Below are 57,671 nucleotides of genomic sequence, written 5' to 3'. Positions count from 1 at the left end.
TTTAAAGCTCATTTTACTGCCCAAGATATTTTAAATGGAGAAAATGGAGGTATTATCAATTTAGAAGATTTTGAAGGAGGAGAAGCAGATTTCAGAAATCGAGCTCGAGTGCAAGTGTTCCTAAATGATGCAGAAACTCTTCTTAAAGGGAATCGCTATTTTTACGACCATTATTTCAGAATTAATAAAAACGATGCCCAAAATAATGTTTACTTACACCATCAACTCAACTATGAGCATAAGTTTTTTAATTATAAACAGACTACCGTTGCCACAACAATTATCTCAGACGAGGGGAATCGTGTAGTAAACCGTTTTGGTGATTCTTATGTGCTTAGTAACATCAACGATGAAACCCGTTACAACAGAATGTATAACAAAATCGGAGCTTTATACGAAAATAAATCACTGGGTGAGTTCCAATTTTTTCTGGAAGATTTTAGATTCAATTATTTTTATAACAGAGTAATCGTTCAAGACGATCAGCTTATCCCCAGTAATCTAAGCGATGAAATTCAATCTGTTGGCGGTCAGTATACCTACCAAAAAAATAAATGGAACGGAAAGTTCAGTTATTCTACTTCTATCACAGACCAAAGTTTATCCAATCTTGATGGAAAATTACTTTTTAAATACAATGACAAAAACAGCATTGATTTACGCTATCAAAATCTAAATCGATTGCCAAATCATACTTTTTCACTTTTCCAAAGCAGTTATGTCAACTACAATTGGGCAAATAATTTTAGAAATGAAAAAGTAAATAACATCGAAGTAACTGCCAAAACCCAATGGATTGATGCGGCACTTCAACTCACTACACTCAATGATTTTCTCTATTTCGGCCAAGACACAGCACCGGAGGATCAACTATTGATTACACCAAAGCAATACGATAAAACCATCAATTACCTGAGTATAAAAGCCGGAAAAGAAATAAAATTCTGGAAATTAGGTTTCGACAACACCGTGCTTTATCAAAAAGTAGATCAAGAAGATGACGTTTTAAACGTTCCCGAACTAACACTTCGAAGCACATTATATTTTTCCGGTCATTTTTTCAAAAAAGCACTTTTCCTTCAAACCGGTGTAACAGTTAATTATTTTAGTAAGTATTACGCTAACGATTACAATCCGGTGGTAGCTGATTTTTATGTACAAAACAGACAAGAAATTGGGAATTTCCCAATGGTTGATTTCTTTATCAATGCCAAAATAAAAACAGCAAGAATCTATCTCAAAGCAGAACATTTTAATGCCGCAATGACCGGATTCAATTACTATTCTGCACCCAATAATCCGTACAGGGATTTTATTGTTCGTTTCGGACTCGAATGGAATTTCTTCTTATAAGGAGCGGAAAGGCTTAGGCTTTTACAGCTATTCATTTTCCCGCCATCCGCTATATCTTTTGCTTTGCAAAAGGATGCTGCTGCTGTCGGGGCTAGGAGATTAACCATAAAAAAATTGAATTCAAAAATCAAACCATCCAATAATCCAACGTTTGAATAATCCAAAAATCCCTATCTTTGCCACCGTAAAACAAACAAAATGAAATTTGCAAAAAATATATTAGAAACAATCGGAAATACGCCGCTTGTTAAAATCAATAAAATTACCCAAGAATTGGATTGTTTAGTGCTTGCGAAAGTAGAAACATTTAATCCCGGGAATTCCGTGAAAGACCGTATGGCTATCAAAATGATCGAAGATGCCGAGGCAGACGGTCGTTTAAAACCTGGAGGAACCATAATCGAAGGAACATCCGGAAACACCGGAATGGGCTTGGCGTTAGGAGCAATCGTAAAAGGCTACAAGTTAATTTGTGTAATTACCGACAAGCAATCCAAAGAAAAAATGGATATTCTTCGAGCTGTTGGAGCCAAAGTAATCGTTTGCCCAACCGATGTAGAGCCAGACGATCCACGTTCGTATTATTCTGTTTCCAGACGATTAGGAACTGAAATTCCGAATTCATGGTATGTAAATCAATACGACAATCCATCCAACGCTATTGCTCATTATGAACAAACCGGTCCTGAAATTTGGGAACAAACTGAGGGAAAAGTAACGCATTTTGTGGTTGGAGTAGGAACCGGTGGAACCATTTCAGGAGTAGCAAAATACTTAAAAGAGCACAATCCTAACGTTAAAATTTGGGGCGTTGACACGTATGGTTCTGTGTTTAAAAAATACCACGAAACCGGAATTTTTGACGAAAATGAAATTTATTCCTATATCACAGAAGGAATTGGAGAAGATATTTTGCCAAAAAATGTTGATTTTTCTTTAATAGACGGTTTCACAAAAGTAACCGATAAAGATGCTGCGGTTTTCACCCGACGATTAGCTTTAGAAGAAGGAATTTTTGTGGGTAATTCAGCCGGTTCAGCTATCAAAGGAGTGTTACAATTAAAAGAACATTTTAAACCGGAAGATGTTGTTGTTGTTTTGTTTCACGATTCGGGTAGTCGTTATGTTGGTAAAATGTTCAACGACGATTGGATGCGTGAACGTGGATTTTTAGACGAAGAAATTACCACAGCAGCCGATTTAATTAAAAATCACAGAGATAAATCATTAGTAATTGTTCGCACCGAAGAATTAGTTTCTCATGCTATCGACCGGTTAAAAAAATTCAATATTTCACAAATACCGGTCATTGACACTTCTGGATTTGTGGGATCGATTGATGAATCTGACTTATTCAAAAGTTATTTTTCAGATAAAAATATCGCCGAAAAGCCAATTCGTGAAATCATGGGCAAACCTTATCCAATCGTAATGGAGAACACACCGGTTGAAGAAGTTTCTAAACTTATCAATAAAGATAATCAAGCTGTTTTGGTTCAGTTAGAAAATGGAAAATACCATATTATTACAAAACATGATATCATCAGTTCGATAAAATAGTTGTACTAAAATCATAAATTTCAAAATCCAATCTTTTCAGGTTGGATTTTTTTTATTACTTTAGCAATACTATTTAAGCCACAATTTTCAAATTACAAGCCATGAAAGAAGATTTTCTCCATTACGTTTGGCAATATAAAAAGTTTGCCTTTACCAACCTCAAAACAGTTTCCGGACAAGAACTTACTATAATTCATTCCGGCTATTACATTCAACAAGCCGGCCCCGATTTTTTTAATGCTCAAATTGTTATCGATAATCAAAAGTGGGCAGGAAATATAGAAATTCATCTTAAATCCTCTGATTGGTATGTACATCATCATCAAACCGATGCAAATTACGATAATGTTATTCTGCATGTTGTTTGGGAACATGACACCGATGTGTTTCGGAAAAATAATACCGTCATTCCGGTTTTAGAACTAAAACAACAAATCCCAACAGAAATTTTAAGTCAATATAATAACTTATTCGCTCAAAAAAAATGGATAAATTGTGAAAATCAAATTTCATTTGTAGATGAATTTACAATTTCGAATTGGATTGAACGTTTATTTTTTGAACGTTTGGAAATAAAAGCGAATGAAGTAGAAAAACTCCTTCAAAAAAACTCTTTCGATTGGGAAGCCACTTTTTTCCAATTATTAGCAAAAAGTTTCGGGCTCAATACCAATGGTGAAGCATTTTTAAAAATGGCGGAATCAATACCTTATTCCATTATTAAAAAAGAACGATATGAAGTAGAATCTTTAGAAGCACTTTTTTTTGGAGCTACTGGACTCCTGGAAAGTGAAAACGAAGACATTTATTTTAATGATTTAAAAAAGCGTTGGAATTACCTTAAACATAAATACGAATTAAAAATAGATTATTATCAATCGGTGCAGTTTTTCAAGCATCGTCCGGATAATTTTCCAACCATTCGATTAGCTCAATTGGCTCAACTTGTAGTAAAACAACATCAACTTTTTCAAAGCTTGGTTAATGTTCATTCAATAAATCAAATTTATCTTTTTTTTAATTGTAATGTATCTGAATATTGGCAATCGAATTATGTTTTTGATAAACCACATGCCATAAAAAATAAAAGAGTAACAAAAAATTTTATCGATTTACTCATTTTGAATTGTATTCTTCCCATTAAATTTGCTTTTGGTCATGTTCATGGAAATATAATCCCTGAGTTACTTGTTGGGTTGGCCTCTGAAATTATTTCAGAAAAAAATACAATTATTGATAAGTTTAATGGTATTGGATTAGTTTCAAACAATAGTTACCAATCACAAGCATTACTGCAATTAAAAAAAGAATATTGCAACACAAATAAATGCTTGAATTGTGCAATTGGACAAAAGTTGATTAACTTTACTACTTAATTATAGCGTCATGAAAAATAATGAAGTCAAATTGAGTTTCGGACAAAAAATGAAAAAGTATTTTATTCGTTTTATAGTTTTATTGATTGTTGCATTTTTTGGCTATTTTGCATTTATCTATTATGTTCCTTATTCAGAAGGAGTACGTTCAGGCGAATTAATTAAATTTAGTAAAAAAGGAGTGACTTTTAAAACGTGGGAAGGAGAGATGAGTCAAGGAATATCCGGAGCCCAAATTTTTCAGTTTACAGTTCCTACAAAAGAAAAAGAAGTTATTTCAAAAATGGAAAATCTTCAAGGGAGATACGTTAAGCTGAGCTATATTGAACGATACCGAACTTTTATTTGGTGGGGCGACACCCGCTATTTTGTTACTGCTGTTGAAGAAGAAGAATCTCCTTTTGTAAATCCAAAATAATTAAAATGAGTTGGATCACTAACATTCGTCTTTTTTTTGAAAAGCATGGTTTTCATGTATCTTCGCGATTAGCTGATAAATTAGGTATGCGAGCTTCTAACGTGCGTTTATTTTTTATATATATTTCTTTTGTAACTGTTGGCTTGTGGTTTGGAGTTTACCTCACATTAGCTTTTTGGTTAAAATTAAAGGATATGATATATACCAAAAGAAGTTCTGTTTTTGATTTGTAATAAAATTTAAAAAAAATTGAATGATACTTTTTTTAAACGCAATTTTTTTTGCATCTTGCTAAACTAAAATTTTAATCAAAAAATAACTTTATGAAAAAGTTACTCTCAATTTTTACATTATTACTACCTGTTTTAACATTTAGTCAAGAAAAAGGCTTAGATGAAAAGATAAATGATATTATCAAGCCTGCAGTGGATGCAATGGCAAGTGTTTTTTTCTACAAACCTCTTGAATCTTTTGGTTTCGATATGCCTTTGGTGGTATTATGGCTAGTAGTGGGAGCTACTTTTTTTACAATTTATATGGGTTTCATTAACCTAAAAGGAATTAAACACGCTTATCAACTGATTAGAGGAGATTATGATAAACCGGGAGACGAAGGAGAGGTTTCGCACTTTCAAGCTTTGGTAACAGCACTTTCCGGAACGGTAGGTTTAGGCAATATTGCGGGAGTTGCGGTCGCAATTTCCTTAGGTGGAGCAGGTGCTACTTTTTGGATGATATTGGCCGGATTTTTAGGAATGTCTTCCAAATTTGTAGAATGTACTTTAGGAGTTAAATACCGTAAATTAAATGATTTAGGCGAAGTGTCCGGCGGACCAATGTATTATCTCTCAGAGGGTTTGCGAAGAAAAGGATATGCAGGTTTAGGAAAAGTATTGGCCGTAGTTTTTGCAATTTTAGCCATAGGAGGATCTTTTGGAGGTGGAAATATGTTTCAGGCAAACCAATCTTTTGCCCAATTAGCAAATGTTTTTCCGGTTTTTGAAGGAAAAGGATTTTGGTATGGCTTAGTGGTTGCTTTTTTTGTTGGGATAGTAATTATAGGAGGAATTAAAAAAATTGCTAGTGTAACTGATAAAATAGTACCCTTTATGGTTGGGATTTATGTGGTTACTTCTTTAATTATCATCTTTGTAAATATTGCTCATATTGGTGATGCTTTTCGTGAGATTTTTGCCGGAGCTTTTACAGCAGACGGAATTACAGGTGGTGTAGTAGGAGTGTTGGTTGTTGGTTTCCAACGAGCTGCATTTTCAAATGAAGCCGGTGTAGGGTCGGCAGCTATTGCTCACTCAGCGGTTAAAACCGATGAACCAGTAAGTGAAGGTATTGTTTCTTTATTGGAACCTTTTGTAGATACGATTGTGGTTTGCACGATGACTGCTTTAGTCCTTATTTTTACTGGATATGCACACGATACACAAGGATTAACAGGATCTGCTCTTTCTTCAGCTGCTTTTAGCAGTGTTTTGCCATGGTTTAAATATGTTTTGTTAGTTGCAATTATACTTTTTGCATTTTCAACGATGATATCTTGGTCTTATTACGGCATGAAATCATGGACGTTTTTATTTGGTAATACAAAAAAGATGGAAAATATATATAAAGCCCTCTTTTTAATTTTTGTCGTTTTAGGTTCGTCTGCAAGTCTAGGTGCGGTGATTGATTTTTCTGATATGATGATTTTAGGAATGGCATTCCCTAACATCTTGGGATTGTATTTCCTTTCCAGTGAGGTAAAAGCTGATTTAAAAGATTATTTCAAACGACTCAAGTCTGGAGAAATAAAAAAATATGAGTAATAACATTGAATTGAAAATATGAATTTTAAATCCTATTTCCGGTTGGCAAAACAACAACGAAATGGGATTTTTTTGTTGTTCCTACTGATTATAGTTACTCAAATAGGTTATTTCTTTTGGATTTCAAATCAACAAACTCGAACGGATAGTTCTAATCATGAATGGTTAGGAATGCAATTGGTTATTGATAGTTTAAAAAATTCTGATAACAATACAAAACCGGTAATTTATCCATTCAATCCCAATTTTATTACGGATTATAAAGGATATAAACTCGGAATGTCGGTAAAAGAGTTAGAAAAACTTTTTGCTTTTCGAAAACAAAATAAATACGTGAATTCTGCAAAGGAATTTCAAACCGTTACTGGTGTTTCAGATAGTTTGCTCAATGCAATTTCACCTTACTTTAAATTTCCGGATTGGGTTAATCAACCCAAGAAAGAATATATTTCTTTTACAAATAAAAAAGTTGATAATAAAAAATCCATTGTGAAAATTGATATTAATCAAGCCACACAAGAGGATTTAATCAAATTGTATGGAATTGGTCCTGCTCTGTCTGAAAGAATTTTAAAAAATAGAGAAAGTCTTGGTGGATTTTTATCGATGGAACAAATGCAATTCATTTGGGGGTTAAGTCCGGAAGTAATAGAAAACCTTAACAAGCATTTTATAGTAACTTCAGAACCAAAATTGAACAAAATTGATGTTAATAATGCTTCCATAAAAGAACTAGCCAAATTCCCTTACTTCAATTATTCAATCGCTAAGGAGATTGTAACCTACCGCAGCATGAATGGTGAAATAAAAAATATTGAGGATTTAACAAAAATTAAGGGTTTGACTAGTGAAAAAATCAAAATTATCGCCTTATATTTGGAATTTTAAAAAAATAGCTCATTTTAAGCAAATAATTTTATTTTATGAATTCAGAATACTTTACGGAAGAACACCAATTATTTAGAGCAACTTTACGCGATTTTCTACAAAAAGAAGTCGCTCCTCATATTGAAAAATGGGAAAAAACAGGAACCATCGAACGATTTATTTGGAAAAAGTTTGGTGATATGGGTTTCTTCGGATTAACCTATCCTGAAGCTTATGGCGGGATGAATTTAGATTTATTTTATACGGTTATATTTTTAGAAGAATTACAAAAAATAAAATCTTCGGGATTCGCAGCGGCAATGTGGGCACATTCTTATTTGGCTATGACTCACTTAAATGCAGAAGGTGATGAACGTATTAAAAAAGACTATTTAGCAGCTAGTATTTCAGGCGATAAAATAGGAGCATTATGCATCACCGAGCCTTTTGGCGGAAGTGATGTAGCTGGTATGCGAACTACAGCTGTTAAAAAAGGAGATAAATATGTGATAAATGGCTCTAAAACATTTATTACTAATGGTGTATATGCCGATTATTATGTTGTGGCTGCAAAAACACAACCTGAATTGGGTAACAAAGGTATTAGTATATTTTTAGTAGATACAACTACAAAAGGGATCTCAGCTACAAAACTTGATAAATTAGGTTGGAGAGCGTCAGATACTGCAGAAATTTCATTTGATAATGTAGAAATTCCATCAGAAAATTTAATGGGAGAAGAAGGAAAAGGCTTTCCCTATATTATGCAACATTTTGCATTGGAGCGATTAATAATGGCCATTAATGCTCATGCTCGTGCTGAGTATGCGATGGAATACACAATAGAATACATGTCGCAGCGGGAAGCTTTCGGAACTACCATCAATAAATTTCAAGCATTACGACATACAATGGTGGAACATGCTACCGATGTTGAGCATTGCAAAATTTTTAATTATGCTGCTGTGGCTCGATTAAACAAAGGCGAATATGTAGTAAAAGAAGCTACCATGGCTAAATTGAAATCCACCAAAGTGGCCGATGAAACTATTTATAGTTGTCTTCAGATGCTGGGAGGTTATGGCTATATGGAAGAATATCCTTTGGCTCGATTGTTAAGAGACAGTCGGTTAGGACCAATTGGTGGTGGAACTTCCGAAATCTTGAAAGAGATTTTGTCTAAAATGATTATTGACAATCAAAACTATAAACCGGCAGTAAAATAATTAAGTATTTTCGTTTATAAGTGAAAAATAATTAATACCTTTGCACTTCTAAAAGAGAGGAGGTGTCTAGATTATGTTAATTATACCAATTAAAGACGGAGAAAATATCGACAGAGCGTTAAAACGCTACAAAAGAAAATTTGATAAAACGGGAACTGTTCGTCAGTTAAGAGCACGTCAGGCTTTTATTAAACCATCTGTTGTGAGAAGAGCACAAGTTCAAAAAGCTCAGTACATTCAAACATTGCGAGACAGTGTAGAAATTTAATAGCTTTTTATATAAAATAAACCGTTAGTTTGATAAGTTTTGTAACTTTGAGGCTAACGGTTTTTTTATGCAATCAAATCAGCAAGCTTTCAAGGATTATCTTCAAATACAAAAGAATTATTCATTGCATACTGTAAAGGCATATTTGACTGATATAGAAGAATTTGAAAGATTTAATAAGGTTCATTTTGAACAAGATTCTATCGATCAAGTAGTTTATTCGCAAATCAGAAGTTGGATTGTCTCGTTGGTAGATAATGGGATTTCATCCTCGTCAGTAAACCGAAAAATATCATCTTTAAAGAGCTATTATAAATTCTTGCTTCGAATTAAGCAAATTGAACAAAGTCCTCTGCTTAAACACAAAGCACTCAAAACACCTAAAAAGATTCAAATTCCATTCTCGGAAAAAGAAGTAGATTTGGTTCTAAATCAAATTGTTTATCCGGATGGTTTTGAAGGAATTCGTGACAAATTAATTATCGATTTGTTTTACACTACCGGAATAAGAAGAACAGAACTTATTAATTTAAGTTTAAGTGGAATAGATTTTTCAAATACAACTTTGAAAGTTCTAGGAAAAAGAAATAAAGAACGAATCATTCCATTACTGCCAATCATAATTAATCAATTAAAAAGCTATATTCTTCAACGTAGTCAGCTTCAAGAAATTAAAGATGATGACAAATTATTTTTAACACAAAAAGGTGTTAAATTGAATGATACATTTGTTTATCGATTAATAAATATGTACTTTAGTAATGTCTCCGAGAAGGTAAAAAAGAGTCCTCACATTTTGCGGCACACGTTTGCAACGCACTTATTAAATAACGGAGCCGATTTGAATTCAGTTAAAGAATTATTAGGACATTCGAGTTTGGCATCAACTCAGGTTTATACACACAGTAGTTTGTCGGAGTTAAAAAAAGTATATGGAAATGCTCATCCTCGAAACCAAAAATAGTTCGCTAAGTTTGTTTAACCTTAAAAATTAGATTATGAAGGTAAATGTTAATGCTGTAAACTTTAATATTGACGGAAAGTTAGTAGATTTCATTCAAATTCGAATGGATAAATTGGAAAAATATTATGACAAAGTTGTTGTTGCAGATGTTTTTTTAAAGGTAGAATCTACCAGTGAGAAAGAAAATAAAATTGTTGAGATTAAAATTCATGTGCCGGGCGATGATTTTATGGTAAAGAAACAGTGTAAAACGTTTGAAGAAGCAGTTGATTCTTCAACCGAAGCATTGGAACGTTTGCTTTTAAAAAGAAAAGAAAAAATCAGAACACATATATAGAACAAATTTTTTTTAAAAAATGTTTTGATTGACAAATAAAATCTATACATTTGCAGTCCGTTAGAAATAGCGGGCTTTTTTTATTGAGTAACGCCGGTGTAGCTCAGCTGGCTAGAGCAGCTGATTTGTAATCAGCAGGTCGTGGGTTCGAGTCCCTCTATCGGCTCAATTAGAAGAATAGTTAGAAAATGTTTTGTAAGATTTTAATTTCAAAGCATTTACGTTCATTTAAAAGTTTAAAAAAATTTGAGGGGAGATACTCAAGCGGCCAACGAGGGCGGACTGTAAATCCGCTGATTACATCTTCGCAGGTTCGAATCCTGCTCTCCCCACAATTTTTAGCTTGAAAGATTAATTTCTTGCCGGTGTAGCTCAGGGGTAGAGTGCTTCCTTGGTAAGGAAGAGGTCACGGGTTCAAATCCCGTCATTGGCTCAAAGTCGTAAGATTTAAACACTATTATATAACTAAGATTAAAAATTAAGTAAAATGGCAAAAGAAAGTTTTAATCGTTCCAAACCGCACTTAAATATAGGTACAATTGGACACGTAGATCACGGTAAAACTACATTAACTGCGGCAATTACTAAAGTATTGTCTGAAAAAGGTTACTGTCAAGCAAAATCGTTTGATCAAATTGATAACGCTCCTGAGGAGAAAGAAAGAGGTATTACTATCAATACTTCACACGTAGAGTATGAAACAGCTAATCGTCACTACGCTCACGTTGACTGTCCAGGTCACGCGGATTACGTAAAGAACATGGTTACTGGTGCTGCTCAAATGGATGGTGCTATCCTTGTAGTTGCTGCAACAGATGGTCCAATGCCACAAACACGTGAGCACATCCTTTTAGGACGTCAGGTTGGTATTCCAAGAATCGTTGTTTTCATGAACAAAGTGGATATGGTTGATGATGCTGAGCTTTTAGAGCTAGTTGAAATGGAAATCAGAGACTTATTATCGTTCTATGATTATGATGGAGACAATGGGCCTGTTATCCAAGGATCTGCTTTAGGTGGATTAAATGGAGATGCTGCATGGGTTGATAAAATCATGGAATTAATGGATGCTGTTGATGCTTGGATCGAAGAGCCAGTGCGTGACAATGCAAAACCATTCTTGATGCCTGTTGAAGATGTATTTACTATTACTGGTCGTGGAACTGTTGCTACAGGTCGTATCGAAACAGGAGTTGCTAATACAGGGGATCCAGTTGAAATCATCGGTATGGGTGCAGATAAATTAACTTCTACTGTAACTGGAGTTGAAATGTTCCGTAAAATCCTTGACAGAGGTGAAGCTGGAGATAACGTAGGTCTATTATTGAGAGGTATTGACAAAGCTGATATCCGTAGAGGTATGGTTATTTGTAAGCCAGGTTCAGTAAAACCACACGCTAAATTTAAAGCAGAGGTTTATATCTTGAAAAAAGAAGAAGGTGGTCGTCACACACCATTCCACAACAACTACCGTCCACAGTTTTATGTAAGAACAACTGACGTAACTGGTACTATTTCTTTACCAGCTGGAGTTGAAATGGTAATGCCAGGTGATAACTTAACTATCGACGTAACTTTATTGAGCCCAATCGCTCTTAACCTAGGTTTACGTTTTGCTATCCGTGAAGGTGGTAGAACTGTAGGTGCTGGTCAGGTTACTGAAATCGTTGACTAATTCATAAATTATATAAAGCCAGTTCATATTCTTCGGAGTGTGACTGGCTTTTAACAAACGGGTGTAGTTCAAGGGTAGAATAGCGGTCTCCAAAACCGTTGATGGGAGTTCGAATCTCTCCATCCGTGCAAAAATCAATTATAATGACAAAAGTTGTTAACTATATAACAGAAGCTTTTCAAGAACTTAAAACGAATGTAACTTGGTTACCTTGGGCAGAAGTACAACGTTTAACCATTATTGTAGCAGTATTTACAATTGTATTTTCACTTGCTACGTGGGGTGTTGATGAAGTTTTCAGAAAAGCAATATCAGGATTTTTTAATTTGATAAAAGGATAATATCTGTTATGGCTGATAGTAGTTTAAAAAAGTGGTATGTCGTTAGAGCTGTAAGTGGCCAAGAGAATAAGGTTAAAACTTATATCGAAAACGAAATTAATCGTCTTCAATTAGCAGATCATATTGCTCAGGTTTTAGTTCCTACAGAAAAAGTAGTGCAAGTAAGAGATGGCAAGAAAATAGCCAAGGATAAAGTTTATTTTCCTGGCTATGTAATGATTGAAGCTAACTTGATAGGTGAAATTCCCCACATTATTAAATCTATTACAGGAGTAATTGGTTTTTTAGGTGAAGTAAAAGGTGGAGATCCTGTGCCTTTGCGTTTGTCTGAAGTGAATAGAATGTTAGGTAAAGTAGATGAATTGGCGGTTACTGCCGATACTCAAAATATACCGTTCAATATTGGTGAAACCATCAAAGTAATTGATGGTCCTTTCAACGGTTTCAATGGAACTGTTGAAAAAATTAATGAAGACAAGCGTAAACTTGAAGTAATGGTGAAAATTTTCGGAAGAAAAACACCATTAGAATTAGGTTTTATGCAAGTAGAAAAAGTATAATTTGTTACATTATTATAAACCGCATCTTGCTTCCAATTGAGATGTGCTAAATTTTTTTAAAACACAATGGCTAAAGAAGTTAGTAAAGTAGTTAAACTACAAGTAAAGGGAGGTGCCGCGAATCCTTCGCCACCGGTCGGACCTGCTTTGGGAGCTGCTGGAGTTAACATCATGGAGTTCTGTAAGCAATTTAATGCTAGAACTCAAGATAAACCCGGCAAAGTTTTACCAGTACAGATTACAGTGTACAAAGACAAATCGTTTGATTTTGTTGTAAAAACTCCACCCGCTGCTATCCAGTTATTGGATGCAACGAAGCTAAAGTCAGGTTCAGGTCAACCAAATCGTAAAAAAGTAGCTAGCGTTACTTGGGATCAAATTAGAACAATTGCCGAAGACAAAATGGTAGATTTAAATGCATTTACTATCGAGGCTGCTATGAGTATGATAGCAGGAACAGCTCGTTCTATGGGTATAACAGTATCAGGAGTTGCTCCTTTTTAATTAAAAGAAAGACATGGCAAAATTGACAAAAAAGCAAAAAGAGGCTGCAGCAAAAATTGAAAAAAGTAAACTATATTCTCTAAAAGATGCTTCTGCATTACTAAAAGAAGTTGCTTCTGCAAAATTTGATGAGTCTGTTGATATCGCTGTAAAATTAGGAGTAGATCCTAGAAAAGCGAATCAAATGGTAAGAGGTGTGGTTGCATTACCACACGGAACTGGTAAAGATGTTAGGGTTTTAGCACTTGTTACTCCAGATAAAGAAGCGGAAGCTAAAGCTGCTGGTGCAGACCACGTAGGTTTAGACGATTATTTACAAAAAATCAAAGACGGTTGGACAGATGTTGATGTAATCATCACAATGCCTGCTGTAATGGGTAAATTAGGTCCATTAGGTCGTATTTTAGGTCCTAGAGGTTTAATGCCAAACCCAAAAACAGGTACGGTAACTATGGATGTTGCAAAAGCTGTTCAAGAAGTGAAAGCTGGTAAAATCGACTTTAAAGTTGATAAAACCGGTATTGTCCACGCAGGAATCGGAAGAGTTTCTTTCGATGCAGACAAAATTGTAGATAATGCACACGAAATTATTCAAACATTAATCAAAATGAAACCAACTGCGGCAAAAGGTACTTATATCAAGTCAATTCACTTGTCAAGTACTATGAGTCCTGCAATTGCTTTAGACCCTAAAGCAGTTTAATTGGTAGTTAAACAATTATATTATGACTAGAGAAGAAAAATCAAGAGTTATTGAAGATTTAACTGCACAGTTGGCTGATAGTAATGTTGTCTACATTGCAGATATTTCTAACCTTAATGCTGAAACTACTTCAAATCTAAGAAGAGCTTGTTTTAAAGCCGGTATCCAATTAAATGTAGTGAAAAACACTTTGTTGGAAAAAGCAATGGAAGCTTCTTCAAATGATTATGGAGACTTACCTTCAATATTAAAAGGAAATACTTCAATAATGATTGCTGAGAACGGAAACGCTCCTGCAAAAATCATTAAAGAATTCCGTAAAAAATCGGATAAACCTCTTTTAAAAGGAGCTTACATTCATCAAGCTATCTTTATTGGCGATAACCAATTAGATGCTTTAGTAGCTCTTAAATCAAAAGAAGAAGTTATCGGAGAAATTATCGGTCTTCTTCAATCTCCTGCTAAAAATGTTGTATCTGCTCTTAAATCGGGTGGTGGCAAAATTGCAGGAATTGTTAAAACCTTATCGGAAAGATAAGAACCCCGCGAGAACGCACTTAATAAATTATATTTTACAAACTATTTAAATCGATAGAAAAAATGGCAGATTTGAAACAATTCGCAGAACAATTAGTTAACTTAACAGTTAAAGAGGTTAACGAATTAGCAACAATTTTAAAAGATGAGTATGGAATCGAGCCTGCAGCTGCCGCTGTAGTTGCTGGTCCTGCTGTAGGTGGTGGTGAAACTGCTGCTGTTGAAGAGCAAACTGAATTTACTGTAGTATTAAAAGATGCTGGAGCTTCTAAATTAGCTGTAGTTAAAGCTGTTAAAGAATTAACAGGTTTAGGTCTTAAAGAAGCTAAAGATTTAGTTGATGCTGCTCCTTCAAATGTAAAAGAAGGTGTAACTAAAGATGAGGCTGAAGGTCTTAAAAAATCTTTAGAAGAAGCTGGAGCTGTAGTAGAGCTTAAATAAGCTAACTTAGGTTTTAAGAACTAGGTTTAGGTCTTGGATTAACCTCCAACGGCCTAAACCCTTTTTCGTATAATAAAATTAAATCAAGTTTTATTATCATATTAGTTTAATATACGAAAAAATTTTTGATCGATACGAAGAAAAAATATGAATGAATTATACCATTTGTTTTTAGAGATGTATCGGTTTTAAAAAAGAAAGTATAAGTTAAACAGTGTAATTACACAAAAAATTACTTTTTTTTAATCAAAATTTTGTCCATTGATGATAACAAATCAGACTGAAAGATTGAATTTTGCCTCTACTAAAAATATACCACAATATCCAGACTTTTTGGATATTCAGGTAAAATCTTTTAAGGATTTCTTCCAATTAGAAACGAAATCTGACGAAAGAGGCAACGAAGGTCTATACAACACCTTCATGGAAAATTTTCCAATCACCGATACAAGAAACAATTTCGTACTTGAATTTTTAGATTATTTTGTAGATCCGCCTCGTTATTCTATTTCAGAGTGTATCGAAAGAGGGTTAACTTATAGTGTGCCTTTAAAAGCCAGATTGAAACTTTATTGTACTGATCCTGAACATGAAGATTTTGAAACAATTGTACAAGATGTTTATTTAGGTACTATTCCTTATATGACGCCTAGCGGTACTTTTGTTATCAATGGTGCTGAAAGAGTTGTTGTATCGCAGTTACACCGTTCACCTGGTGTTTTCTTTGGACAGTCATTCCATGCTAATGGAACCAAATTATACTCTGCCCGTGTAATACCTTTTAAAGGGTCATGGATAGAATTTGCTACCGATATCAATAACGTTATGTATGCGTATATCGATAGAAAGAAAAAATTACCTGTAACTACTTTATTCCGTGCAATCGGTTTCGAAAGAGATAAAGATATTCTCGAAATCTTTGACCTTGCAGAGGAAATTAAAGTTTCTAAAACAGGACTAAAAAAATACATCGGACGTAAATTAGCGGCTCGTGTGTTAAACACGTGGCACGAAGATTTCGTTGATGAAGATACTGGAGAAGTAGTTTCTATCGAAAGAAACGAAATCATTTTAGATCGTGATACAATTATCGACAAAGATAATGTGGAGGAAATCATCGATTCTAACGTGAAATCTATTTTGTTACATAAAGAGGATAATAACCAAGCAGATTATGCCATTATCCACAACACATTACAAAAAGATCCAACCAACTCAGAGAAAGAAGCCGTTGAGCATATCTACCGTCAGTTGCGTAATGCAGAACCGCCTGATGAAGAAACCGCTCGTGGTATTATAGATAAATTATTCTTCTCAGATCAACGTTATAACTTAGGTGAAGTTGGTCGTTATAGAATGAACAAAAAATTAGGTTTGGATATCCCAATGGAAAAACAAGTGTTGACCAAAGAGGATATTATCACTATCGTGAAATATTTGATTGAATTAATCAACTCTAAAGCAGAGATTGATGATATTGATCACTTATCAAACCGTCGTGTTAGAACAGTTGGCGAACAACTTTCTGCACAATTTGGTGTAGGTCTTGCTCGTATGGCTAGAACTATTCGCGAAAGAATGAACGTTAGAGATAACGAGGTGTTCACGCCAATCGATTTGATTAATGCTAAAACATTATCATCGGTTATCAACTCTTTCTTCGGAACCAACCAGTTATCTCAATTCATGGATCAAACAAATCCATTAGCAGAGATTACACACAAAAGAAGATTGTCTGCCCTAGGACCAGGTGGTCTTTCTAGAGAGAGAGCCGGATTCGAGGTGCGTGACGTTCACTATACACACTACGGAAGATTATGTCCGATTGAAACGCCGGAGGGACCAAATATTGGTTTGATTTCTTCGCTTGGGGTTTATGCGAAAGTAAATGGAATGGGATTCATCGAAACACCTTATCGTAAAGTAACGAATGGTGTGGTTGATTTAAAATCGGAACCAATTTACTTAAGTGCAGAAGAAGAAGAAGGAAAAATGATTGCTCAGGCAAACATCGAAATGGATGACAATGGAAAAATTACTGCCGATAAAGTTATCGCCCGTGAAGAAGGTGATTTCCCTGTAGTTGAACCAAATGTTGTTCATTACACAGACGTTGCTCCAAACCAAATTGCATCGATTTCCGCTTCGTTAATTCCTTTCTTGGAACACGATGATGCGAACCGTGCTTTGATGGGATCAAACATGATGCGTCAGGCTGTACCATTATTACGTCCTGAAGCTCCAATTGTTGGTACCGGTTTAGAAAGACAAGTTGCCTCAGATTCCAGAGTGTTAATTAATGCAGAAGGAAATGGAGTAGTAGAGTATGTTGATTCTGAAAAAATTACCATTAAATACGATCGTACGGATGCTGAACGTATGGTAAGTTTTGATTCAGATGATAAAACCTATCAATTGATTAAATTTCAAAAAACCAATCAAAGTACCTGCATTAACCTAAAACCAATCGTAAGAAAAGGGGATAGAGTTACAAAAGGTCAAGTACTTTGTGAAGGATATGCAACACAAAACGGAGAATTAGCCATCGGTAGAAACCTTAAAGTTGCATTTATGCCATGGAAAGGATACAACTTTGAGGATGCAATTGTAATCTCTGAAAAAGTAGTTCGTGATGATATTTTTACCTCTATCCATATTGATGATTATTCATTGGAAGTTCGTGATACCAAATTAGGTAACGAAGAATTAACCAATGATATTCCAAACGTTTCAGAAGAAGCGACAAAAGATTTGGATGAAAACGGTATGATTAGAATTGGTGCCGAAGTTAAACCTGGCGACATTCTTATCGGAAAGATTACGCCAAAAGGAGAATCAGATCCAACACCGGAAGAAAAATTATTACGTGCCATCTTTGGTGACAAAGCTGGTGATGTTAAAGATGCTTCATTAAAAGCTTCTCCATCATTACACGGTGTTGTTCTTGACAAAAAATTATTTGCAAGAGCCGTTAAAGATAAACGTAAGCGTACAAAAGATAAGGATGATTTGGCTTCATTAGAAATGGAGTTCGAAGTAAAATTCAACGAATTAAAAGACAAATTGGTTGATAAATTATTCAACATCGTAAACGGAAAAACATCGCAAGGTGTAATGAACGATTTAGGAGAAGAAGTTTTACCAAAAGGTAAAAAATATACTCAAAAAATGTTGAATGCCGTTGAAGATTTTGCTCATTTAACAAAAGGTCAATGGGTAGCCGATGACGAAACCAATGTATTAGTTAACGATTTGATTCACAATTATAAAATCAAATTAAACGATTTACAAGGTGCGTTAAGAAGAGAGAAATTTACTATTACTGTTGGAGATGAATTACCAGCCGGAATTTTAAAATTAGCTAAAGTTTACATCGCTAAGAAACGTAAGTTGAAAGTGGGTGATAAAATGGCAGGTCGTCACGGAAATAAAGGTATTGTTGCTCGTATAGTAAGAGATGAAGATATGCCATTCTTGGAAGACGGAACGCCAGTTGATATCGTATTGAATCCTCTTGGTGTACCATCTCGTATGAACATCGGTCAGATTTATGAAACTGTGTTAGGATGGGCTGGAAAGAATTTGGGAAGAAAGTATGCAACGCCAATTTTTGATGGGGCTACAATCGATCAAATTAATGAATTAACAGACGAAGCAGGAATTCCAAGATTTGGTCATACCTATTTATATGATGGAGGAACCGGAGAACGTTTCCACCAAGCAGCAACAGTTGGAGTAATCTATATGTTGAAATTAGGTCACATGATTGATGATAAGATGCACGCACGTTCTATCGGACCATACTCGCTTATTACGCAACAACCATTGGGTGGTAAAGCTCAATTTGGAGGTCAGCGTTTTGGAGAGATGGAGGTTTGGGCTCTTGAAGCATACGGTGCTTCTAGTACTTTAAGAGAAATATTGACGGTAAAATCAGATGACGTAATCGGTAGAGCAAAAACTTACGAAGCAATCGTGAAGGGTGAGCCAATGCCGGAACCGGGATTACCAGAATCATTCAACGTTTTAATGCACGAATTGAAAGGACTTGGTTTAGACATCCGATTAGAGGAATAATAGTATTGTTTCAAGTTTCAGGTTTCAAGTGAATTGCGACCTGAAACTTAAAACTTGAAACAAAAACAACAAATTTTATTGACTATGATGAATAATAGAAATAATAAAGATAAAAATACCGTTAAAAGGTTTAACAAAATCACCATCGGATTGGCTTCACCAGAATCTATTTTGGCAGAATCAAGAGGAGAAGTTCTTAAACCTGAAACAATCAATTATAGAACCCACAAACCAGAACGTGATGGTCTTTTCTGCGAAAGAATCTTTGGTCCTGTAAAAGATTATGAATGTGCTTGTGGAAAATATAAAAGAATTCGCTACAAAGGTATAGTATGTGACCGTTGTGGTGTTGAAGTTACTGAAAAGAAAGTACGTCGTGATAGAGTCGGACACATCAATTTGGTGGTGCCGATTGCTCACATTTGGTATTTCCGTTCGCTTCCAAACAAAATTGGATACATTCTAGGTTTACCTTCTAAGAAATTAGATATGATTATTTACTACGAAAGATACGTAGTAATTCAAGCCGGTATTGCTAAAAATGTTGATGGTGAGCCATTAGAAAGATTAGACTTTTTAACAGAAGAAGAGTATTTAAATATTTTAGATACCCTTCCGATGGAAAACCAATATTTAGATGATAATGATCCAAATAAATTCATCGCCAAAATGGGTGCGGAGTGTATCATGGATTTATTGGCTCGTACAAACTTAGACGAATTGTCTTATGATTTACGTCACGCGGCTAACAATGAAACATCTAAACAAAGAAAAACAGAAGCATTAAAACGTCTTCAAGTTGTTGAATCGTTCCGTGAGGCAAACGAAAACAGAGAAAATCGTCCGGAATGGATGATTTTAAAAGTAATTCCGGTTATTCCGCCAGAATTGCGTCCGTTGGTACCACTAGATGGAGGTCGTTTTGCAACATCGGATTTGAATGATTTATACCGTCGGGTTATCATCCGTAACAACCGTTTAAAAAGATTAATGGAGATCAAAGCTCCAGAAGTAATCTTGCGTAACGAAAAACGTATGTTGCAAGAAGCGGTGGATTCATTATTCGATAATACGCGAAAAGCTTCTGCGGTTAAAACAGAATCAAACAGACCATTAAAATCGCTTTCAGATTCTTTGAAAGGTAAACAAGGTCGTTTCCGTCAAAACTTATTAGGAAAACGTGTGGATTATTCTGCTCGTTCAGTAATTGTCGTTGGACCGGAATTGAAATTGTTCGAATGTGGTTTGCCAAAAGATATGGCTGCTGAATTGTATAAACCATTCGTTATTCGAAAATTAATCGAAAGAGGAATTGTTAAAACAGTAAAATCAGCTAAGAAAATTATTGACAAAAAAGAGCCTGTGGTATGGGATATCCTTGAAAATGTAATCAAAGGACATCCGGTATTACTAAACCGTGCTCCTACGTTGCACCGTTTAGGTATTCAAGCATTCCAACCAAAATTAATCGAAGGAAAAGCGATTCAGTTACACCCATTAGTGTGTACGGCTTTTAACGCGGATTTTGATGGTGACCAGATGGCAGTTCACTTGCCTCTTGGACCGGAAGCTATTTTGGAAGCCCAATTATTAATGTTGGCTTCACATAACATCTTGAATCCTGCAAATGGAGCTCCAATTACCGTTCCTTCTCAGGATATGGTCTTGGGTCTATATTATATGACCAAAGAGCGTTTGTCAACTCCGGAACACAAAATTTTAGGTGAAGGTTTAACTTTCTATTCGGCCGAAGAAGTAAACATTGCTTTAAACGAAGGAAGATTAGAGTTGAATGCTCGCGTAAAAATTAGAGCGAAAGACTTCAATGAAAATGGTGAATTAGTTTATCAATTAATTCAAACAACTGCCGGTAGAGTATTATTTAATGAAGTAGTACCGGAAGCAGCAGGATATATCAATGAAGTTTTAACCAAAAAATCATTAAGAGATATTATTGGTAGAATTTTATCGGTAACGAATGTTCCCACAACCGCAGCTTTCTTGGATAGCATGAAAGACATGGGATACAAATTTGCATTCCGTGGTGGTTTATCATTCAGTTTAGGTGATATCATTATTCCCCACCAAAAGCAAGAGTTGATTGCCGATGCAAGAGAAGAAGTAGATGCAATCACCATGAACTATAACATGGGATTGATTACCAATAACGAAAGATATAACCAAGTTATTGACGTTTGGACTTCTAAAAATGCCTTGTTAACTGAGTTAGCGATGAAAAATATCCGTGAAGACCAACAAGGTTTCAACTCGGTATATATGATGCTTGACTCTGGGGCTAGGGGTTCTAAAGAGCAAATTCGTCAGTTAACCGGTATGCGTGGTTTGATGGCTAAGCCAAAAAAATCAACTGCTGGTGGTGGTGAAATTATTGAAAACCCAATTCTTTCTAACTTTAAAGAAGGTCTATCCATTTTAGAATACTTTATTTCTACCCACGGTGCTCGTAAAGGTCTTGCCGATACGGCTTTGAAAACGGCCGATGCCGGATACTTAACAAGAAGATTACATGATGTTTCTCAAGATGTTATCGTAAACACAGAAGATTGTGGTACGTTAAGAGGAATCGAAGTTTCTGCTTTGAAAAAGAATGAAGAAATTGTTGAAACCTTAGGAGAAAGAATTTTAGGTCGTGTAGCTCTTCAAGATGTAATCAATCCATTGAATTTGGAAGTGTTGGTTGAAGGTGGTCAAGAAATTACTGAATCTATCGTGAAAGCTATCGAAGCATCTCCATTAGAAAAAGTAGAAGTACGATCTCCATTAACTTGTGAAGCAGCCAAAGGTATCTGTGCAAAATGTTACGGAAGAAACTTAGCCACAGGCCGAATGACCCAAAAAGGTGAAGCGGTTGGTGTAATTGCAGCTCAATCAATTGGTGAACCGGGAACTCAGTTAACTCTTAGAACATTCCACGTTGGAGGGGTTGCAGGCGGTATGTCGGAAGAATCAAGCATTGTTACCCGTTTCAAAGGTAGATTAGAAATAGACGATTTAAAAACGGTTAAAGGTGAAGATGCCGAAGGCAATGCAATTGACATCGTAATCTCTCGTTCAACAGAATTAAAATTAGTTGACGAAAATACAGGAATCGTTTTAAACACACATAATATTCCTTATGGTTCTACCATTTTTGTAAAAGATGGTCAAACTGTAGATAAAGGAACAACAATCTGTAAATGGGATCCATACAACGGAGTTATTATTTCTGAATTTACCGGAAAAATCGCTTACGAAGATTTAGAACAAGGTCAATCGTTCCAAGTTGAAATCGATGAGCAAACCGGTTTCCAAGAAAAAGTAATTTCGGAAGGTAGAAATAAAAAATTAATTCCAACTTTATTAATTTATGGTAAAGACGGTGAATTAATTCGTTCTTATAACTTACCGGTTGGTGCCCACTTGATGGTTGATGATGGTGAGAAAATTAAGGCAGGTAAAATTTTAGTAAAAATACCAAGACGTTCATCAAAAGCGGGCGACATCACAGGAGGTCTTCCAAGAATTACTGAGCTTCTTGAAGCACGTAATCCTTCGAATCCGGCTGTAGTTTCTGAGATTGATGGAGTGGTAACATTCGGTAAAATTAAAAGAGGTAACCGTGAAATTATCATCGAATCTAAGTTTGGTGAGGTTAAAAAATACTTAGTTAAATTATCTAACCAAATTTTGGTACAAGAGAATGACTTCGTAAAAGCGGGTATGTCTTTGTCAGATGGTGCAATTACGCCGGAAGATATTTTAAGGATTCAAGGACCATCTGCTGTTCAACAGTATTTGGTGAATGAAATTCAAGAGGTTTACCGTCTACAAGGGGTAAAAATTAATGATAAACACTTTGAGGTGGTTATCCGTCAGATGATGCGTAAAGTTAGAGTAGAAGATCCGGGAGATACGTTGTTCTTAGAAGAGCAATTAGTACACACTAAAGATTTTATTATCGAAAACGATAAGTTGTTCGGAATGAAAGTGGTAGAAGATGCCGGTGATTCTCAGAACTTGAAAGCAGGACAGATGATTACACCAAGACAGTTGCGTGATGAAAATTCATTGTTAAAACGTGAGGATAAAAACCTTGTAGTTGCACGTGATGTTATTACGGCTACTGCAACGCCTGTTCTTCAAGGTATTACAAGAGCTTCGCTTCAAACCAAATCGTTTATTTCTGCGGCATCGTTCCAAGAGACAACGAAAGTGTTAAACGAGGCAGCTGTTGCTGGAAAAGTAGATACGTTAGAAGGCTTAAAAGAAAACGTTATTGTTGGACACAGAATCCCAGCCGGTACCGGAATGAGAGAATATGACAATAATATTGTAGGTTCTAAAGAAGACTATAACGAGTTAATGGCCGCCAAAGAAGAATATAATTATTAAGGAAAATGAGCGATAACAATCAACAACCCGGACAAATTAACATTGAATTAGATGAAAAAGTTGCGGAAGGAATATATTCTAACTTAGCAATTATCAATCACTCAGCGTCTGAATTTGTATTGGATTTTGTAACATTGATGCCGGGAGTTCCCAAAGCAAAAGTGAAGTCAAGAATCATTTTAACGCCACAACACGCTAAACGTTTGTTGAAAGCCATAGGAGAAAATATTCATCGTTTTGAATTAGCTCATGGTGAAATTAAAGATTCCGAACAACCGCAAGTTCCTTTAAGTTTTGGCCCAACAGGACAAGCATAATTAGTTATTCTATTTATAAAAAAACCTTCGAGAAATCGGGGGTTTTTTTATGCTTGTTAGATTTGTTAAAAATTAATTCAGTTGATTTTCACGAGACATACCATTACTGTGTAATTGACGAGTAGTGAATGTCATCTAGTTCTTTTTTCTTTAAAATGCAAATTTTTACTCACAAAGTCTTTTAAAAGCTAATTACATCGATTTTATTCTACAAGAGTGTATTTCATCGATTATTTTAACTTATCATCGTTAATTATTTATTACTGATTGATAGTAGTGTAATTTTGACAAATAATTAGAATTATCTGTTTTCATTCAATAATAAAAAGTGTAAACTAAAATAAACAATACCACGAAAGTTTACTTGTTTTTTAGTTGATCAGCTAAGCAAAAGTTAGCTAAAAGAAATTGTTATGTTTTTAATTGGGATAAAAATTTTAATATATGCCTCAAAATATGAAAATGATTAATACGTTCAAGTTATATCAAAATTTAAACTTTATTTTTAAAGTAGCTATTCTTCATTTATTGTTGTTTTTTTCAATAGAGGAAAGCAATGGACAAAATGGTCAATATATTCTTGATGCAAGTTCCAATTCTGGTTCACCGTCATCTGTTACAACAAATACTCAAGGAATAACCCCTTTTACTCACAATAGAAAATCTGTGAGAAGCCGCTATTTATACTTAGCAAATGAATTATATAATGAAGGTGCAGACACTGAAGGAGGGCAAATTTCTTCGCTTGCATTTAATATAAGTGAGTTAACGGCAGATTTTGAGATTACAGATTACAACATAACCATTGCTCAAGTTAGTAGTACAACATTACCCAATAATATGAATACTTTACCGGGTAGTGTTCTAGTTAAAACTATTTCCAGTTTAAATATTACCCAAATAGGCTGGTTTGAAATTGAATTTGACACTTTTTTTGATTGGGATGGAATTTCCAATTTAGTTGTTGAAATTTGTAAAACAAATACAACTGTAGGCTCTCCATTACCCTCTAATGTAAAAGTTGAAGCTACAAATTTTTCTTCAGGAGATAATAGAACATGGGCTTTATATACAACGAGTAATAGTTCATCTAGTGCGAATGGTTGTTCAATGATTGCCAGCGGAAATCCTTCCAATACATCTGCTCTTTCACCTTCTTCAAATCGAAGAGTCAGACCAAATATTCGTTTTACTTTCAAATGCAATGGTAATCCTGTAGGTGGCATTGCTACTTATAAAGATGAAAGTAGTATTTGTGTTGGGGAAGATGTTGAAATTCAAATTGTAGAGGGAGAAAAATCTTCCGGTTTACTTTATCAATGGCAGTCTTCTACCGATGGAATAAATTTTATAAATATAAGTGGAGCAAATTCTGCAAAACTAACCGTAGAAAGACAAGAAGTGAATATGTATTACAAAAGAGCAACAGCCTGTTGCTGTTCTGATTTAACTTACATTGATTCGTTACCTTATTTTGTTGCTGGAATTAATACTTGGGATGGTTCATTTTGGAGTTTTGGGGTAGAACCTTCAGATGATCAACCTGTTAAGATTACCGGCAATTTTGATACTGCTGTTAATGGTGATTTAGTAGAAGCATGTTCGCTCTTTATCGAATCCGGTACCTTCATTGTTAGAAATGAGCATACTGTTCAACTTAAAAACAGAATTAAAGTAGCTCAAGGTGTTGAGGTTATATTTGAGAACAATTCAAGTTTAGTACAAGAAGATGATTTGGCTATAAATGAAGGAGTAATAAAATATAAAAGAAATTCTCAGCCTCTACGGTTATTAGATTACACGTATTGGTCTTCACCGGTGAGCAATCAAACACCTATAAGTTTTTCACCCGGTACACCGACCAATAGAATATATCATTGGAATCATTCTGCTGCAGTTCAAAATTGGCAGAATGGAGTTCACAATATTCCGATGATTGCCGGTAAAGGATATATAATTAGAACACCAAATGGATTTCCTTCCACAGGAACAGGTCAAGTTTTTAACGGTCTTTTTGTGGGAGTCCCAAACAATGGAGAAATTGTTGTGGCAACACAAGGTAAAAACTCAGATGCATTAGGCCCTAATTATTGGAATTTACTTGGGAATCCGTACCCAAGTGCGATTGATTCGCATGCCTTTTTATTGCAAAATGCAAGTAAAATTGATGGAACAATTCACTATTGGACTCACAATTCTTCACCAAGTGGTGTTTATCCCGGGTCAAACGCATTAAATTATAATTCTAATGATTATGCTACCTACAATTTAACCGGTAGTGTTGGATTAGGTGATGCGGCTGGTACAGTAACTGATCCAAATGACCCAAGTTATGGAGTTAACCAACAAGAACCAGGAAGATATATTGGAGCCGGTCAAAGTTTTATGGTAGCCGGCGGAGAAGATGTAGGAGAAGGAACAGTAAAGTTTTCAAATTCAATGCGTACAATTGGAGAAAATAAACAATTTTTTAGAACGTCTGATACAAATGATTCGAGTTTGAATTCTGACAATGAAAAGCATAGAATTTGGTTAGAAGTTAAACATGAAAATGGGGCTTTTAAACAAACTTTAATCGGCTATGTTGAAGGAGCCACTAATGGTTTGGATTGGGGATTTGATGGTAAATTTTTAGGAAATTCTCCTGTTGCAATTTACAGTGTTGTTGAGGATAAAAAATTAATTATTCAAGGAAGAGGATTACCTTTTGATGAGAATGACTTTATGCCGTTAGGCTTTTCGGCAACAATCGCAGGTTCATTTCAGTTGAATTTATACAAATATGATGGTCTTTTTCAAAATCAAAATGTTTTTATTGTAGATACTCAGACAGGTACAATACACAATATCAAAGATGGTGTATATTCATTTATTTCTGAATCGGGAGTGTTTAATGATCGTTTTGTTTTGAGATTTACAAATGAAACGTTGAGTATTGACCCAGTTGATTCAACTTCAAAAGATTTAATATGCTATTCCGAAAATGAAATTATCTTTATTAAAACGGTAAACCAAAATTTAGAGTCGATAAACGTTTATGACGCAAGCGGAAGAGTTTTATCAATCAATAAAAATGTTAACTCCAAAGAATTAACGATTGGAAATCTACAAAAAAATAATCAACTTTTACTTGTAGAAGTCACTTTTGAAAACGGTGTGAAGTCAACTCGTAAATTGATTTTCTAGTTTAGAAAAGGTATCCTAGTTATAAATTAAAATTGCTTAAAAAAATAAATATGTCTAAAATTACAACCTGCTTACTTGTATTAATTTGTTTCTTTTGGTTGGGCTTAGAAGCTGCTTCAGCACAAGATACCTATACGGTTGGAAACGGAACTGCAACCTATGGTACATTGGGTGTTTCACCCTTTTCAACCATTAACAGAAACAGTAGAAGCCAATATCTTTATTATGGTCAAGAATTAGTTGACTTAGATGCCATTTCAGGAAATATTATTTCAATTTCCATTAACATTACCGAATTGGCGTTACCTCTAACCTTGAAACCTCAAAATATTAAGATTAAAATGGGAATGACAGACCAATTTGTTCTTCCTTCAACTTTAGTAGAAAATCTTCCGGTTTATTATGAATCCAGTTCAGAAAATATCAGTGCGTTAGGATGGTATACTTTTACTTTACAAACTCCTTTTGAATGGAATGGGTTTAGCAATATTATTGTTGAAATATGTAGAAGTAATGAGGATTTTGGTACTAGTTTTCAAGTTCAAAGTACAGAATTTAATGAAAATGATTTCAGAACCACTGGTTTATACACCAATGAGGAAAATGTGAATGGATGTAGTTTAACCGGTTCTACACCTATGGGTACGGTTAACAGACGGAGAAGACCAAATATGCAGTTTACAATGACTCAGCCATGTACTGGTTTGCCTTCTCCCGGAATTACTGTTGCTACAGCTGGTCCTTACTGTGATGGGAACCAATTCACTTTATCAATTCAAAATGGTTCTATAGAATCAGGGTTGTTCTATCAATGGCAATTTTCTCCAAATGATAATGGCCCTTGGACAGATATTCAAGGAGCTAACAGTTCTACTTATTCAACTTCTCAATCAATAGCAACTTACTATAGAAGAACAACCACTTGTATTGAATCACAGTTAACCATAAACGACCAAGCTTTATTAGTCGGGGGTGAAGGATGTTATTGTACTGCTTTAGTGGTAAATGAAAATCCAGTAGGGATTACAAATGTTACCTTAAATGAGATTGATAATTCTTCTGCCTCAATAGAAGCTTATTCGAGTTTTACAAATTTTCAAACTGAGTTAGAACGTGAACAAAGTTATTCATTATCAGTACGAGTGAATACAAATGGAGGAACGAATTATACCAAAGCTTGGATAGATTGGAATAAAAATGCAATTTTCGAAGAGAGTGAGGAATTTGACTTGGGAATTGTTTCTAGTGGTGTAGATGTTAATTCCGGCATTACTGCAACAATTAATGTGCCTGCTGATGCAGAATTGGGATCAACTATTATGAGAATTAGAACCAGTCAATCTTCAGAGAATAGTTATCCAACAGCTTGTGGTCCTATTGAAAATGGAGAAGCAGAAGATTATTCGATTATGGTTATTGAAAACCTTAGTTCGGAAGATTTTAATTCTAACCAAAATCCTTTGCAGATTGCTACAAATCATAATGGTGTACAAGTAAAAATAAAAGAAGATAATATTGAAAAAATTACAATTTTTGATTTGAGTGGAAGAATTGTATTTGAATCTAATTATCAAAGTGTTTCTGAGGTTTCGGTAGTAAACTTCAAACCAAGTCAACAAATGTGGATTGTTTGCGTGACAACAAATACAGGAAAACAATTCTCAAAAAATATTATTTATTAAAAAAACAACAAAAACCTACAAATCTATAATCCAAAATGAATACTATGAAATCTTTAAAATTAATATTTACCTGCTTTTTTTTGAGTTTGTTATTTTCTCAAACAACTTTAGCACAGTGTGATTTTCCCACTGGAATTGCAGTTTCAAACGAATCTTCAACTTCGGCTACGATCAGCTGGAACGAATCAGCTTCTGCACCGGGTGTTGCCTACCGATTTGAAATAAGAACATCGGGATTACCGGGAAGTGGGAACACCGGATTAGTTCAAAGTGGTTCCACACTTGATGGCATTTTAACCACCGAAATATCCCAATTACAAATTAGTACATCTTATTTTCTTTATGTCCGATTTCAGTGTTCAGAAACTCCTGTTTTTAGCCCTTGGTCACCCGCTATTGAGTTTGAAACTACATCTATTTTAGCCCCTGTTTCTAATCAAGGAATTAACATTTCTGATACTTTTTTTACAGCTGTTTGGTTTCCATCTCAAGGTGCGATAGGCTACCGTATTGACGTTAGTGAAACGAGTGATTTTTCAAATTTTTTACCTGGATTTGAGAATAAATTTGTAATTGGAACAGCTGTTTTTGTTGATGAATTGTCTCCGAACACAAACTACTATTTTAGAGTAAGAGCAGAAGGAAATGGCGGGACAGGTTTTGAAACTAGCCCTAATTCTAATGTTGTAGAAGTTACCACACTAACTGAAGCTTCATCATTTATTGTTTGGACGGAGAATGGATGGATGCCTAATATTGAACCCTCAATTGATTATGACGTGATTATAAATTATGATTATAATACTGGTGGACAGGAAGGAATCGATTTTCCTTTCTATGAATGTAAAAGTTTGACTGTTAATGAAGGTTTTCAGTTTACACTTGCTTCAGGGACTAGTTTAATTGTGTTAAATGAAATTATTAATAATGCCGGTTCCGAAGGAATTGTAGTTGAAAACAACGCCAGCTTAGTTCAAATAGAAGAGGAAGCTCCTGAAAACTTTGGTAAAATTACTGTAAAACGAAACAGTTCTGAAATTTTCAGATTGGATTATACCATGTGGTCTTCACCATTGTCTGATGAATTAACCAATAGTCCTCAAACTTTAAAACAGTTTTCTCCGGGAACAATGAATAACCGATTTTATTCGTATAATACCACAAACGATATTTTTGATTCTATTGCCAATCCTAACGCTGTTTATTTTGAGCCGGGCAAAGGCTATTTAATACGTGTTGATAATAATCATGTGCCTTATGTAGACGAAAATAGCGTACCCGCTTCATGGGAAGGAATTTTTATCGGAACTCCAAATAATGGTGAAATCAGTGTTTCACTCTCTAACACAGGCGAAGGCTATAATTTAATAGGTAATCCTTATCCATCCGTTATTAGTGCTGAGAGTTTCATCGAAAATAACGTTAGTAACATTGACGGAACAATTTATTTCTGGAGAAGAAGAAATAATACTTCTGGAGAAGGTGACACAGGCAGTTTTTATGCGTCTTACACAAGATTCGGTGGAACTGAACCAAGCGTTAGTCAAGGTTCAGCTACCAGTGAAGCTCCAAACGGTTTTATTCAAGTTGGTCAAGGATTCGTAGTAAAAGCTTTACCATCTGCAGCAGAAGTTGTCTTTAATAATTCATTAAGACAGTTTGAAGAATTTGATAACCAGTTTTTTAGATCTTCTTCTGCTGTTCTAGGAACTGAAAAACATAGAATTTGGTTGAATCTAACCAATGTATCAGGAGTGTTTAGTCAAATGTTAGTTGGATATACTGAAGGAGCAACGAATGGAGTTGATTTGGGATTGGATGGTAAATTCATTAATGATTCAAATGTTGCTCTAACTTCGACAATCAATAATGAAGAATTTATTATTCAAGCCAAAGCTTTACCGTTTAACACTGATGATATTATACCTCTGGGATTTAAGATTACTGTATCCGGTGAGTATACCATTAGTTTAGCCAATTTTGATGGAATTTTTGTTGATAATCAAAATATTTATTTGGAAGATACTTTCACAAATACCATTCATAATTTAAAAGAAGGAATCTATACTTTTACTGCTGAAAGTGGTGTGCATAATTCGCGTTTTATTTTGAGATTTTCAAACCAGGGGTTAGGTTTAGAGACAACATTAAATCCAAATGCTGTTTCTGTATTGACTAATGATAATTCAATTAGTATAAACTCTGGTAAAATTGTAATGAATTCAATAATCATCTTTGATGTACAAGGAAGAAAAATAATAGAGCACAATCAAGTGAACTCCTCAGAATTTGTAATAAATGGATTGTCAAAATCCAATCGAGTAGTTATTATTCAAATTAAAGATGAGAATAATAATTCCATCTCCAAAAAGCTAGTGTTTTAAATCTTTAAATACTAATATTTTATGAACTCCTCAAATTTTTGAGGAGTTTTTTGATATATATTAATTATTTTATCAACACGAAAACGTTTTCGAAAAAGAAATATGTTTAAATGTAAATAATAAATTATAACTTTGATTGTGCCTCAATTATTTAAACTTTTACTTGTATTGATGGTTTATTATTGATTGTATTTTGAATAAATTGAACGTATCATTTAAACTTTTTTATTATGAAAAAAATTTTATTATTGGGAGGATTGTTCCTGCTCCCCTATTTAATTCAGGCACAAAATATTTTTTCCGGCGAGCCGATACAATGGGTGGGTAGACCAAACGGATATAGTACAACACCCTACAATTCAGATTATCGTACCACAAGCTATCGTAAAGTTTCAACTACAACAAGTAATCCTTTGGATGGTCGTGGTCAATGGGCTACTACAATTAGGGTGCAAAGTTCCGGAGGTAATATTGCACCAGACAATATGCCTGGTGGTGGTGGAGCAGGTTGGTTATTAATTTCAGGACCTTCTTTTAATCGTTTTCAAAATAAGTGGAATTTTTCCGGAGTAGGTCAGGCTGGTTTAAATGCTATTAATAATATTACCAGACAAGGTGGTGGAGAAGATATGGGTTTAAATATGGGTACTGTAGGTTACTATACTTTTGTTATGCGTGACGCAGGCTATAATAATTCAGAGGTCTACATTGGATATACTTCTTCAGAACCTGTAACCGTTACTAATTCGGGTCAAACTTTTTCTAATGGTCAACCTGTAGTTTCAATTTCCACAAACAACACTCCATCCGCTGGAGAAAATATTTATGTTCGTTATCGTGTAGGAATAAATGATTTTAGTTCCGGAACTTCTTTAGTACAAGCTGTTGGTTCGGGTACTACTTGGAATGCTTCGCTTCCGGTTCAGAATTGCAATACTACGGTTTATTATTATATATTTACAAGTACAAGAAGTTTATCACAATTAAATGCTGATTCAGAGCAAAGTCGTTCACTAGCAACGTTGCGATATGATGATAATTTTGGATCCAATTATTCTTTTAGTGTATCACAATCATCTAATGCAGTACTTTCAGGAAATGCAACAATTTGTTCTGGCGAAAGTTCTGCTTTACAAGTTAGTATTACCGGAGGACTTTCACCTTATACATTGGTTTATTCAGATGGTACGACAAATTTTACAGTTAATAATTATGTAAGTGGTTCAGATATCAATGTTTCTCCAACTTCAACTTCAACATTTTCTATTGTATCAGTTACCGGTGCTAATGGATGTGTTGGAATAGGAAATTCCGGAACAGCATTAATTACTGTAAATGAAAATATTACGTATTATGCGGATACTGACGGTGACGGGTTTGGAGATATTGGAGTAACACAAGATTCTTGTACGGGAGCTCCGGAAGGATTTGTTTTGAATAGTTCCGACTGCGATGACACCAATAATTTGGTTTACCCTGGAGCTATAGAAGTATGCTACGACGGTTTAGACAACGATTGTGATGGAATCATCGATAATGGATGTACACCGATTGTAACAGTAGTTCAGCCTTCTCAATGTGGAATCACTTTGGCAGCAGTAAACAGTTATGTATTCGCCAACATTGTTGCGGGAGCACAAGGATATAGATTTAGAGTTACGAATTTGTCTACCAACCAAGTTCAGACCATCGATCAATTGTTGAGAGCATTCCGCATCACTCAATTAACCAATTATGCATTTAACACTGAGTATTCAGTAGAAGTTTCAGTTAGAATCAACAACGTATGGCAACCGTTCTACGGAACACCATGTAATGTATCTACACCTGATACTACCACACAAATTCAGGCATCTCAGTGTAATACAACGTTGAGTAACATCAACAATTCAATCTTTGCAGACATCGTACCTTTTGCAACAGGATACCGATTTAGAGTAACCAATACGTTGAATCCAATCGATGTTCAAACTATTGATCGTCCAATCAGAGATTTCAGAATGAGTTCGTTATCAAATATTCAATATAACACAACATACAATGTAGAAGTAGCGGTTAGAAATACGGATGGTACATATCTGTCTTACGGTTCGGTTTGTAATATAAATACGCCATTATTCCCAACAACGGGTATTCAAGATGCTCAGTGTGACGATTACCAAGTAACTTCAAACACAGAAATTCTTTTCGCAGAGTCTTATCCAGGAGCAGAACAATACCGATTTTTATTGGAAAATATAGGTCAACCCTATAGTCAAACATTTGATAGACCTTTGAGAACAGTTACTTTAAATAACTTTACAGGACTATTGCCTTCAACAGTATATACAATAAGAGTGGCAATTCAATTAAACGGTGTTTGGGGACCATATGGTAAATCATGCAGTATTATTACCCCGGGATCAGAAAGACCAATTCAAGAAGTAAATGGATTGAATCAAAATGCTACAATTGAATTCAAGGCGATTGCTTATCCAAATCCATTTGTAAACAGTTTCTCAGTTGATTTACAAACAGCAAAAAACGAAAAAGTTAACGTTACTATATATGACATAACAGGAAGACTTTTAGAAGTAAATGAATTAAATTTAGCGGATACTTCTAAGTACTTATTTGGTGGTCATTATCCATCAGGAGTTTATAATGTTATTGTGACACAAGGTGATTTGAAGAAAACTGTGAGAGTAGTCAAACAATAGACTGCTCAAGAACAGTATAAAACAATTAAATATTAATTTGAATTAAACCTCTGAGAAATCGGAGGTTTTTCTTTTATATAAGTATTTTTTTTATTAGTAAAGTTATGAGTAATAATTTATCCACAATCTGACTATTTTCAACACATAAACTCATAAAAAAACAATACATTTGAAAAAATTTTTTTTGAAGATGACTAATACAAAAAACGAAGATTGGTTATTTGAAATTTCTCCAAAAAAATCAGCTTTTGAAATCAATTTAAAAGAGTTGTGGCATTATAGAGATCTTTTGATGTTGTTTGTAAAAAGGGATATTGTAACATTCTATAAGCAAACAGTTTTAGGGCCAATTTGGTTTATCATTCAACCTTTATTAACTTCTGTTATACAATTCATAATTTTTAGTAAAATTGCAGATATACCCTCCGATGGAGTACCCTATTTTTTATTTGTGCTTGCCGGTAATATTTTGTGGTTTTATTTTTCAGATTGCTTAAAAGCTGTTTCGGAGACCTTTACAGCCAATCAAAATATTTTTGGAAAAGTCTATTTTCCCAGGATTATAATGCCATTAAAAGTTATTGTTTCAAATTTAGTTAAATTCAGTATTCAATTTATTTTTTTCATTATTGTATTAATTTATTATATTTTCCAAGGGTATAATATAAAACCAACGTTATTGATACTATTTACACCGGTTCTATTATTTATGGTAGCTATTTTGGCTATGGGAATTGGTATGTTGATTTCTTCTTTAACTGTTAAATACCGTGATTTGAATTTTGTAGTTACTTTTGGAATCTCACTTTTTATGTATGTAACTCCAATTGTATATCCAACCACATTGGTTTTAGAAAAAATTAATCCAAAATACCATATTTTGGTTTATTTGAATCCATTAACGGGTATTTTAGATTTTTTTAAATATGCTTTTTTGGGTTCAGGTTCAATGGATTTATCTTATCTTTTGTACTCTTTGGTTTTTGGCCTACTTGTTCTTCTTTTTGGAATTTTAGTATTTAACAGAACAGAGAAGAGCTTTATTGATGTAATTTAATTTTGATAATTGATTTAAATGAGTGATATACTGTTAAAAGTTGAAAATCTTTCTAAACAATACCGATTAGGGAAAATTGGTACCGGAACATTAAGTCATGACTTAAATCGATGGTGGCATACCGTTAGAGGTAAAGAGGATCCTTACTTAAAGGTTGGCGAAGTAAATGATAGAAGTTCTAAAGCAAACAATCAGTATGTTTGGGCATTAAAAGATATTAATTTTGAAGTAAAAAGAGGTGAGGTTTTAGGAATCATTGGCAAGAATGGTGCAGGAAAATCTACTTTGTTAAAAATTTTGTCAAGAGTAACTTCTCCAACCACAGGAAGTGTTAAAACAAAAGGAAGAATTGCAAGTCTGTTAGAGGTTGGAACCGGTTTTCATCCAGAAATGACCGGTAGAGAGAATATATTTCTGAATGGAGCTATTTTAGGAATGACAAAAAAAGAAATTGCCTCTAAGTTAGATGAAATAATTGAATTTTCCGGCTGTGAAAGATACATTGATACACCCGTAAAAAGATACAGTAGCGGAATGACAGTGCGATTAGCATTTGCAGTAGCCGCTCATTTAGAACCTGAGATTTTGGTCGTAGATGAGGTTTTAGCTGTGGGGGATGCCGAATTTCAAAAGAAAGCAATAGGAAAAATGCAAGATATTTCTAAAACAGACGGTAGAACCGTTTTGTTTGTTAGTCATAATATGGCAGCTGTTAAAAGTTTATGTACCAAAGGAATTGTTTTAGAACATGGAGGAATAACTTTCAGCGGATCAAGTGATGATGCTATTAATTACTATTTAGAGAACTCTTATAAAAAGAGTGAAATTAAATTGAGTGAAAGAATAGACAGAAAAGGAAACAAAAAACTTACAGTTAACAATATTTTTGTAAAAAATAAGGATGGTGTGATTGTGGGAGAAACACACAGTGGTGAATATTATAAAATTATTTTTGAATATGAAAGGATAAAAGAAATAGATCCAAAACAGTTGACAATTGTACTTCAATTTAAAAATGAGAATGATGAGTTAGTTACAACTATTGCAACAGATGAATTAGGAATCAAGTTTTTAGATGTTAAAGATATTGGTTCAATAGAAGTTGAATTACCGCGTTTGCAGTTCAGAGAGGGTAGATATACGCTACATTATATGATTAGTGAAAAATTATCATTTAACACGCCACATCAAACAATTGATTATTTGCAAGATGCTTACACTTTAATCGTAATTCGAGGTGATTATTGGAATTCCGGTGTCCTTAATAGACCGAAAGGTTTTATACAAGAAGCATCTATAAAACTTGTTTAATTAGAATACCCAAAAAAAGTTAATACAATGAGTTTTTTACAAAATAAAAAAATACTAGTTACCGGAGCAGATGGTTTTATTGGTTCCCATTTAGTTGAGTACCTTGTTAATCAGGGTTACCAAGTTAAAGCTTTTTGTTTTTATAATTCTTTCAATTCTTGGGGTTGGTTAGATACATTAGATAAGGAGTTATTAGATAAAGTTGAAATTTTCACTGGTGATATTCGTGATCCAAATGGTATCAGAGAAGCTATGAAAGATTGTAGTGTTGTTTTTCACTTAGCAGCCCTTATTGCCATTCCTTTTAGTTATCATTCACCGGATTCATACATTGATACAAACATCAAAGGAACATTAAATATCCTTCAAGCAGCTAAAGATTTAAATGTCAAACGTATTTTGGTTACATCTACTTCCGAAGTATATGGAACTGCTCAATATGTGCCAATAGACGAGAAACATCCTAAGCAACCACAATCACCTTATTCTGCCTCTAAAATTGGTGCAGATGCCATTACAGACTCTTTTTACAGAAGTTTTAATTTACCGGTCACGATTGTTAGACCATTCAATACTTTTGGACCCCGTCAATCTGCCAGAGCTTTTATTCCAACTATTATTACACAACTTTTGAGTGGTAAAACAGATATTAAATTAGGTGATTTAACACCAACCCGAGATTTATTGTTTGTAGAAGATACCGTTCGTGCCTTTGAAGCAATTGCAAATTGTGAAGAATTAATTGGTCACGAAGTTAATATCGCCACCAATTCCGAAATCAGCATTCAGGAAGTGGCGAATATCCTAATTCAAAATATAAATCCGAAAGCAAAAATAATTACAGATCAAAATCGTATCAGACCCGAAAAAAGTGAAGTGTTCAGACTCTATGGAGACAATACTAAATTAAAAAATTTCACCAATTGGGAATCAAAAACTGATTTCACTCAAGCTATTCTTAAAACAATTGAATGGTTTAGCAACAAAGATAATTTGAGTAAATACAAATCAGACATTTACAACTTATAGTTATGTTGGATTTTAATAGAAAAATTGCCATCTTCGGTTGTGGAGGCTTGTCAAAAGATATTTTTTATTGTTTAAAAGATATTTTTCAATTCAATAACATTTCAATGGATGAGAAAGTTGTTTTTGTTGACAAAGAAGTTAAAAATGGTGACTTTTTTTTAAATTGTCCTTTACGAAATCAAGTTGATTTAGATGTCAATGAATATCAAGTGATTATTGCCATAGGAAATCCTATAATTCGAAAAAAAATCGTAGATGATTTACCTAAATTTACATATTTTCCCACAATTATTCACCCAACAGTATTGCTTAATCCGAAAGTTCTTTTAGGGAAAGGGGTTGTGATTTTGCCCAATTCAATCGTTAGCTGTGATGTAAAAGTGGGCGATTTTAGTATAATTGACAGAGCTGTTCAAATCGGACATGACTGTTCTTTAGCTGAATATGTTCATCTTTCCCCAGCCGCAGTTCTCAGTGGAAATGTTATTCTTAAATCTTTGGTACAAATAGGAACAAATGCCTCATTGAAACAAAATGTAGAAATTGTAGAAGGTACTGTCATAGGAATGGGAGCAGTAGTTTTAAAATCAATTTTTGACATCGGAATTTATGTTGGTAATCCTGCCAAAAAAATAAAATAATGAAAAACACTGCTTTTTGTAGCGTAATTTTTCCGGGTAATCTAATTTACCTAAATGATTTTCTGGATTCATTAGAAAATCAAACAGATAAACATTTTGACCTATTATTAGTTAATGATGGTGTAGGAAATTTACAAAATTATATAGAAAATAGAGAGCTGTCTTTCAAAATCATTAACTTAAGTGGCTCAATTGCAGAAGTTAGAACACAACTTTTTGCTTATTTAAAACAATCGAAATATGATACCATTATTTTTGGTGACACCGATGATTATTTTTCTGAGAATAGAGTAGAAGATTCTAAAAAAAAATTAGAAGTGTTTGATATTATTGCAAATGATCTCATTCTTGTTGATAAAGAAAAAAATGAAATAAGCGGTCCTTATTGGTCAAATCGACCAGAATTAAAACATACTATTTCGATTGAAAGTATTAAAACATTTAATTTTTTAGGATTAGGAAATACAGCCATAAAAAAGAAAGTTTTACCAGATTTTATTCATTTTGAATCCAATCTAATAGCAATTGATTGGTATTTTTATAGTATTTTGCTAAAAAGCAATTGTAAAGTTGGTTTTTCTTTTAGCTCATTTACTTATTATCGTCAACATGAAACAAATATTGTGGGACGAAAAAAACTTACTTTAGAAGATTATTTGAAAGGATTCAATGTAAAATTAAATCATTACATTAGCCTTGCAAAAAATTATACGGAATTCAATGATTTAGCATCAAGATATATGCTATTCAAAAGAAATATTCTTGAAGATGAATACAATAAAATAGAAGAAAAAACAATTATTCAGAATCCCTTTTGGTGGGAAGAAATACAATTATGAAAATACAATTAAGCCCAAATAAAGAAGTTTATAATTTTTGTGAACCTTATATTATCGCTGAAATCGGTGCCAATCATAATGGTGATATGGATTTAGCAAAAAAAATGATTGATAGTGCAGTGGAGTGCGGTTGTGATGCTGTTAAATTTCAATCCTGGACACCAAAATCATTGATAGCAAAAGAAGAATATGACCGGAATCAATCCTATGACGATTCACCAAAAAAACATTTTGGGTCGCTAAAGGAAATGGTAGAAAAGTATTATTTGCGTGATGACCAACATGAAGAGTTAAAGAATTACTGCCAAGAAAAAGGAGTCGACTTTTGTTCGTCTCCATTTTCAATTGAAGAAATAGACATGTTAGTGAAATTGAATGTGCCATTTTTAAAAATCGCTTCGATGGATATTAACAATATCCCATTTTTAAAATATGCCGCTAAAACAATGAAACCGATTGTTGTTTCAACAGGAATGTCAACGTTGGCGGAAATAGAAACCGCTGTACAAACCATTCGAAACGAAGGAAATCAAAATATTGTTCTGCTTCATTGTATTTCAATTTATCCTCCCAAGGATAAAGATATTCACTTGAGAAATATTACTATGTTGCAACAAGCGTTTAATTTGCCAATTGGTTTTTCCGATCATTCATTTGGAGCTTCTATTCCTCTGGCTTCTGTTGCTTTAGGTGCTTGTGTGATAGAAAAACATTTTACTTTAGACAAAGATTTACCGGGATGGGATCATGAAATATCGGCTAATCCGGTTGAAATGAAAACCATTTGTGAAGATTCTAAAAAAATTGCCGCAGCATTGGGTAATGTTTATCGAACAGTTTCTGATGAAGAAGAACAAAAAAAATCAAAGTTCAGAAGAAGTATTGTCTCTTCAAAGAAATTAACAAAAGGAGATGTGATAAAGGAAACAGACCTGGCCTATAAAAGACCCGGAACAGGTATTCCTCCGAATGAATACAACTATTTAATAGGAAGAAAATTAAACACTGATCTTGAAGAGGATTCTTTGTTTAATTGGAATAATTTTGAATAATGATTGCACTAATTCCAGCTCGTGGCGGTTCAAAAGGATTACCGGGAAAAAACACCAAGATACTTTTGGATAAACCCTTAATTGCTTATTCTATTGAATCAGCCTTAAATTCTAAATACATCACAGAAGTATATGTTTCCACCGATAGCGAAGAAATTGCAGAAATTGCAATTAAATATGGTGCCAAAGTACCTTTCTTAAGACCAGCACATTTAGCTTCAGATGAAGCTTTAGCGGTAGATACCTATATTTTTATGCTGGATAAATGGAAAGAATCTGGTTTTGATGTTGATTCGTTCATTATTCTACAACCTACCTCCCCTTTACGTACATCTAAAAATATTGATGAGTCTATCGAACTTTTTCAAAGTAAAAGTGCCTCTTCGGTTATTTCTTATACTGAAGAAAATCATCCGGTTTCATGGCATAAATTTGTCAATAATGATTTAACTTTTTCGCCTATATTTGAAGAAGAATTGTTGAACAGACAACAAAAAAGAAAGACGTATTATCCAAACGGTGCTATATTCGTTTTTAAAGCGAGTCTAATCAGAGAGAAAAAGTACTATAACGAAACTTCATTAGCCTATCTAATGTCCAGAGAAAATTCAGTAGATATAGATACGCTAGAAGATTTTGAATATGCAGAATTTTTGCTAAACAAAAAACTAAATGATTCAATTTCAAGCGAATATTAAAGATTTAAAGTCATTTCAAGATGTGATTTCAAAACTCGATGCCTTTGGAGTGGGTTTTTTGGCAATTGTAGATGACCAAAACAAATTGATAGGAATTGTAACCGACGGTGATATTCGTAAAGCATTGTTGAATCAAAAAAAAGAGGTGAATGAGATTATTAATTTCAATCCGATTACGTTACCACACACTACACCAAGGCATCAAATTAAGTCTTTTTTAGAAGAAAAAAGAAGACTTCATATTCCCTTGATTGATGAAAACAAAAAATTAGTGGAAGTGTTTTTGCTTCATAATTTTTCAGCAGAATATTATCCTAATTATGTGGTAATTATGGCCGGAGGTTTGGGTTCTCGTTTGGGCGACTTAACAAAAGACATTCCTAAACCAATGCTTCATATTAAAGGTAAACCAATGGTGGAGTACATCATAGAATCGTTTAAAAATCAAGGTTTTAATAAGTTTATCTTTTGTATCAATTATAAAAAAGAACTTATTCAAGATTATTTTTTAGATGGAAAAAAACTCGGTGTTTCCATAGAATACATTGAAGAAAAAACCCGACTGGGTACCGCCGGAGCCTTGAGTTTAATTGCTGAAAATAAGTTTACCAAACCTTTTTTTGTTGTCAATGGTGATGTAATTTCAAACATTGATTATTTAAATTTAGTTGATTTTTATAGTTTCTCCCATGCAGATGCAGTTATGTGTGTGAAAGAAATGAGCCATACTAATCCTTATGCAGAAGTTGAATATGACCAAGATTTTAACCTCTTGGACTTAAAAGAAAAACCCACCAAAAAATTTGATGTCAATTTGGGGATTTATCTTCTAAATGAAAAAGTAAGACAATTGCTTCCCAAAAACGAATTTTTTGACATGCCCGGTTTATTTCTAAAGGCGAAAGACAGCAACCTGTGTGTTAAAGTTTTTAAAGCCAATGACGATTGGATGGACATTGGTTTGCCAAACGATTATAGAGCCATTCAAAATGATTAAATCAAGGATTGATATAAAAAATTTCGTTTTAGAAATTGAAAATAAATTTCCGGTCAACCAATGGAAAATAGATTCAATTCATCTTTGGCCTTATTTGCGAATAAAACTTTTTTTTTATTTGATACATTCCATAGAAAAATCGGAAGTAAAAAACAGAGATGAAAAGCCAAAATCTAAAGAAATTTTTTTAAAATCTACATACAGAAATGTAAGAGCAGTTTTCAGATATTATAGATGGCTAAAATCGCTTCCTAAAAAAAAATACATTTTCGTAGGAGCAGATGCCCATCGTGTAGACTATAGAAATGCTAGATTTAACAGATATTTTGATATTTTGATAGAAAAATATGAAATCGAATCAGACTCCATTTATTTTGAATACGGACTAAATTCTGGAAAACAATACAACAAGGATTTAATTTTTACCTTTTCTGAAGCTTTAAAAGGGTTTTTGTATCTAAAAAAATTTAATAAATTACCTCAGAATGTCCATTTAGAAGGATACGATTCTTTTTTGGTTTTTTTGAGTAAAGACAAACTTTTCAATCGATTTATTACAATCTATTCGAAAGAACTTGTTACTCAATGGGCTCATGAAAAATTATATCCAAAGGTGTTATTTTTTAAAAAAGTTTTTCAGATTATTAAGCCGGAAAAAGTATTGATTTTATGTTATTATTTAGATGATATTTTCGCTTTAACAGCAGCTGCAAATCAATTGAAAATTACAACGGTAGAGATGCAACACGGACCTCAATCTAATGTTCATTTAGCTTATAGTAGTTGGTATTATTTGCCTGAATCCGGTTATGATATGGTTCCTAATAACTTTTGGTGTTGGGACAAAGGAAGTCATGATGTAATTCAAGATTGGACAAAAAATAATGCAAATTATTCTGTTGATGTGATCGGCAATCCTTGGATAGATTATTGGAAAACAAAAGAATTGAATTACAACCATCAAAATTATATTCTTTATACTTTGCAACCCAATCCGCTTACCTTAAATCAGTTATTTCCGGAATCAATAGTAGATTTTATTAAAAATAATCCTTATGAGTGGTTCATTCGTTTACATCCAAGACAGTTAAATGAAAAGGATACCATAAAATCTTTTTTAAAAAGTAGAGGTGTATTAGAATTAGTGAACCTTGATGAAGCATCTACAGACCCACTACCGTTGCTACTTTCTAAAGCTTCATTGCATTTAACTCATTTTTCAGGTGCTGCTATAGAAGCCTCTTTCTTCAATGTTTTTACTGTTTTGTTAAATGAGATTGGTGTTTTTTCATTTCAAGATTTAATTTCCTCTCAAAAGGCAGTATATTTGAATCCAGATGATACTAATTTTCAACAAAAATTGAATACTTTCATTCAACAAAAGAGCAACTTGCAAAGTGATATAAATGTAACTTTTTTTAAAAAAAAATTATTTGAATAGTGATGAACTTATTTAATCGAATTTTATTAAAAGTTAAATCCCGTTTAAATGGTTTAAACGCAATAAATACTACCATTAAAATTCCTGAAAGTTCAAAAATTATAGGTTCATTACTCAAAGGAGAAGTCATAATTTTTGAAAATTGTGCTATTGTTGCCAGTGAATTCAAAGGAAAAGTAAGTATTGGAAATTTTTCTTCGGTTAAAGACAGCACACTTAAAGGCGAAATAGAAATAGGTGAATATAACAAAATTTTAGGAGCCACACTATTTGGAAAAATTAAAACGGGTAATTTTACTTCTTTATGGGGACCAAACATTGATATTCATTCTAATCTAATTGCCGGAGTTTCAATAGGAAATTTTTGTTCTATTGCCCGTAATGTTAGTTTTCAATCGTTTAATCATAATTTTAAAAAGCCTACCAGTTATTTTATTGGTCAAAATTTCTTTAAAGAAAAATGGGAAAATGAAAAGGTTTATAAAGGAAACATTATTCTGGAAAATGATGTTTGGATTGGTGCTCATTCTGTCATTTTAGGTGGCGTTACAATTGAAAATGGAGCAGTTGTAGCTGCTAACAGTGTGGTTACTAAAGATGTTCCCGCCTTTGCAATTGTGGCCGGTAGTCCTGCAAAAATTATAGGTTACCGATTTGAACCACACATTATCAGCCAATTTCAAGAGCTGGCATGGTGGAATTGGTCTACAGAAAAGATTAAAAAAAATAAGTCATTTTTTGAACTAGAAGTAACAGAAGAATCATTAAATCATATTATTCATGACTAATGGATTGGTTTCTATCATAATACCAACTTATAATAGAGCTCATTTATTGGGTGATACATTAAATAGTGTTTTATCTCAAACCTATACAAATTGGGAATGTTTATTAATTGATGATAGTTCGACAGATGATACTGAAAATATTGTCACAGGATTTTGTAAAAAAGACCAAAGAATTCAATTTTATAAAAGACCTGAATCTATATTAAAAGGAGCCAATTCGTGCAGAAATTATGGGTTTGAATTGAGTTCGGGTGAATATGTCAATTGGTTTGATAGTGATGATATTATGTTACCGGATTTTCTAGAAAAAAAAATTAATGCATTTACCACTGAAATTCAATTTGTTATTACCTCCGGATTCAATTGGTTTCCAAATGAAGATTCTAAAATAATTTTAGAAATAGAAAATACAGACAATTTGTATGCCGATTTTATCCTTTGGAAGATAAAAATTTTAACACCCTCTGTATTATTTAGAAAATCCTTTTTAAGCTCTAAAGAATTATTTAATACTACAATGAAACGCGGACAAGAAGCAGAATTATTTGCTCGAATTTTTTTTGAATGCAATTCAGCTGATTATAAAATAATTCAAGAATATGGTTTTCTTTACAGACAACATGAAGATTCAAAATCAGCAAAAAATGCCATTTATAACAAAGGATACAAAGAATCTTTATTGTATTTCCTTTTTGAAAATTTTAAAAGAAGTGAAAAAATCAAATCGAATGAGTTATTAGATTTTTTTTATGATAGATTGATAAAATTATTTGTTACCAGTAACAGAAATAATCACCAAGCAGTAACAAGTTCTATCCTAAATGAGTTTTTTCCTCTGTTGTTAAAGTATGATAAAGTAAAAGCGTTAGAACTAATTTTTTTAGGTAAAGTCATGAGTGCTTTCAAGAAATCACCTCAAAAGCTGAGAAACAGATGGTTAAGATTTAAATTTAATTGGAATGGGTAAATTGGTTTCCATCATCATTCCAACGTATAATCGAGCGAATTTAATAATTCAAACGCTCGAAAGTATTCGTAATCAAACCTATCGAGAATTTGAATGTTTAATTATTGATGATGGTTCTGATGATAATACAGAAGAAGTAGTTCAACTTTTTATAAATGCAGACAATCGCTTTCAATTTCTCGAAAGACCTTCAAATAAAATCAAAGGTCCAAATTCCTGCAGAAATTATGGTTTTGAAAAAGCGAGAGGTGAATTTATTTATTTTTTTGATAGCGATGATTTTTTAAAACCACATGCTTTAGAAACTTATATCAATGGTTTTAATCCAGAATCGGATGGTGTTTTGGCTCAAGTAGAAAGAGTTGATAGAATTACAGGGATTTTACAAGACATAAATTCAATTGATTCAGAAAATTTAATTGAAGATTATTTTTTAAATAAAGTGAGTTATTTTGTCTGTGGAATTTTATGGCGAAAACCTTTTTTAGATAATCAACCTGAATTATTTGATGAAGCCATTGGTCATCACGATGAATGGGATTTTAACTTACGAATGATTTATGCTAAAGCAAGAATAGTTAAAATATATCAGCCGTTGGTTGTTTATTATCAACATCAGCATTCTTTTAAAAAAGAAATTCAAAAAGCCAATGATATTCAAATTGAATCAGCCATAAAAGCAAGGTATAAACACTTAAAAATATTGGCAGAACAAAATCCGGATAATGAGAAAATTTTTCTAAAACATATTGCTGATTATCATAAAAAAACGGTAAGGAATAAATTAATCGCTCATCAAAATAATTGGTTCGTATATTATAAAAAAGCTTGTGTTTTATATTTAAGGATTAATTCTTTTACTCCGTTGCTTAAAATGAGTTACGGAGTTGTCTCCTATTCTCTATTCAACAAAGGATATTCATTTTTTGACTAAATTACTATAGATTTTATGTCTATTTTTCATAAATAAATCTAATTTTACACCCTGTTGATTTATTTTAGTTACGAAAAGAATGAAAACAAATTACAAAATTTTAGTTGTTGTTACTACATTTCCTTCTGTAACAGAAACTTTTGTGTTAAATCAGATTACCGATTTGATTGACAAAGGTAATGAAATAACAGTATTTGCTTATGTAAAGCCCAAAAATCAACCTGTTCACCAAATTTTTACAGATTATAATTTAGAAAAAATTACGGTTACTCACTTTAAGAATGCGGGAAGTAAATTGAAAATAATTAAAGCGGCATTTGTTTTTTACAGAAAGTACTTTTTTCAAATTAATCACAAAAAAATCCTCTATTTGCTAAACCCTTTTGAATTAGCAAATAATCTAAAAAAACTAAAAGTATACTACGATTTGCCGATTTTATTATTCAAAAAAAAATTTGATATAGTTCATTGTCATTTTGGTTTTAATGGGAAAAAAGTAGCAGACGCCTTTGAACTTGGTTTGTGTGGTGATTCAAAAGCGGTTTTATCTTTTCATGGTTCAGACCTAACTCCCACAAAAGTTAATCATTATAAAACAATTTATAAAGGAGTTTTTAAACATTTTAGTGCAATCACAACCAATTCCATTTATTTACAAAATATTCTAACCACCGTTAAACCTAATGTTTCAAATAAATATATAATTCCGGTAGGTTTTAAACAAGATTACTTAAAACGGCATTTGATTGAAAAGACAGGAATTAACACGTTTAACATTGTTTTCTGTGGAAGACTCATTAATTGGAAAGGGCCGGATAGAGCCATAAAAATTGTTTATGAAATGATAAAAAAAGGATGTGAAAATGTGGTATTACATATAATAGGAAATGGCGAAATGTTACCACAGTTAAAATCCTTAGCAGAAAAATTAGATATTGATGCTAATGTAGTTTTCTACGGAGCAATGAATCAAGATAATGTTTTTAAAATTATGGCCAACGGTTCCGTTTTTTTATATCCCGGAATTGCAGAAAAGGATACGCAACGTTCAGAAACCCAAGGATTAGTGTTACAAGAGGCTCAGTTTTTTAAATTACCTGTTATTACCTCAGATGTTGGCGGAATTAAATACGGAGTGATTCCAAATGAAAGTGGTTTTTTAATTGATAGTGAAAACGAAGAAGAGTTTGTAGAAAGATTAATCTTGCTCTACAAAAATCCTGATTTGAGAATGGAAATGGGTGAAAAAGGTCATAAATTTGTTTTGAATGAATTTGAAAGCAAAGTCGTTGGGGAAAAAATATTGTCCGTCTTTTCAAATATTTTTGATTAGATTTGTTAAATACAAATTAGTGTAATGATAAAATTAACCACACAAGATTATTGGGAAACCTATTATAAAAAATCGACCGCACAGCGAAAACAAATAGAAATGGTCGTTTCAAAATACGACAAATTTTGGGATTTAGTAATAAAAAACAATGATGAAACTCCACAATCTATCATTGAAATAGGCGGTTATCCCGGTCGTTATTTAGCCTATCTCGCATCAAAATATAACCTAGTCCCAACGAGTTTAGATTTTAATTCTGATAAAACAATTATACAAGAATCATTTCACTCATTTGGAATTGAAAAATATGATATTATAGTAGCTGATTTTTTTAATCATCAACCTACACAACAATATGATATTGTAATATCAAATGGGTTTATTGAACATTTTGAAGACTATCCTGTAGTGATGGATAACCATTTGAAATATTTAAAAAAAGGAGGGACTTTGTTAATTATGATTCCCAATAAACGGTATTATAGTTTCTTGTATAAGGTGTTAGTTGATAAAAAAAATCTTGATGTTCATAATTTGAAATGTATGAACTTTAAGACGTTTACTGACTTTGCAAAACGGAATGATTTAGAAACCATTTGCTTAGAATACTTTGGAGGATTTCAGTTTTCAGTTCATCAAAAATTAAATACTTTTCAAAAAATTATTTATAAATTACATCGTTTCGTGTTTAAATTTTTCTTAAATAAATACATAGAAAAAAAACCAACTAAATTTTTCTCTTCTACTATTGTTGCTGTTTTTAAAAATTAAATAGTTGCTATAAAACGGAAGTATCAAATTTGTTTTTTACTTTTGACTACTTAAAAGTAATATAACTCCATAGTGAAGTATATAACAATTTAATAAATGAATACTAAGCGGGTAAAACAACTAGTTCGAACTATTATTTGTAAGTTTTTTATTTTTTTTTTACATGAAAAACATGTAAAAAAGAACCAATTTATTCAACAAGAAATTGAGTATAACTATTTGATTAGAATCAATAAAAATCTTACTAAAAATATTAAAGAAAAGTTTAGTCATCTGTTGCTTCATTATCCTGAGTTTTCTGTGGTTTTTTTATGGCGAATACAAAGTAAATCATGGTTTTATGACTATTTATTTTCTAAAAATTATAATTGTAAATTTTTTAGAAGCTCCGAGATAGAACCCGGAATGATAGCCTATCACCCTTATGCAACTGTTATCAACGCAAAAAAAATAGGAAAAAATTTTACTTTTAGAAATGGGCTAACCATAGGGAATAAAAATAATGATAATACTTTACTCCCAACAATTGGTAATAATGTTGAAGTAGGAGCCAATGTTGTAATTATTGGTGATATAGAAATTGGTGATAATGTTACTATAGGAGCCGGTTCGGTTGTTGTAAAAAGTGTGCCTTCAAACTGTGTGATTGCAGGAAACCCTGCTAGAATTATTAAAATGTTATAGTCGAAAATGCATAGAATGAAAAAAGTAAGTATAATTTCTCCGGTATTCAATGGTGCTAAATTTTTGCCTTTGTTTATCAAAAATTTATCAGAATATACTTTTCAGGATTTTGAAGTTATTTTCGTAGATAATAATTCTTCGGATGATTCGCTTCAAATTTTACAAACAGAATTATCCAAAACCAATTTAGATTTCAGAATTTTTTCAGAAACTAATCAAGGTTCTGGTTATACAAGAAACACCGGGCTTAAAAATGCAAAAGGGAAATATGTAATTTTTATTGACTGTGATGATCATATTCATCCCAATAAACTAGAGGAAGATGTTAAATTAATTGAACATTTTGATGTGGATTATGTGCTTTGTAGAACTCAAAGAACATACTCAGACGGCAGAACGATGTTACAACCGTTGGAAGGACTCAAAGAAGGATTATTAGAACCTCCTTTAGCTGGTTTAATTTGGTTATCAAACTTTTTCTATCTTCAAGGCCCTGGTGCCGTCTTAGCAAAAAGAGAAGTGATTGATTTTTTAGGTGGTTTTCACACCTCCAAGACAGGTCAAGATGCTTTTTTATTTATTAAGTTAGGACTATATGCAAAAGGATATTTTTATAATAAAGTTTATAATTTTTATTTGCGTCATCAAGAATCTACCATATCAAAACGTAATAAAGAAAAGGATGGGATACTTTTATCCTATTTTAATCTCCGTAAAAATTTATGGGTGAATGAGATTGTTAAAAATAATTTTCAAGCGATGACTATTTTAAAAAGGCAATTAAATGCCGATATTTTAAAATTACATCATTCTGGTCATCATATCAAAGAAATAATGAATGATCCACGATTATTAAATTTTAAATTGAATGCTTTTTTGTTTAACAGATTTAGTTTAATTTTAAATAAAATTGTTCCAAATCCTAAATACAATCCATTTTACAGAATATGGCTCAAAGCAAAATAAAAATTCTCTTTACAATTCCAAATTTTGATACTTCAGGGAGTGGAAAGGTAGTTTATGACTTAGCTAAAAATTTAGATAAAGAAAAATTTGATATTTCAATAGCTTGTAGAAATAATAAAGGCGTTTTTTTTAAAGAAATTGAATCACTCAATTTACCGATTTATTTTTTAGAAATGACTGTTCCTATGAAACCCTATTTAACTTTTTTTTCAAGGATTAAGCCATTTAAAAATTTTATCAAAGAACATAAATTTGATATTGTTGATTCATGGAATTGGAGTAGTGATTGGAGTGAAGTAGTTGCCGCTCGTTTGGGTGGAGCAAAATATATTTACACAAAAAAGGCTATGAGTTGGGGTAACATACATTGGAAAATTAAAAGCTACCTCTCCAATTTTATCATAACTATAAACCATGAGATGATACATTTTTTTCCATCGAAAAAAAACCAAAAATTAATACCACTTGGATTAGATACAAGTTATTATAATCCCGATTTATTTTCCACGAAAGATGAAAGCACTATTTTTAAGATGATTACCGTTGCAAATTTAGTACCGGTAAAAGGTATCGAAATCATCCTAAAAGCTTTAAATGAATTGAAAAATAATTCATTATTTCTAACCGTTTTAGGGGATGATAGAGATCCATATGCTGAAGAACTTCGAGAATTGGTCAAAAAATTGAATTTAGAAAATCAAGTGCAATTTTTAGGAAAAAAAACTGATGTAAGACCCTATTTGACAGATTCTGATTTATACATTATTCCCACATTGAATAATTCACGGAAAGAAGGTATGCCAATGGCTCTAGTAGAAGCTATGAGCATGGCTAAACCTGTATTAGGATCAAATATTTCAGGAATAAATTATGTTTTAAGAGATTTTCCGGAGTTACTTTTCAAAGCAGGAAATGCCTATGATTTAAGTGAAAAAATCAATGAATTTTATCAAAAAAATCATACCGAAAGAACTCAAATTGGTCAAAAGCTGAGACAATATACGATTGATAATTATACGATTGAAAAATGCATTCTAGAGCATGAGATTTTATATCAGAGTCTAATGCACAAAAATTAATTTTAATGAATTTAAGAACTTCAATTATTCCATCAAAATCAACTTTTGTTGGCTGCAAAAATGAGATAGACAAAAAGGCTATTTGTATTTTTGCCGCAACAGGTTTTTTTTTGGATCAAGATACTTATTTTAAAGAACTTAAAGTTCTCAAATCAGCTTTTGATTATTCTTTAGATGAGCAAAACATTGTTTCAGAGAATTGTTATTTTAAATGGCATTATTCCCCAATTGAAAGACCTTTTGAACAAGTTGTAAATGAATTTGCAATACTTTTTGAAACGATTATCAATGAACAAGTGGGTGATAAAAAAGTTATTCTGCCTCTTTCCGGCGGATTGGATAGCAGAACACAAGCAGCAGCACTTCTTCATTTAAAAAAAAATGTTGTGAGTTATAGTTACAAATTTGAAAATGGACTTAACGAAACTTATTTTGCCCAAAAAATAGCCCAAGTTTGCCAGTTTCCATTTGAGAAATGGGTTATACCAGAAGGGTATTTGTGGAAAGATATAGAAATAATCGCAACAATTAACCAATGTTATACGGAGTTTACACATCCTCGACAAGCAGCAGTTGTAAATAAGTTTTCCAATATGGGAGATGTTTTTTGTCTTGGTCATTGGGGCGATGTTCTTTTTGATGACATGAAAGTTGATGATCACTTATCTCTTGATGCTCAGGTTGACTTAATGGTAAAAAAAGTGTTAAAAAAAGGGGGATTAATTTTAGGCAGAAAGCTATGGGAATCATGGCGACTGGAAGGCGATTTTGACAATTATTTGAAAGAAAGAATTAGCTTTTTATTAAAAGAAATAGACATTCCTAGTAATGCTAATTCTCAAATTAGAGCATTCAAAAGTTTGTTTTGGGCTCCAAGATGGACTAATGTTAATTTATCTTTTTTTGAATCAGTGAAGCCGATTACATTACCTTATTTCGATAATAGGATGTGTGAATTTATTTGTTCTGTTCCTGAAAAATATCTATTAGGTCGACAAATTCAAATTGCTTATATAAAAATGAGAAATCCGGCTTTAGCAAAAATTGCTTGGCAAGATCATAGACCTTTTAATTTATATAATTTTCATTGGAATAAGCATCCCTGGAATTTACCTTATCGAATGTATAAAAAAATAGATAGAGAATTCATTACTAAAAATAAGGTAGTTAACAATTATGAAAATCAATTTTTAGGCATAGAAAATGATGAAAATTTAAGATATTGGTTGTTCGATAATACTTCTTTTATCAATTTTATTAATCCTGAGTTAACTAAAGAAATTTATGATAAGTTTAAAAACGAGGATCACCTAAAATATTCTCATCCAATAAGCACACTTTTAACCTTATCTTTGTTTTCAAAGCTGATTTCTGATGAAAAAGTATAAAATAGCTATTCATTGTGGAGAAATTCCACCACCAACATTTATCGATAGACTGATAAATGGATTGGCTACTGAAAATCAAAAAATACTTTTAGTGGGGAGATTAACAAAAAAAGTTTCCTATCCTTCTAAGCGAATTAAAATTGTTGGCTTTTCTGGAAGAATAAGTAAATTTATTTTAGTATTTAAATACTCAATATTACTTTTTCTTTTTCAAGATGAAAACAAAAAAAAAATTGATCAATGGATAAAATTAAATTCTAAAAACTCAATTTTACTAAAAATACGATACTATCCTGTTTTATATTACAAACCGGATATATTACATGTACAATGGGTGAAATCAATCGCTGATTGGATTTGGGTCAAAGAATTCGGAATAAAGCTAATCGTAAGCCTTCGGGGTGCTCATATCAATTATACACCAATTTGCGAACCAAAATTTGCAGCTATTTATAAAGAAGTTTTTCCGTCTATTGATGGATTTCATGGTGTTTCAAATAAAATCATAGTGGAAGCTACAAAATATAATGCTAATCCTGAAAGGAGTTTAGTGGTCTACAGTGGATTAGACTTACAAAATATCATTTTTAATGAAAGTAAACCTCAAACCGATACACTTCAAATCATTTCTATCGGTAGAAATCACTGGAAAAAGGGTTATAGATATGCTTTGGATGCGATGCGAATAGTAAAAAATCAGAATATTAAATTTACTTACACAATTGTAGGTGTTGATATAGACGATGAACTTTATTTTCATAGGAAGCAAATAGACTTAGTTGATGAAGTTTGTTTTATTCCAAAGCTGGAATTCGACCAAGTAATGGAAAAGATTCGAAATTCAAGTTTGTTACTTTTACCCAGTTTAGAGGAAGGAATAGCCAATGTTGTTTTAGAAGCCATGGCTTGCGGAACCATTGTAGTCTCAACAGATTGCGGGGGGATGAATGAAGTTATAAAGAATAATGAAAATGGTTTTTTAGTTCCTATCAGAAATCCAGATGAAATGGCACTCGCAATCTTAAAGGTGACACAACTTTCTGAAAATGACAGTTTAAATATGCGATTATTAGCCAGAGAGCAAATTGAAAAAAATCATTCTAAAGAAAAAATGATTCAAGATATGATAACGCTTTATAACAAAACCTATGAGTCTTAAAGTAAATAATCGTATCGGTTTGGTTTTGCCCAATATTCCGGCCTATTCCGAAACTTTTTTTAATTCTAAAATACAAGGTCTTCAAGAAAATGGTTTTGAAGTTATAATTTTTTCTAATAGTAAAACACGTAATAAACATAAATCGTGTAAAACTTTTTTTTCTCCTGATTTTACTTTTAGAATTTCCTTATTTTTAGAAATTATTTTCATCATTTTCAATTGTTTATCGAATTTTAAATCCGCTTTTAATCTATTCAAATTAAATAGAAAAGATGGTTTCAGTTATAAAGATTCATTTAAAAATGTTTTTATAAATAGTCATTATCTACCTCATAAACTTACATGGTTGCATTTTGGTTTCGGAACTATGGCTTTACAAAGTGAAAATGTTGCAGAAGCTATTAATGCGAAAATGGCAGTTAGTTTTAGGGGTTTTGATTTTTATATTTATCCTGCAAAATTTCCAAATTGTTATAATTTATTGTTTTCAAAAAAAGTGAAGTACCATGTTTTATCTGAAGAAATGAAAAATACTTTGATAGAAAAAGGGATTTCTAGCAGTGTAATTAAAAAGATTACACCTGCAATAAATATTGATTTCTTTTACCCTGAGACCAAAGTTAAAAAAACGAACACCTTTCAGTTTATAACAGTTGGTCGTCTTCATTGGATAAAGGGATTAGAACACACATTAGAAGCTTTTTCGATTTTAAAAAGGGAAAATATTCCATTCCATTATACTATAATTGGTGAAGGAGTTGAAGAGGAAAAACTCAGATTTGCACTACATCAATTAGAGATAATCGAAAACGTTACATTTGCAGGTAGAATTTCTCATGAAAAAGTGAGAGAATATTTAGATGGAAGTGATTTTTATGTTCAATATAGTATTCAGGAAGGTTTTTGTAATGCTGTTCTTGAGGCCCAATGCATGGGATTACTTTGCATAGTAAGTGATGCAGATGGACTGATTGAAAATATTTTAAACGAAAAAACAGGTTGGGTAGTTCCCAAGAGAAATCCAATTTTATTGGCTAAGAAAATGAAAGATATTATTGAACTGAGTGAAGAATCCAAAAACGAAATCAGACTAAACGCAATAGAAAGAGTTAAAAAAGAGTTTAATTTGACTGAGCAAAAGGTAGCGTTTGACAATTTTTATAAAGACAAATAAGGAATAAATTATGCTTTTTAATTCCATTCAATTTTTTTTTTTTCTACCTCTTGTCTTCATGCTTTATTGGATGCTACAAAAGCAAAAATTGGCATGGCAAAACGGCTTACTTTTGGTAGCAAGTTATTATTTTTACGCTTGCTGGGATTGGCGTTTTCTTTTTTTATTGATGTTTTCAACAGGCTTAGATTATTTTGCTGGTTTAATGATGCAAAAAGCAAAAAATGATGCAAATAGAAAATTTTGGTTTTGGTTAACGATTTCTGTAAATATTGGCTTTTTAGGAGTTTTTAAGTATTATAATTTCTTTCTTGATTCGTTTGCAGATTTGATAAGTAATTTCGGTTTTCAAGTTCATTATTCCACACTAAATATTATTCTGCCTGTTGGAATTTCATTTTATACATTTCACGGACTTTCTTATGTAATTGATATTTACAAAAGAAGAATCGAACCGGAACATAATTTTGTTGAATATGCTTTATTTGTAAGCTATTTTCCACTTCTGGTAGCCGGACCTATTGAAAGAGCAACTCATTTACTGCCTCAAATCAAGAAAAAAAGAAGTTTCGATTATTCGAAAGCTATTCAAGGTGTGAAACAAATTATTTGGGGACTATTCAAAAAAGTCGTAATTGCCGATAATTGTGCCTTTTTTGTCAATCAGATTTTTGATAATACTGCAAATTATTCTGCACCGGAATTGTGGCTGGGCAGCATTCTGTTTGCGTTTCAAATTTATGGAGACTTTAGTGGTTATTCAGATATAGCCTTGGGAACCTCAAAATTATTTGGAATGGATTTACTTCGAAATTTCAATTTTCCGTATTTTTCTAAAGATATTGCCGATTTTTGGAGACGCTGGCATATTTCGCTTTCTACTTGGTTTAGAGATTATTTATACATCCCATTAGGTGGAAGCAAAGGTTCAAAATGGCAAAGTGTGAGAAATACATTCATCATTTTTTTAGTTAGCGGATTTTGGCATGGTGCAAATTGGACTTTTATCATTTGGGGTCTCATTCATGCGTTACTTTTTCTGCCTTTACTTTTATCAAATTCGAATAGAAGTTCTCTAGCAAATTCAAATTACAGTTTGAAAGATTTTCCAAAAATACTCATCACTTTTGCTTTTGTATGTTTGGCTTGGGTATTTTTTAGAGCTGATAATTTAACTGAATCATGGAATTACATCAGCGGTATGACAAACTTTAATGATTTTAGTGTTCAGTTTTTTTATAAAAATTCGAAATATAGTTTGATTTCTTTAATCTGTCTAATATCAGTAATTTGGTTGGTAATTACAGAATGGAGAAATGTTAAAAGAAATAATTACGAAATCCAACTCTCCAAATATAATTTGTTTATCTTGCTTTTGATGATTTTCTTTATGGGATCTTTTAAAAATCAAATGAGTTTTATTTACTTTCAATTTTAATTAAATGAATAAATTTTTAAAAAAAATAATGATTTATGGTTTGGCGAGTTTTATTGTATTGAACCTGATTGCCTTTTTAAGTCTTTATTTTTTAGGTAATTCATGTTTTTATAAGCAACAATTTGTCAAAAATGGAGTAAAGAATAAGAGTTTTGATTATGTGGTGCTCGGTTCAAGTACAGGTTTAACCACATTAGATACTAAATTAATAGATTCAATTACGAGCAAAACTGGTTTAAATATTAGTATTGATGATTCCGGATTGAGCTCACATTTTTTAATGTTACAAGAATTTTATGCCTCAGGAAAGAAAACGGATTTATTAGTTTTAAGTGTTATGCCGGATGATTTAGAAAATAAAAAACCACAAATTAATAATAATGATTATCGTTTTATGCCAGATTTGTGGGATGAAAACGTAAGTGTTTTTTTTAAAGAAATTGAGGGAAAGGATAAATGGATCTACACCACTTCTAACTATTTCCCTATTGTAGGAACTAGTTATTTCAATTCAGAATTATTTTTTCCCGGTATTTTATCAATAATTCAACCTAAAAAGCGAAATTTATTTGATGATAAAGGTAATTACAGTTATCCGATTAACCGCAAAGTCATAAATTCTCCGGATTTAAATTCAAAAGTTATAAACGTTAATTTATATAATCCATATTTGTATAAAATTATTGATTTTTGCCATTCTAATGATATTAAGTTGCTTTTATATCAATCACCAATGCTAAATGTAAATTTCAAGTTTCCACAAAATATAAAGATTTTAAATCATTCCTCCCTTTTTAATTCGTCGGATTTATTTTTTGATTATATTCACGTAAATAAAAAAGGCAGAAAAATTTGTTCTGAACAATTTTCTATTTTTTTGAATAAACAAATGAGTGATTCGATAGAACCCTTACAAAATGATTTTTAATTTTATAAAATATCAAATACCAATTTGGTATTATAATCTCAAACCATACGCTGATTTTGGCTACTTTCCTACTGAAAAACAATTAGAAGAAAATCACTATTTTTTAGAAAAAGACACTCGCTATTTTTCTGAAGAAAGTAGGAAAAGAGATTTAGCATGGACAGCATTTCAATCCGGATTCATTAATAAAAAGTATGAACCAGGTTTAAATGTTTGGGAGAATTTACAATTGCCAATAGCAGATGAATATTTGTTTTTGAAAAAAAATTTTCATAAAGCTTGGGTTTTTTATGTCCTTATAATAAGAATTTTAACATTTAACAATCCAATTAAAGAGGTTTTAGCATTTTTAAAACATAAAAATGTCAATCGACAAGAATATTCTAAACAAATTTTTGTGTATGCTGATTACAATAATTTTAAAAGTATTCTTGTAAATTCAAATCCTTTGGTATCCGTTGTAATACCTACGTTAAATCGTTACCAATATTTGAAGGATGTCTTCATAGATTTAGAAAAACAAACGTATAAAAATTTTGAAGTTATTGTTGTCGATCAAACCGATAATTTTAAAGAAGAATTTTATAAAGGATGGAATTTGAATTTAACATTTTGGTTTCAAAAAGAAAAGGCACTTTGGAAAGCCAGAAATGAAGCTATTCAGCATGCAAAAGGGGAATTAATTTTGTTGTATGATGATGATTCTTTAGTTGATGAGAATTGGATAGAAGAACACTTGAAATGCCTCGATTATTTTAAAGCGGATTTATCATCCGGGGTTTCAATTAGTCTAATTGGTGCGGATGTTCCCAAAGATTACAGTTATTTTAAATGGAGTGCTCAATTAGACACTGGTAATGTGTTAATTAAAAAAGACATTTTTAATAAAATTGGTTTTTTTGATTTACAATTCGAAAAACAACGAATGGGTGATGGTGAATTTGGATTACGTTGCTATTTAAATGGATTTAAAAACATTTCTAATTACAAAGCCAAACGTACACATTTAAAAGTAAGTGAGGGTGGATTAAGACAAATGGGTAGTTGGGATGGATGGAGACCTAAAAAACTCTTCGGCCCAAGGCCTGTTCCAAGTGTATTATATCTTTCAAGAAAATATTTTGGAAATAAATTAAGTATACTTTTACTATCAAAAGAAATAATCCCTTCACTTTCGTCTTATAAATACAAAAAAAATAAGTTTATAAAGACTTTGTTGTTTTTATTTTCGATATTTTTATTGCTATTAATTGTGTGGCAGATTAGTATTTCTTGGAAAAAGGCATCTAAAATGTTAAATTCTTAGGATA

48 protein-coding genes and 4 tRNA genes (1 of these 52 only partly in view) are annotated in these 57,671 nt (G+C 32.6%); all 52 read left to right on the top strand.

Annotated features, from left to right (window positions below; all coding sequences use genetic code 11):
• A protein-coding gene (locus ACIQ0M_RS01190) for a putative porin (protein ID WP_396148874.1) crosses the window boundary here: on the top strand, positions 1-1,353 show its 3' portion. 627 nt of this gene lie to the left of the window's left edge; 1,353 of the gene's 1,980 nt are visible here — the last part of the coding sequence; its start codon lies beyond the left edge, outside the window; it ends in the stop codon at positions 1,351-1,353.
• A 198-nt stretch (positions 1,354-1,551) separates the two neighbouring features.
• Complete coding sequence (locus ACIQ0M_RS01185; RefSeq protein ID WP_396148872.1) at positions 1,552-2,913, top strand: pyridoxal-phosphate dependent enzyme; 1,362 nt, start codon at positions 1,552-1,554, stop codon at positions 2,911-2,913.
• Between the two features lie 101 nt (positions 2,914-3,014).
• Entirely contained in the window at positions 3,015-4,289 is a 1,275-nt protein-coding gene (locus ACIQ0M_RS01180) for a DUF2851 family protein (RefSeq protein ID WP_396148870.1), read from the top strand.
• 49 nt (positions 4,290-4,338) lie between these two features.
• Positions 4,339-4,707: a 6-phosphogluconate dehydrogenase gene (locus ACIQ0M_RS01175; RefSeq protein ID WP_396148868.1), complete on the top strand. Its 369-nt coding sequence runs from the start codon at positions 4,339-4,341 to the stop codon at positions 4,705-4,707.
• 5 nt (positions 4,708-4,712) lie between these two features.
• The gene (locus ACIQ0M_RS01170) at positions 4,713-4,940 is read left to right on the top strand and encodes a PspC domain-containing protein (RefSeq protein ID WP_396148866.1); all 228 of its coding nucleotides are present in this window, start codon (positions 4,713-4,715) and stop codon (positions 4,938-4,940) included.
• Between the two features lie 90 nt (positions 4,941-5,030).
• A complete protein-coding gene (locus ACIQ0M_RS01165; RefSeq protein WP_396148864.1) occupies positions 5,031-6,527 on the top strand; it encodes an alanine/glycine:cation symporter family protein in 1,497 nt (498 codons plus the stop codon).
• Between the two features lie 18 nt (positions 6,528-6,545).
• Complete coding sequence (locus ACIQ0M_RS01160) at positions 6,546-7,415, top strand: ComEA family DNA-binding protein (protein WP_396148861.1); 870 nt, start codon at positions 6,546-6,548, stop codon at positions 7,413-7,415.
• 35 nt (positions 7,416-7,450) lie between these two features.
• A complete protein-coding gene (locus tag ACIQ0M_RS01155) occupies positions 7,451-8,620 on the top strand; it encodes an acyl-CoA dehydrogenase family protein (RefSeq protein WP_396148859.1) in 1,170 nt (389 codons plus the stop codon).
• A 73-nt stretch (positions 8,621-8,693) separates the two neighbouring features.
• Positions 8,694-8,888, top strand: a complete 195-nt coding sequence (gene rpsU / locus ACIQ0M_RS01150; protein WP_129463952.1) for a 30S ribosomal protein S21 — start codon at positions 8,694-8,696, stop codon at positions 8,886-8,888.
• 67 nt (positions 8,889-8,955) lie between these two features.
• Positions 8,956-9,852 carry a tyrosine-type recombinase/integrase gene (locus ACIQ0M_RS01145; protein WP_396148857.1) on the top strand — a complete coding sequence of 299 codons (897 nt, stop codon included), beginning with the start codon at positions 8,956-8,958 and terminating at the stop codon, positions 9,850-9,852.
• Between the two features lie 34 nt (positions 9,853-9,886).
• The gene (hpf, locus tag ACIQ0M_RS01140) at positions 9,887-10,189 is read left to right on the top strand and encodes a ribosome hibernation-promoting factor, HPF/YfiA family (protein WP_396148855.1); all 303 of its coding nucleotides are present in this window, start codon (positions 9,887-9,889) and stop codon (positions 10,187-10,189) included.
• Between the two features lie 92 nt (positions 10,190-10,281).
• A tRNA-Thr gene (locus tag ACIQ0M_RS01135) sits at positions 10,282-10,355 on the top strand.
• An 84-nt stretch (positions 10,356-10,439) separates the two neighbouring features.
• Positions 10,440-10,521 (top strand) — tRNA-Tyr (locus ACIQ0M_RS01130).
• Between the two features lie 29 nt (positions 10,522-10,550).
• A tRNA-Thr gene (locus tag ACIQ0M_RS01125) sits at positions 10,551-10,622 on the top strand.
• A 54-nt stretch (positions 10,623-10,676) separates the two neighbouring features.
• Positions 10,677-11,864: an elongation factor Tu gene (tuf, locus tag ACIQ0M_RS01120; RefSeq protein WP_396148853.1), complete on the top strand. Its 1,188-nt coding sequence runs from the start codon at positions 10,677-10,679 to the stop codon at positions 11,862-11,864.
• A gap of 57 nt (positions 11,865-11,921) precedes the next feature.
• Positions 11,922-11,992 (top strand) — tRNA-Trp (locus tag ACIQ0M_RS01115).
• Between the two features lie 15 nt (positions 11,993-12,007).
• Positions 12,008-12,205 (top strand): preprotein translocase subunit SecE, encoded by a 198-nt coding sequence (gene secE, locus ACIQ0M_RS01110; protein WP_129463948.1) that lies wholly within the window; start codon positions 12,008-12,010, stop codon positions 12,203-12,205.
• Between the two features lie 8 nt (positions 12,206-12,213).
• Positions 12,214-12,765 carry a transcription termination/antitermination protein NusG gene (gene nusG, locus ACIQ0M_RS01105; RefSeq protein ID WP_112086200.1) on the top strand — a complete coding sequence of 184 codons (552 nt, stop codon included), beginning with the start codon at positions 12,214-12,216 and terminating at the stop codon, positions 12,763-12,765.
• A 66-nt stretch (positions 12,766-12,831) separates the two neighbouring features.
• Positions 12,832-13,269, top strand: a complete 438-nt coding sequence (gene rplK / locus ACIQ0M_RS01100; RefSeq protein WP_112086199.1) for a 50S ribosomal protein L11 — start codon at positions 12,832-12,834, stop codon at positions 13,267-13,269.
• Positions 13,270-13,282: 13 nt separating this feature from the next.
• Positions 13,283-13,972 (top strand): 50S ribosomal protein L1, encoded by a 690-nt coding sequence (rplA, locus tag ACIQ0M_RS01095; protein ID WP_396148850.1) that lies wholly within the window; start codon positions 13,283-13,285, stop codon positions 13,970-13,972.
• Between the two features lie 22 nt (positions 13,973-13,994).
• The gene (gene rplJ, locus ACIQ0M_RS01090; protein WP_396148848.1) at positions 13,995-14,510 is read left to right on the top strand and encodes a 50S ribosomal protein L10; all 516 of its coding nucleotides are present in this window, start codon (positions 13,995-13,997) and stop codon (positions 14,508-14,510) included.
• Between the two features lie 62 nt (positions 14,511-14,572).
• Entirely contained in the window at positions 14,573-14,950 is a 378-nt protein-coding gene (gene rplL, locus ACIQ0M_RS01085) for a 50S ribosomal protein L7/L12 (protein ID WP_396148846.1), read from the top strand.
• Between the two features lie 264 nt (positions 14,951-15,214).
• Entirely contained in the window at positions 15,215-19,027 is a 3,813-nt protein-coding gene (gene rpoB, locus ACIQ0M_RS01080; RefSeq protein ID WP_396148844.1) for a DNA-directed RNA polymerase subunit beta, read from the top strand.
• Positions 19,028-19,111: 84 nt separating this feature from the next.
• Positions 19,112-23,419: a DNA-directed RNA polymerase subunit beta' gene (gene rpoC / locus ACIQ0M_RS01075; protein WP_396148893.1), complete on the top strand. Its 4,308-nt coding sequence runs from the start codon at positions 19,112-19,114 to the stop codon at positions 23,417-23,419.
• 5 nt (positions 23,420-23,424) lie between these two features.
• A complete protein-coding gene (locus ACIQ0M_RS01070; RefSeq protein ID WP_129463940.1) occupies positions 23,425-23,736 on the top strand; it encodes a DUF3467 domain-containing protein in 312 nt (103 codons plus the stop codon).
• 456 nt (positions 23,737-24,192) lie between these two features.
• Positions 24,193-26,922, top strand: a complete 2,730-nt coding sequence (locus ACIQ0M_RS01065) for a hypothetical protein (RefSeq protein WP_396148842.1) — start codon at positions 24,193-24,195, stop codon at positions 26,920-26,922.
• Between the two features lie 50 nt (positions 26,923-26,972).
• Positions 26,973-28,604 carry a GEVED domain-containing protein gene (locus tag ACIQ0M_RS01060; protein WP_396148840.1) on the top strand — a complete coding sequence of 544 codons (1,632 nt, stop codon included), beginning with the start codon at positions 26,973-26,975 and terminating at the stop codon, positions 28,602-28,604.
• A 44-nt stretch (positions 28,605-28,648) separates the two neighbouring features.
• Positions 28,649-30,988, top strand: coding sequence for a T9SS sorting signal type C domain-containing protein (locus tag ACIQ0M_RS01055; RefSeq protein WP_396148838.1), 2,340 nt, complete (start codon positions 28,649-28,651; stop codon positions 30,986-30,988).
• A gap of 230 nt (positions 30,989-31,218) precedes the next feature.
• Positions 31,219-33,687 (top strand): MopE-related protein, encoded by a 2,469-nt coding sequence (locus ACIQ0M_RS01050; RefSeq protein ID WP_396148836.1) that lies wholly within the window; start codon positions 31,219-31,221, stop codon positions 33,685-33,687.
• Positions 33,688-33,877: 190 nt separating this feature from the next.
• Positions 33,878-34,744 (top strand): ABC transporter permease, encoded by an 867-nt coding sequence (locus ACIQ0M_RS01045; protein ID WP_396148834.1) that lies wholly within the window; start codon positions 33,878-33,880, stop codon positions 34,742-34,744.
• A gap of 18 nt (positions 34,745-34,762) precedes the next feature.
• Positions 34,763-36,055, top strand: a complete 1,293-nt coding sequence (locus ACIQ0M_RS01040; protein ID WP_396148832.1) for an ABC transporter ATP-binding protein — start codon at positions 34,763-34,765, stop codon at positions 36,053-36,055.
• 27 nt (positions 36,056-36,082) lie between these two features.
• The gene (locus ACIQ0M_RS01035; protein WP_396148830.1) at positions 36,083-37,084 is read left to right on the top strand and encodes an NAD-dependent 4,6-dehydratase LegB; all 1,002 of its coding nucleotides are present in this window, start codon (positions 36,083-36,085) and stop codon (positions 37,082-37,084) included.
• A gap of 2 nt (positions 37,085-37,086) precedes the next feature.
• Positions 37,087-37,725 (top strand): NeuD/PglB/VioB family sugar acetyltransferase, encoded by a 639-nt coding sequence (locus ACIQ0M_RS01030; RefSeq protein ID WP_396148828.1) that lies wholly within the window; start codon positions 37,087-37,089, stop codon positions 37,723-37,725.
• Positions 37,725-38,564 (top strand): hypothetical protein, encoded by an 840-nt coding sequence (locus ACIQ0M_RS01025; protein ID WP_396148826.1) that lies wholly within the window; start codon positions 37,725-37,727, stop codon positions 38,562-38,564. The genes ACIQ0M_RS01030 and ACIQ0M_RS01025 overlap by 1 nt, the downstream gene beginning before the upstream one ends.
• Positions 38,561-39,616 (top strand): N-acetylneuraminate synthase family protein, encoded by a 1,056-nt coding sequence (locus tag ACIQ0M_RS01020; RefSeq protein WP_396148824.1) that lies wholly within the window; start codon positions 38,561-38,563, stop codon positions 39,614-39,616. The genes ACIQ0M_RS01025 and ACIQ0M_RS01020 overlap by 4 nt, the downstream gene beginning before the upstream one ends.
• Positions 39,616-40,314 (top strand): cytidylyltransferase domain-containing protein, encoded by a 699-nt coding sequence (locus tag ACIQ0M_RS01015; RefSeq protein WP_396148822.1) that lies wholly within the window; start codon positions 39,616-39,618, stop codon positions 40,312-40,314. Before ACIQ0M_RS01020 ends, ACIQ0M_RS01015 begins: the two co-directional genes overlap by 1 nt.
• The gene (locus ACIQ0M_RS01010; protein WP_396148820.1) at positions 40,289-41,311 is read left to right on the top strand and encodes a nucleotidyltransferase family protein; all 1,023 of its coding nucleotides are present in this window, start codon (positions 40,289-40,291) and stop codon (positions 41,309-41,311) included. Before ACIQ0M_RS01015 ends, ACIQ0M_RS01010 begins: the two co-directional genes overlap by 26 nt.
• Positions 41,304-42,752: a hypothetical protein gene (locus ACIQ0M_RS01005; RefSeq protein WP_396148818.1), complete on the top strand. Its 1,449-nt coding sequence runs from the start codon at positions 41,304-41,306 to the stop codon at positions 42,750-42,752. Before ACIQ0M_RS01010 ends, ACIQ0M_RS01005 begins: the two co-directional genes overlap by 8 nt.
• A 2-nt stretch (positions 42,753-42,754) precedes the next feature.
• A complete protein-coding gene (locus ACIQ0M_RS01000) occupies positions 42,755-43,540 on the top strand; it encodes a CatB-related O-acetyltransferase (protein ID WP_396148816.1) in 786 nt (261 codons plus the stop codon).
• Positions 43,533-44,507, top strand: a complete 975-nt coding sequence (locus ACIQ0M_RS00995) for a glycosyltransferase family 2 protein (protein WP_396148814.1) — start codon at positions 43,533-43,535, stop codon at positions 44,505-44,507. The genes ACIQ0M_RS01000 and ACIQ0M_RS00995 overlap by 8 nt, the downstream gene beginning before the upstream one ends.
• Positions 44,500-45,441, top strand: a complete 942-nt coding sequence (locus tag ACIQ0M_RS00990; protein ID WP_396148812.1) for a glycosyltransferase family 2 protein — start codon at positions 44,500-44,502, stop codon at positions 45,439-45,441. Before ACIQ0M_RS00995 ends, ACIQ0M_RS00990 begins: the two co-directional genes overlap by 8 nt.
• A 79-nt stretch (positions 45,442-45,520) precedes the next feature.
• Positions 45,521-46,774 carry a glycosyltransferase family 4 protein gene (locus tag ACIQ0M_RS00985; RefSeq protein WP_396148810.1) on the top strand — a complete coding sequence of 418 codons (1,254 nt, stop codon included), beginning with the start codon at positions 45,521-45,523 and terminating at the stop codon, positions 46,772-46,774.
• A gap of 24 nt (positions 46,775-46,798) precedes the next feature.
• Positions 46,799-47,545, top strand: coding sequence for a class I SAM-dependent methyltransferase (locus ACIQ0M_RS00980; protein ID WP_396148808.1), 747 nt, complete (start codon positions 46,799-46,801; stop codon positions 47,543-47,545).
• A gap of 219 nt (positions 47,546-47,764) precedes the next feature.
• Entirely contained in the window at positions 47,765-48,229 is a 465-nt protein-coding gene (locus ACIQ0M_RS00975) for a serine acetyltransferase (RefSeq protein WP_396148806.1), read from the top strand.
• 15 nt (positions 48,230-48,244) lie between these two features.
• On the top strand, positions 48,245-49,195 hold the full coding sequence (locus tag ACIQ0M_RS00970; protein WP_396148804.1) for a glycosyltransferase family 2 protein: 951 nt from the start codon (positions 48,245-48,247) through the stop codon (positions 49,193-49,195).
• On the top strand, positions 49,177-50,274 hold the full coding sequence (locus tag ACIQ0M_RS00965; protein WP_396148802.1) for a glycosyltransferase family 4 protein: 1,098 nt from the start codon (positions 49,177-49,179) through the stop codon (positions 50,272-50,274). The genes ACIQ0M_RS00970 and ACIQ0M_RS00965 overlap by 19 nt, the downstream gene beginning before the upstream one ends.
• A 5-nt stretch (positions 50,275-50,279) precedes the next feature.
• The gene (locus ACIQ0M_RS00960) at positions 50,280-51,662 is read left to right on the top strand and encodes an asparagine synthetase B family protein (RefSeq protein WP_396148800.1); all 1,383 of its coding nucleotides are present in this window, start codon (positions 50,280-50,282) and stop codon (positions 51,660-51,662) included.
• Entirely contained in the window at positions 51,649-52,821 is a 1,173-nt protein-coding gene (locus tag ACIQ0M_RS00955; protein WP_396148798.1) for a glycosyltransferase family 4 protein, read from the top strand. The genes ACIQ0M_RS00960 and ACIQ0M_RS00955 overlap by 14 nt, the downstream gene beginning before the upstream one ends.
• A 367-nt stretch (positions 52,822-53,188) precedes the next feature.
• Positions 53,189-53,995 carry a glycosyltransferase family 4 protein gene (locus ACIQ0M_RS00950; RefSeq protein WP_396148796.1) on the top strand — a complete coding sequence of 269 codons (807 nt, stop codon included), beginning with the start codon at positions 53,189-53,191 and terminating at the stop codon, positions 53,993-53,995.
• A 10-nt stretch (positions 53,996-54,005) separates the two neighbouring features.
• The gene (locus ACIQ0M_RS00945; protein ID WP_396148794.1) at positions 54,006-55,433 is read left to right on the top strand and encodes an MBOAT family O-acyltransferase; all 1,428 of its coding nucleotides are present in this window, start codon (positions 54,006-54,008) and stop codon (positions 55,431-55,433) included.
• A 4-nt stretch (positions 55,434-55,437) separates the two neighbouring features.
• The gene (locus ACIQ0M_RS00940) at positions 55,438-56,361 is read left to right on the top strand and encodes a hypothetical protein (RefSeq protein WP_396148792.1); all 924 of its coding nucleotides are present in this window, start codon (positions 55,438-55,440) and stop codon (positions 56,359-56,361) included.
• Complete coding sequence (locus tag ACIQ0M_RS00935; protein WP_396148790.1) at positions 56,351-57,667, top strand: glycosyltransferase family 2 protein; 1,317 nt, start codon at positions 56,351-56,353, stop codon at positions 57,665-57,667. Before ACIQ0M_RS00940 ends, ACIQ0M_RS00935 begins: the two co-directional genes overlap by 11 nt.
• Positions 57,668-57,671: the final 4 nt, after the last annotated feature.

The sequence above is a fragment of the Flavobacterium sp. genome (assembly GCF_044339515.1).
Lineage (GTDB): Bacteria > Bacteroidota > Bacteroidia > Flavobacteriales > Flavobacteriaceae > Flavobacterium.
Note: the sequence above shows the minus strand (reverse complement) of the source record. Positions and strands in the feature narration are given on the sequence as shown.

Bases quoted from the DNA above. Each gene is read 5' to 3' on its own strand.
- ACIQ0M_RS01035 (WP_396148830.1), top strand. From the start codon at position 36,083: ATGAGTTTTTTACAAAATAAAAAAATACTAGTTACCGGAGCAGATGGT.
- ACIQ0M_RS00960 (WP_396148800.1), top strand. From the start codon at position 50,280: ATGAATTTAAGAACTTCAATTATTCCATCAAAATCAACTTTTGTTGGC.
- ACIQ0M_RS01045 (WP_396148834.1), top strand. From the start codon at position 33,878: ATGACTAATACAAAAAACGAAGATTGGTTATTTGAAATTTCTCCAAAA.
- ACIQ0M_RS00985 (WP_396148810.1), top strand. From the start codon at position 45,521: ATGAAAACAAATTACAAAATTTTAGTTGTTGTTACTACATTTCCTTCT.
- ACIQ0M_RS01015 (WP_396148822.1), top strand. From the start codon at position 39,616: ATGATTGCACTAATTCCAGCTCGTGGCGGTTCAAAAGGATTACCGGGA.
- ACIQ0M_RS01165 (WP_396148864.1), top strand. From the start codon at position 5,031: ATGAAAAAGTTACTCTCAATTTTTACATTATTACTACCTGTTTTAACA.
- ACIQ0M_RS01145 (WP_396148857.1), top strand. From the start codon at position 8,956: ATGCAATCAAATCAGCAAGCTTTCAAGGATTATCTTCAAATACAAAAG.
- ACIQ0M_RS00955 (WP_396148798.1), top strand. From the start codon at position 51,649: ATGAAAAAGTATAAAATAGCTATTCATTGTGGAGAAATTCCACCACCA.
- rpoC (WP_396148893.1), top strand. From the start codon at position 19,112: ATGATGAATAATAGAAATAATAAAGATAAAAATACCGTTAAAAGGTTT.
- rplL (WP_396148846.1), top strand. From the start codon at position 14,573: ATGGCAGATTTGAAACAATTCGCAGAACAATTAGTTAACTTAACAGTT.
- ACIQ0M_RS01070 (WP_129463940.1), top strand. From the start codon at position 23,425: ATGAGCGATAACAATCAACAACCCGGACAAATTAACATTGAATTAGAT.
- hpf (WP_396148855.1), top strand. From the start codon at position 9,887: ATGAAGGTAAATGTTAATGCTGTAAACTTTAATATTGACGGAAAGTTA.
- rplA (WP_396148850.1), top strand. From the start codon at position 13,283: ATGGCAAAATTGACAAAAAAGCAAAAAGAGGCTGCAGCAAAAATTGAA.
- ACIQ0M_RS01175 (WP_396148868.1), top strand. From the start codon at position 4,339: ATGAAAAAGTATTTTATTCGTTTTATAGTTTTATTGATTGTTGCATTT.
- ACIQ0M_RS01055 (WP_396148838.1), top strand. From the start codon at position 28,649: ATGAAATCTTTAAAATTAATATTTACCTGCTTTTTTTTGAGTTTGTTA.
- ACIQ0M_RS00970 (WP_396148804.1), top strand. From the start codon at position 48,245: ATGAAAAAAGTAAGTATAATTTCTCCGGTATTCAATGGTGCTAAATTT.
- ACIQ0M_RS01025 (WP_396148826.1), top strand. From the start codon at position 37,725: ATGAAAAACACTGCTTTTTGTAGCGTAATTTTTCCGGGTAATCTAATT.
- ACIQ0M_RS01060 (WP_396148840.1), top strand. From the start codon at position 26,973: ATGTCTAAAATTACAACCTGCTTACTTGTATTAATTTGTTTCTTTTGG.
- ACIQ0M_RS01180 (WP_396148870.1), top strand. From the start codon at position 3,015: ATGAAAGAAGATTTTCTCCATTACGTTTGGCAATATAAAAAGTTTGCC.
- ACIQ0M_RS00950 (WP_396148796.1), top strand. From the start codon at position 53,189: ATGGCTTTACAAAGTGAAAATGTTGCAGAAGCTATTAATGCGAAAATG.
- ACIQ0M_RS00990 (WP_396148812.1), top strand. From the start codon at position 44,500: ATGGGTAAATTGGTTTCCATCATCATTCCAACGTATAATCGAGCGAAT.
- rplJ (WP_396148848.1), top strand. From the start codon at position 13,995: ATGACTAGAGAAGAAAAATCAAGAGTTATTGAAGATTTAACTGCACAG.
- ACIQ0M_RS00995 (WP_396148814.1), top strand. From the start codon at position 43,533: ATGACTAATGGATTGGTTTCTATCATAATACCAACTTATAATAGAGCT.
- ACIQ0M_RS00980 (WP_396148808.1), top strand. From the start codon at position 46,799: ATGATAAAATTAACCACACAAGATTATTGGGAAACCTATTATAAAAAA.
- ACIQ0M_RS01005 (WP_396148818.1), top strand. From the start codon at position 41,304: ATGATTAAATCAAGGATTGATATAAAAAATTTCGTTTTAGAAATTGAA.
- nusG (WP_112086200.1), top strand. From the start codon at position 12,214: ATGGCTGATAGTAGTTTAAAAAAGTGGTATGTCGTTAGAGCTGTAAGT.
- ACIQ0M_RS01010 (WP_396148820.1), top strand. From the start codon at position 40,289: ATGATTCAATTTCAAGCGAATATTAAAGATTTAAAGTCATTTCAAGAT.
- secE (WP_129463948.1), top strand. From the start codon at position 12,008: ATGACAAAAGTTGTTAACTATATAACAGAAGCTTTTCAAGAACTTAAA.
- ACIQ0M_RS00965 (WP_396148802.1), top strand. From the start codon at position 49,177: ATGGCTCAAAGCAAAATAAAAATTCTCTTTACAATTCCAAATTTTGAT.
- tuf (WP_396148853.1), top strand. From the start codon at position 10,677: ATGGCAAAAGAAAGTTTTAATCGTTCCAAACCGCACTTAAATATAGGT.
- rpsU (WP_129463952.1), top strand. From the start codon at position 8,694: ATGTTAATTATACCAATTAAAGACGGAGAAAATATCGACAGAGCGTTA.
- ACIQ0M_RS01050 (WP_396148836.1), top strand. From the start codon at position 31,219: ATGAAAAAAATTTTATTATTGGGAGGATTGTTCCTGCTCCCCTATTTA.
- ACIQ0M_RS01000 (WP_396148816.1), top strand. From the start codon at position 42,755: ATGAACTTATTTAATCGAATTTTATTAAAAGTTAAATCCCGTTTAAAT.
- ACIQ0M_RS00935 (WP_396148790.1), top strand. From the start codon at position 56,351: ATGATTTTTAATTTTATAAAATATCAAATACCAATTTGGTATTATAAT.
- ACIQ0M_RS01065 (WP_396148842.1), top strand. From the start codon at position 24,193: ATGAAAATGATTAATACGTTCAAGTTATATCAAAATTTAAACTTTATT.
- ACIQ0M_RS01160 (WP_396148861.1), top strand. From the start codon at position 6,546: ATGAATTTTAAATCCTATTTCCGGTTGGCAAAACAACAACGAAATGGG.
- ACIQ0M_RS00945 (WP_396148794.1), top strand. From the start codon at position 54,006: ATGCTTTTTAATTCCATTCAATTTTTTTTTTTTCTACCTCTTGTCTTC.
- ACIQ0M_RS01185 (WP_396148872.1), top strand. From the start codon at position 1,552: ATGAAATTTGCAAAAAATATATTAGAAACAATCGGAAATACGCCGCTT.
- ACIQ0M_RS01155 (WP_396148859.1), top strand. From the start codon at position 7,451: ATGAATTCAGAATACTTTACGGAAGAACACCAATTATTTAGAGCAACT.
- ACIQ0M_RS01170 (WP_396148866.1), top strand. From the start codon at position 4,713: ATGAGTTGGATCACTAACATTCGTCTTTTTTTTGAAAAGCATGGTTTT.
- ACIQ0M_RS01040 (WP_396148832.1), top strand. From the start codon at position 34,763: ATGAGTGATATACTGTTAAAAGTTGAAAATCTTTCTAAACAATACCGA.
- ACIQ0M_RS01030 (WP_396148828.1), top strand. From the start codon at position 37,087: ATGTTGGATTTTAATAGAAAAATTGCCATCTTCGGTTGTGGAGGCTTG.
- ACIQ0M_RS01020 (WP_396148824.1), top strand. From the start codon at position 38,561: ATGAAAATACAATTAAGCCCAAATAAAGAAGTTTATAATTTTTGTGAA.
- rpoB (WP_396148844.1), top strand. From the start codon at position 15,215: ATGATAACAAATCAGACTGAAAGATTGAATTTTGCCTCTACTAAAAAT.
- ACIQ0M_RS00940 (WP_396148792.1), top strand. From the start codon at position 55,438: ATGAATAAATTTTTAAAAAAAATAATGATTTATGGTTTGGCGAGTTTT.
- rplK (WP_112086199.1), top strand. From the start codon at position 12,832: ATGGCTAAAGAAGTTAGTAAAGTAGTTAAACTACAAGTAAAGGGAGGT.